Source organism: uncultured Eudoraea sp. (genome assembly GCF_947258925.1).
Lineage (GTDB): Bacteria > Bacteroidota > Bacteroidia > Flavobacteriales > Flavobacteriaceae > Eudoraea.
Genome location: NZ_CAMYKG010000023.1, coordinates 1 through 41,900, shown reverse-complemented (window position 1 = coordinate 41,900; position 41,900 = coordinate 1). Strand labels below are relative to the sequence as shown.

44 protein-coding genes are annotated in these 41,900 nt (G+C 36.9%); 14 read left to right on the top strand and 30 right to left on the bottom strand.

Translation table 11 applies throughout. From position 1 onward, the window contains the following. Positions 1–17: 17 nt before the first annotated feature. The 12 genes from Q0X77_RS09735 to recR form a co-directional block, all read right to left on the bottom strand. The gene (locus tag Q0X77_RS09735; protein WP_366939203.1) at positions 18–1,331 is read right to left on the bottom strand and encodes an amidase family protein; all 1,314 of its coding nucleotides are present in this window, start codon (positions 1,329–1,331) and stop codon (positions 18–20) included. Further along, positions 1,328–2,179, bottom strand: coding sequence for a DUF2911 domain-containing protein (locus Q0X77_RS09730; RefSeq protein WP_297796637.1), 852 nt, complete (start codon positions 2,177–2,179; stop codon positions 1,328–1,330). Before Q0X77_RS09730 ends, Q0X77_RS09735 begins: the two co-directional genes overlap by 4 nt. Beyond that, positions 2,176–3,138, bottom strand: coding sequence for a signal recognition particle-docking protein FtsY (gene ftsY / locus Q0X77_RS09725; protein ID WP_297796634.1), 963 nt, complete (start codon positions 3,136–3,138; stop codon positions 2,176–2,178). The genes Q0X77_RS09730 and ftsY overlap by 4 nt, the downstream gene beginning before the upstream one ends. A gap of 89 nt (positions 3,139–3,227) precedes the next feature. After that, the gene (locus Q0X77_RS09720; protein ID WP_297796631.1) at positions 3,228–3,380 is read right to left on the bottom strand and encodes a DUF4295 domain-containing protein; all 153 of its coding nucleotides are present in this window, start codon (positions 3,378–3,380) and stop codon (positions 3,228–3,230) included. 6 nt (positions 3,381–3,386) lie between these two features. Then, positions 3,387–3,569 carry a 50S ribosomal protein L33 gene (gene rpmG / locus Q0X77_RS09715; RefSeq protein ID WP_297796628.1) on the bottom strand — a complete coding sequence of 61 codons (183 nt, stop codon included), beginning with the start codon at positions 3,567–3,569 and terminating at the stop codon, positions 3,387–3,389. A gap of 21 nt (positions 3,570–3,590) precedes the next feature. Further along, complete coding sequence (gene rpmB / locus Q0X77_RS09710) at positions 3,591–3,827, bottom strand: 50S ribosomal protein L28 (RefSeq protein ID WP_019670388.1); 237 nt, start codon at positions 3,825–3,827, stop codon at positions 3,591–3,593. Between the two features lie 73 nt (positions 3,828–3,900). Then, a complete protein-coding gene (locus Q0X77_RS09705) occupies positions 3,901–5,148 on the bottom strand; it encodes a competence/damage-inducible protein A (RefSeq protein ID WP_297796625.1) in 1,248 nt (415 codons plus the stop codon). Further along, positions 5,148–5,486 (bottom strand): Hpt domain-containing protein, encoded by a 339-nt coding sequence (locus Q0X77_RS09700; protein WP_297796624.1) that lies wholly within the window; start codon positions 5,484–5,486, stop codon positions 5,148–5,150. The genes Q0X77_RS09705 and Q0X77_RS09700 overlap by 1 nt, the downstream gene beginning before the upstream one ends. Continuing rightward, entirely contained in the window at positions 5,487–6,098 is a 612-nt protein-coding gene (locus Q0X77_RS09695; protein ID WP_297796621.1) for a fumarylacetoacetate hydrolase family protein, read from the bottom strand. A gap of 19 nt (positions 6,099–6,117) precedes the next feature. Beyond that, entirely contained in the window at positions 6,118–6,894 is a 777-nt protein-coding gene (locus Q0X77_RS09690; RefSeq protein ID WP_297796618.1) for a 3'-5' exonuclease, read from the bottom strand. 204 nt (positions 6,895–7,098) lie between these two features. Further along, positions 7,099–8,454: a dihydrolipoamide acetyltransferase family protein gene (locus Q0X77_RS09685; protein ID WP_297796615.1), complete on the bottom strand. Its 1,356-nt coding sequence runs from the start codon at positions 8,452–8,454 to the stop codon at positions 7,099–7,101. 89 nt (positions 8,455–8,543) lie between these two features. Further along, positions 8,544–9,164, bottom strand: coding sequence for a recombination mediator RecR (gene recR / locus Q0X77_RS09680; RefSeq protein WP_297796613.1), 621 nt, complete (start codon positions 9,162–9,164; stop codon positions 8,544–8,546). Between the two features lie 58 nt (positions 9,165–9,222). Here recR and Q0X77_RS09675 point away from each other — a divergent pair, with 58 nt between their 5' ends. Beyond that, positions 9,223–10,686, top strand: coding sequence for a sodium:solute symporter (locus tag Q0X77_RS09675; protein WP_297796610.1), 1,464 nt, complete (start codon positions 9,223–9,225; stop codon positions 10,684–10,686). Here Q0X77_RS09675 and Q0X77_RS09670 read toward each other — a convergent pair. Beyond that, complete coding sequence (locus tag Q0X77_RS09670; protein ID WP_297796607.1) at positions 10,683–11,042, bottom strand: CoA-binding protein; 360 nt, start codon at positions 11,040–11,042, stop codon at positions 10,683–10,685. The genes Q0X77_RS09675 and Q0X77_RS09670 overlap by 4 nt on opposite strands. Before the next feature lie 386 nt (positions 11,043–11,428). On the opposite strand from Q0X77_RS09670, the gene Q0X77_RS09665 reads away from it, so the two are divergent. Continuing rightward, complete coding sequence (locus tag Q0X77_RS09665) at positions 11,429–13,879, top strand: TonB-dependent receptor (protein WP_297796604.1); 2,451 nt, start codon at positions 11,429–11,431, stop codon at positions 13,877–13,879. 95 nt (positions 13,880–13,974) lie between these two features. Here Q0X77_RS09665 and Q0X77_RS09660 read toward each other — a convergent pair whose 3' ends face one another. The 4 genes from Q0X77_RS09660 to Q0X77_RS09645 all read right to left on the bottom strand — a co-directional run bounded on the left by Q0X77_RS09660 (position 13,975) and on the right by Q0X77_RS09645 (position 17,675). Then, positions 13,975–14,526: a pyridoxamine 5'-phosphate oxidase family protein gene (locus Q0X77_RS09660; RefSeq protein ID WP_297796600.1), complete on the bottom strand. Its 552-nt coding sequence runs from the start codon at positions 14,524–14,526 to the stop codon at positions 13,975–13,977. Between the two features lie 19 nt (positions 14,527–14,545). Beyond that, on the bottom strand, positions 14,546–15,553 hold the full coding sequence (locus Q0X77_RS09655; protein ID WP_297796596.1) for a 3-oxoacyl-ACP synthase III family protein: 1,008 nt from the start codon (positions 15,551–15,553) through the stop codon (positions 14,546–14,548). 130 nt (positions 15,554–15,683) lie between these two features. After that, positions 15,684–16,994, bottom strand: a complete 1,311-nt coding sequence (locus Q0X77_RS09650; RefSeq protein ID WP_297796594.1) for an AarF/UbiB family protein — start codon at positions 16,992–16,994, stop codon at positions 15,684–15,686. A gap of 21 nt (positions 16,995–17,015) precedes the next feature. Next, on the bottom strand, positions 17,016–17,675 hold the full coding sequence (locus Q0X77_RS09645) for a TetR family transcriptional regulator C-terminal domain-containing protein (RefSeq protein ID WP_297796591.1): 660 nt from the start codon (positions 17,673–17,675) through the stop codon (positions 17,016–17,018). A 358-nt stretch (positions 17,676–18,033) separates the two neighbouring features. Between Q0X77_RS09645 and htpG the strand changes: the two genes are divergently transcribed. Beyond that, positions 18,034–19,920, top strand: coding sequence for a molecular chaperone HtpG (gene htpG, locus Q0X77_RS09640; RefSeq protein ID WP_297796588.1), 1,887 nt, complete (start codon positions 18,034–18,036; stop codon positions 19,918–19,920). A 160-nt stretch (positions 19,921–20,080) separates the two neighbouring features. Continuing rightward, complete coding sequence (locus Q0X77_RS09635) at positions 20,081–20,440, top strand: hypothetical protein (RefSeq protein ID WP_297796585.1); 360 nt, start codon at positions 20,081–20,083, stop codon at positions 20,438–20,440. 35 nt (positions 20,441–20,475) lie between these two features. Here the strand turns inward: Q0X77_RS09635 and Q0X77_RS09630 are convergent, their stop codons facing one another. After that, on the bottom strand, positions 20,476–20,895 hold the full coding sequence (locus Q0X77_RS09630; RefSeq protein WP_297796582.1) for a hypothetical protein: 420 nt from the start codon (positions 20,893–20,895) through the stop codon (positions 20,476–20,478). Further along, complete coding sequence (locus Q0X77_RS09625) at positions 20,879–21,466, bottom strand: sigma-70 family RNA polymerase sigma factor (protein WP_297796579.1); 588 nt, start codon at positions 21,464–21,466, stop codon at positions 20,879–20,881. The genes Q0X77_RS09630 and Q0X77_RS09625 overlap by 17 nt, the downstream gene beginning before the upstream one ends. 136 nt (positions 21,467–21,602) lie before the next feature. On the opposite strand from Q0X77_RS09625, the gene Q0X77_RS09620 reads away from it, so the two are divergent. The 4 genes from Q0X77_RS09620 to Q0X77_RS09605 all read left to right on the top strand — a co-directional run bounded on the left by Q0X77_RS09620 (position 21,603) and on the right by Q0X77_RS09605 (position 24,615). After that, the gene (locus Q0X77_RS09620) at positions 21,603–21,956 is read left to right on the top strand and encodes a DUF6249 domain-containing protein (protein WP_297796576.1); all 354 of its coding nucleotides are present in this window, start codon (positions 21,603–21,605) and stop codon (positions 21,954–21,956) included. A 127-nt stretch (positions 21,957–22,083) separates the two neighbouring features. Then, a complete protein-coding gene (locus tag Q0X77_RS09615; RefSeq protein WP_297796573.1) occupies positions 22,084–23,175 on the top strand; it encodes an AraC family transcriptional regulator in 1,092 nt (363 codons plus the stop codon). A gap of 282 nt (positions 23,176–23,457) precedes the next feature. Then, on the top strand, positions 23,458–23,835 hold the full coding sequence (locus tag Q0X77_RS09610; RefSeq protein ID WP_297796570.1) for a hypothetical protein: 378 nt from the start codon (positions 23,458–23,460) through the stop codon (positions 23,833–23,835). A 147-nt stretch (positions 23,836–23,982) separates the two neighbouring features. After that, on the top strand, positions 23,983–24,615 hold the full coding sequence (locus Q0X77_RS09605) for an MOSC domain-containing protein (protein WP_297796568.1): 633 nt from the start codon (positions 23,983–23,985) through the stop codon (positions 24,613–24,615). A 48-nt stretch (positions 24,616–24,663) separates the two neighbouring features. Here Q0X77_RS09605 and Q0X77_RS09600 read toward each other — a convergent pair whose 3' ends face one another. Beyond that, the gene (locus Q0X77_RS09600) at positions 24,664–25,071 is read right to left on the bottom strand and encodes a hypothetical protein (RefSeq protein WP_297796565.1); all 408 of its coding nucleotides are present in this window, start codon (positions 25,069–25,071) and stop codon (positions 24,664–24,666) included. Positions 25,072–25,526: 455 nt separating this feature from the next. Further along, complete coding sequence (locus Q0X77_RS09595) at positions 25,527–26,111, bottom strand: hypothetical protein (RefSeq protein ID WP_297796562.1); 585 nt, start codon at positions 26,109–26,111, stop codon at positions 25,527–25,529. Between the two features lie 217 nt (positions 26,112–26,328). Here Q0X77_RS09595 and Q0X77_RS09590 point away from each other — a divergent pair, with 217 nt between their 5' ends. Further along, positions 26,329–27,201 (top strand): AraC family transcriptional regulator, encoded by an 873-nt coding sequence (locus Q0X77_RS09590; RefSeq protein WP_297796559.1) that lies wholly within the window; start codon positions 26,329–26,331, stop codon positions 27,199–27,201. Between the two features lie 19 nt (positions 27,202–27,220). Beyond that, a complete protein-coding gene (locus Q0X77_RS09585) occupies positions 27,221–27,805 on the top strand; it encodes an alpha-ketoglutarate-dependent dioxygenase AlkB (RefSeq protein ID WP_297796556.1) in 585 nt (194 codons plus the stop codon). A gap of 199 nt (positions 27,806–28,004) precedes the next feature. Here Q0X77_RS09585 and Q0X77_RS09580 read toward each other — a convergent pair whose 3' ends face one another. After that, positions 28,005–28,781, bottom strand: coding sequence for a S1/P1 nuclease (locus tag Q0X77_RS09580; protein ID WP_366939202.1), 777 nt, complete (start codon positions 28,779–28,781; stop codon positions 28,005–28,007). A 100-nt stretch (positions 28,782–28,881) separates the two neighbouring features. On the opposite strand from Q0X77_RS09580, the gene Q0X77_RS09575 reads away from it, so the two are divergent. From Q0X77_RS09575 to Q0X77_RS09560, 4 genes are all read left to right on the top strand, one after another. Continuing rightward, positions 28,882–31,125 (top strand): transglycosylase domain-containing protein, encoded by a 2,244-nt coding sequence (locus tag Q0X77_RS09575; protein WP_297796553.1) that lies wholly within the window; start codon positions 28,882–28,884, stop codon positions 31,123–31,125. A 227-nt stretch (positions 31,126–31,352) separates the two neighbouring features. Continuing rightward, entirely contained in the window at positions 31,353–33,602 is a 2,250-nt protein-coding gene (locus Q0X77_RS09570) for a DUF5916 domain-containing protein (protein ID WP_297796550.1), read from the top strand. Between the two features lie 73 nt (positions 33,603–33,675). Then, complete coding sequence (locus Q0X77_RS09565; RefSeq protein ID WP_297796547.1) at positions 33,676–34,938, top strand: DUF819 family protein; 1,263 nt, start codon at positions 33,676–33,678, stop codon at positions 34,936–34,938. Positions 34,939–34,983: 45 nt separating this feature from the next. Next, positions 34,984–35,691, top strand: coding sequence for a DUF4369 domain-containing protein (locus Q0X77_RS09560; protein WP_297796544.1), 708 nt, complete (start codon positions 34,984–34,986; stop codon positions 35,689–35,691). 16 nt (positions 35,692–35,707) lie between these two features. On the opposite strand, the gene Q0X77_RS09555 is transcribed toward Q0X77_RS09560, so the two are convergent. The 8 genes from Q0X77_RS09555 to Q0X77_RS09520 all read right to left on the bottom strand — a co-directional run. Further along, a complete protein-coding gene (locus tag Q0X77_RS09555; RefSeq protein ID WP_297796541.1) occupies positions 35,708–35,977 on the bottom strand; it encodes a hypothetical protein in 270 nt (89 codons plus the stop codon). A 32-nt stretch (positions 35,978–36,009) separates the two neighbouring features. After that, complete coding sequence (locus Q0X77_RS09550) at positions 36,010–36,978, bottom strand: type I phosphomannose isomerase catalytic subunit (protein ID WP_297796538.1); 969 nt, start codon at positions 36,976–36,978, stop codon at positions 36,010–36,012. A gap of 112 nt (positions 36,979–37,090) precedes the next feature. After that, positions 37,091–37,339, bottom strand: coding sequence for a peroxiredoxin (locus tag Q0X77_RS09545; protein ID WP_297796535.1), 249 nt, complete (start codon positions 37,337–37,339; stop codon positions 37,091–37,093). Between the two features lie 99 nt (positions 37,340–37,438). Continuing rightward, on the bottom strand, positions 37,439–37,846 hold the full coding sequence (locus tag Q0X77_RS09540) for a 6-carboxytetrahydropterin synthase (protein WP_297796532.1): 408 nt from the start codon (positions 37,844–37,846) through the stop codon (positions 37,439–37,441). Beyond that, entirely contained in the window at positions 37,843–38,385 is a 543-nt protein-coding gene (gene idi / locus Q0X77_RS09535) for an isopentenyl-diphosphate Delta-isomerase (RefSeq protein ID WP_297796528.1), read from the bottom strand. Before idi ends, Q0X77_RS09540 begins: the two co-directional genes overlap by 4 nt. An 87-nt stretch (positions 38,386–38,472) precedes the next feature. Continuing rightward, positions 38,473–39,441, bottom strand: a complete 969-nt coding sequence (locus Q0X77_RS09530; protein WP_297796640.1) for a type IX secretion system membrane protein PorP/SprF — start codon at positions 39,439–39,441, stop codon at positions 38,473–38,475. 4 nt (positions 39,442–39,445) lie between these two features. After that, positions 39,446–41,470, bottom strand: a complete 2,025-nt coding sequence (locus Q0X77_RS09525; RefSeq protein ID WP_297796525.1) for a gliding motility-associated C-terminal domain-containing protein — start codon at positions 41,468–41,470, stop codon at positions 39,446–39,448. A 10-nt stretch (positions 41,471–41,480) separates the two neighbouring features. Beyond that, a partial coding sequence (locus Q0X77_RS09520) for a hypothetical protein (RefSeq protein WP_297796524.1) occupies positions 41,481–41,900 on the bottom strand: 420 nt, incomplete at its 5' end.

Sequence of the window (41,900 nt, the reverse complement as noted above, 5' to 3'; positions counted from 1 at the left end):
TTCAGTAATACTTACATTTATTGGAATTGATGTATTACTTGTTGTTGTGTAATTTGCACCAGCATCAAAACTGTAAGTATACGGTCCTGTTCCGCCAATACCATTAAACGTGAGTTTCGTCGTAAAATCAAATCCACATTCAGCAATGTTAAAAACCCATCCATGGATACTTCCGGCGCAGTAAACTCAACTATTTCGGCACCGAGACTTGTCAATTTAGCAGCGGTTTTCAAATAAATAGAATCCGTTTCCAGCAAGTCTTTGAAAACACCTAAACGTTTTCCTTTAAGGCTTCCCGAATCATTAACAGCCCCAATAAAGTCCTCAGTGGTACTAACAGACTTTTCATCAGCTGCATCCCTGCCGGTCATTGCAGATAATAAGATCGCATTATCCACAACATTCTTAGTCATTGGCCCGGGAGTATCCAGCGTACTGGAAATTGGCACAATACCTGTCCTGCTTAAAAGTCCAATAGTTGGTTTTAAGCCCACAACAGAATTTTGGCTGGAAGGAGAAAGAATAGAACCTGAAGTCTCCGTTCCAACTGCTCCTACCGCATAATTAGCAGCCATAGCAGTTCCACTTCCCGAACTGGAACCACCAGTTTCAAAAATACCTCTGCCATACGGATTTAATGTTTGACCCCCAATGGCACTATATCCCAATGGACAGCCATTACACATATAATACGCCCATTCACTAAGGTTGACTTTACCCAGGATAAGTGCTCCTTTTTTCTTTAACTGCTCAACAATAAAGGCATCCTTAGTTTGATTATCCTTCAGGGCAATTGATCCTGCTGTGGTGTTCATACCGGCTGTACCAATATTATCTTTGAGAAGAATAGGCATACCAAAAATGGGATGTCGCAATTCCGGCTTCAATTTATCCAGTTCCCGTGCTTCCTGCACCACATTTTCATTTAAGGCCAATATGGTATGTAAAGAAGTGCTGCTATCCAATTCAAAGTGATAGATTCGGTAAAGAAAAAATCGTACTAATTTTTCGTATGTCAATCTACCCTCCCCAACATATGATTGAAGAGTAGGTATATCTTGTTCAAGAATTAAAGGTTTTAATTGTTCATATTCGCTTTCCGACATTTTAACCACTTCGTGATATAGCGGTCTGAATATCTCATTTTTATCAGACACCCTTGATTGTATCAGTTTGAAATGCATGCGTTTTTGTTCATTTCCCTGGCTGGCTGCCACATCGGAAGAATCATTATAAGGTGGCCATAGTACTGCAGAAGAATATTCATTTTCCTTTGTTTCTTTACAGGAAAATAGAAGCGAGAGTACGAGAAAACAAAGCAGTTTATTCATAGTTTATTTTTTTTCCAGTCAACTATATTTTGGGCATTCATGCGAACAAATTCATCTTTACCTTCTTTCTCAGCTAATTCCATTGATTTTTGTGCAGAAATTATGGCGCTTGTATAATCGTCCATTCCGGCTTCAACCAAAGATTTAACCCTGTAAAAATAGTAGGTGTCGCCACCTAGTTCAATAGCTTTATTAAGGTAAGAAAGGGCCTCTTCATAGGATTTTCCCTGTTCCTGCAGATAGCGTGCGGCCTCATAATAGGTTTGAGCGGATGGGTTTTTTTCGATACTGGATGTAATTAATTGCCTCATTTTGGTATCAGTATCCACGGAAATCGGAATTTTTATAATTGTATGCTCCCAAATCCAAAGCATATTAATTGCATTATGGCTAATTTCATCAAAAGTAATCAGGAAATTTTCTTGATAATACGGTATTTGATTCGGTTTTATTCGAATCCTGAACGCATCTTCAGCCGGATCATAAGCTGCTCTTCCATCTCCCCAATGCTCGGTATTTTGGTGAAAAACTACTTCCCAGTAATCTTCATAAGGGAAGGCGTAGAGCGCATAGGTTCCCTTGCGTAAATAATTCCCCATAATAGTTAGGTCCGTATCCGCGGTAAATTTTGTAGATTCATTTGCACCAACCCGCCAGATACGACCGAAAGGAACAAGTCCACCTATTACCTTTCTGCCTTTTGCTCCCGGTCTGGAATATAAAACCGTAATTTTTGTAAGTCCAACTTCCTGTTCAAGCTTTGTAAACGGACTGATTTTTGGGTATTCTAATTGCGCGGCAAGTACCGATGAAAAAAAAGTAAATAGTATGAAAATTAAATATTTCAATTAGCTATACTGAAGAATGAATCAACAAACTCAAATTTATTGAATACCTGAAGATCCTCTAGTCCTTCCCCAACACCAATATACTTAACAGGAATCTGAAACTGGTCCGAAATACCAATTACTACCCCACCTTTTGCCGTGCCGTCTAATTTTGTCACAGCTAAGGAAGTTACTTCTGTGGCCTTAGTGAATTCTCTGGCCTGCTCAAAGGCGTTTTGACCGGTTGATCCATCCAGGACAAGTAAAACTTCATGAGGCGCATCATCGACCACTTTCTGCATAACACGCTTCACTTTGCCCAGTTCATTCATAAGGTTAACTTTATTATGCAACCTTCCAGCCGTATCAATCAGAACAACATCTGCACCCTGGGTTACGGCAGAACTAAGCGTATCAAAAGCAACTGAGGCAGGGTCACTGCCCATTTTCTGCTTCACTAAGGGTACCTCTACACGATCTGCCCAAACTTGAAGCTGATCTATTGCGGCCGCCCTAAAAGTATCAGCAGCACCTAAAACTACTTGTAAACCTTGATTTTTAAATTGATAGGCCAGTTTTCCAATGGTAGTTGTTTTTCCTACCCCATTAACCCCGACAACCATGATCACATATGGTTTTTTGTTTTCGGGTACGTTAAATTCTTGCTCTTCTCCTACATGGGTTTCTGACAATAAGCCTGCTATTTCTTCGCGCAGAATAGTGTTAAGTTCATCTGTACCCATATATTTATCCCTGGATACTCTGGCCTCTATACGCTCAATGATTTTTAGTGTAGTCGCCACCCCTACATCAGAGGTAACCAAAACTTCCTCCAGGTTATCTAAAACGTCGTCATCTACTTTAGATTTGCCAGCTACAGCCTTACTTAGTTTAGAAAAAAAACTGGCCTTGGTTTTTTCTAAACCTTTGTCGAGTGTTTCTTTTTTCTGGGATGTGAATATTTTTTTGAATAAGCTCATAGCAAAGTAAAAATAGTGAAGCAAAGATATGAAATTAAAAAAGCCGCTCTCTATAGAAAGCGGCTCCGTATTCAATTTTAGTTAGTTTGTTAATTCTTATTTAACCATTCGTTCACCATTTCCGGTGGCATAACAGATTCAACAAAAGTATATGCACCTGATTTAGGTGATTTTACCATTTTAATAGCCTTGGTAAGTCTTTTGGAACTGGATTGTAAACTTGCTACTGTTTTCTTTGCCATGGTTTCTTATTTTATCTCTTTATGAACAGTCATTTTCTTAAGAATAGGATTAAACTTTTTAATCTCTAACCTGTCAGGGCTATTCTTTTTATTCTTTGTTGTAATATATCTGGATGTTCCTGGCATACCAGAATTTTTATGTTCTGTACATTCTAATATGACCTGAACCCTGTTACCTCTTTTTGCCATCGTATACTATATTTTGTAGGATTATTTAATCAATCCTTTTGCTCTAGCTTCTTTTAAAACAGCAGAAATGCCTTTTTTATTAATCGATTTAAGAGCCCTTGTAGAAACCTTCAGTGTAATCCACCTATCTTCTTCAGGGATATAAAAACGTTTTTTGGAAAGGTTTACATCAAATCTTCTCCTTGTTTTATTAATAGAGAAGGATACATTATTTCCAAACATAGCTCTCTTTCCTGTAAGTTCACAAACTTTTGACATTACGCTACTTTTTACTTGATTTTAAACAGGCTGCAAATTTAATTTATTTTTGTGTGATGAACAAAATTCTCTGTTAGAATTTTAAAATTTCTTTTTGTAACATCTGAAAAGCCATGTGCACTGCTTTTTGTACGATTCTTGTACGATGATTTCCCATGGTAAATTTTTCCACTACGACCTCCTTTGGAGTTGAAATTGCGATATAAACCGTTCCAATGGGAGCATCCGAATCCCCTTTAGTGGGGCCGGCATTGCCTGTAGTTGCAATAGCAAAGTCTGATTTTAGTAGTTTCCTGACGTTCAATGCCATTGCTTTAGCCACTTCTGCACTAACAACCGATTTTTTTTCAATCAGGTCCTTAGGTACATTCAGGACCTCTATTTTAACCGCTGTGGCATAGCTCACCACACTACCCAAAAAATAGGCTGAAGCTCCGGGAATAGCCGTAATTTGTTCTGCAATTTTGCCGCCAGTAAAACTTTCAGCAGCGGCCAGCGTCATATTTTTTGATTTCAGCAATTTAGCTACACCTGCTTCTATAGACCCTTCTTCTTCTTCCCCATAAATGATGTCCCCAATTATGGAATACAATTTTGATGCTTCCTTTTTAACTGCCTCTTCTATAAAATCCTTGTCTGCACCTTTGGCAGTTAATCGTAATCTTACTTTACCCAAATTAGGCAGGTAAGCCAGCTTAACAAAGGAAGGCAATCCTTCCGCCCAGTCTTCAATTCTGGCAGCAATTGCACTTTCCCCAAGGCCATAGGTCATAATTGTCTTATGGTAAATGTAAGGTCTTTCAAAAGTTTCAACAATCTTAGGAATTACTGCGTTGTTCATCAGGTTTTTCATCTCAAAAGGAACACCGGGCAAACTAATAATAGTAACATGGCCTGTATTAATCCACATCCCGGGAGCAGTGCCATAAGCATTATGTAAAACAACCGACTTGGACGGTACAAAAGCCTGCTGTCGGTTAACATTTGATATAGGGGTAGAAATATAATTTTTAAACAGTTCCTCAATATGTGCCAGAACGCCCTTGTCTTCTACAAGTTTGTCATCCAGATACTCACAAAGGGTATGTTTGGTAATGTCGTCCTTGGTTGGTCCCAGACCCCCCGTAAGGATTATAATGTCTGCCCTCCTTTCAGCATCTTCCAGGGCATTTAAAATATGAGATCTCTCATCCTGGGTGGAAGTAATCTGGAAGACAGAAACCCCTATTTTATTAAGTTCTCCGGCTATAAAAGCAGAATTAGTATCTACTATTTGTCCAATTAGAATTTCATCCCCAATGGTGATAATTTCCGCAAACATCAGAAATTAAAGTCCTTTTTAAGTTCGGAAATTACTTGCAGAATGTCTTTCTTTAACAAGGGGAATTTTTTCTGAATCTCTTCCTTGTGCTCTGCACTTTTTCCGAGTGTCTCAATTTCCAAAGCCACCGCCCTACTCTGTTCCATGCCCAATAGATCTACATTCGGCTTTATTTTATGAGCAAGTTTATAGACATTGTCATAATCATCATTCGTAATAGCTTTTTCAAGATCTTCAAGGTCCTGGGGAACTTCTTCAAGAAATACTGAAATCACAGAGTTGATGAAATCCTGATCTCCTTCAGCCATCTCATTTATTTTATCCAAACTGTATATCATTTATTTAATTTTTACGGTGAACAATTCTTCACCCTCAAGAGTACCTGAAAGGTAATCATTTGGGCTTATTTTACCAACACCCGCAGGCGTTCCGGTAAAAATAATATCTCCTTTTTTTAACATAAAGAACTTCGAAACATAAGAAATCAGGGAATCTATGCCCCATAACATTAAGCCTGTATTCCCCTGCTGAACAATGTTACCATTCCTGGTAAGGGAAAAATTAAGGTTGTTCAGGTCTTTATAGTGTTTTTTATCCACCCATTTTCCGATTACCGCCGAACCATCAAAGCCTTTGGCTTTCTCCCATGGCAGACCTTTTTCTTTTAATTCAGATTGCAGATCCCGCGCTGTAAAATCTAACCCAAGTCCAATCTCATCGTAATAAGTGTGGGCAAATTTCTCATTTATATGTTTGCCTACTTTTTTAATTTTAATTAAAACTTCAACTTCATAATGAATTTCATTTGAGAATTCGGGAATATAAAAATCCTGTTCCTTTGGGAGTACAGCAGAATCTGGCTTAATAAATACTACAGGATCTTTAGGTTTTTCATTGGCCAGTTCCTCAATATGATCAACATAATTGCGACCTATACAAATGATTTTCATGCTATAATTACTATCAATACTAACTCAACTTATTGTTCAGCTGACTTAATTTAATTTGAGTAAGAACCTTTTTGGTGTACAATGGGAAGTCAGCATTAAGTATCCATCCAAAATAACCTGGTTCCTGATCCAGGACTTCCAACACTTTCTTCCCTTTGTGTTTCCCAAAGGAAAATATTTCTTCTCCGTTTTCATCCCTGATAATAAAGCCGGCAAAATCTACCGATTGTTTTCTCCTGGAAAATTCAGAGAGTTTTTTAATGTTATTTTCAAGCTCCGGATAGCGTTCCAATTGGGAGAGTAGTACTTCATAAGTAGCTATGGTATCAGCTTCAGCACTATGCGCATTATTCAGGTCCTTATCACAATAAAATTTATAGGCTGCCTCCAAAGTACGCTTTTCCATCTTATGAAATATGGTCTGAACATCTACGGATAACATATTCTTAAGATCAAAATCAATTTCTGAACGCAGCATTTCTTCCGCCAGTAGCGGAATATCAAAGCGGTCTGAATTAAACCCAGCCAAATCACAATCTTTAATCATGTTATAAATTTCCCTGGACAAATCCTTAAACGAGGGCTCGTTGGCTACCTTTTCGTTAGAAATACCGTGGATGGCAACTACCTCATCAGGAATGGTCATTTGCGGATTAACCAACCAGGTTTTGCTTTCCTTATTACCATTCGGGTATACTTTCAGAATGGAGATTTCCACAATTCGATCTCTGGCCACATTAGTACCTGTAGTTTCCAAATCGAAAAAACATATGGGTTTGCTGAGTTTTAACTGCATGTGTGGGATATTTGGACAAAGATAGTTCTAAAATTGAAGTTAAACGAGACTTAGAGCCCTATCTTTTTGGTCATTATAAGTATAATTGCAGAAGCTGCCCGGCCCTATTAAATTGATCTGTCCCCGGAATAAATATTTCCATAAACCGCAGCAGTTTAGGCTCTTCTTAAAGGAATGCCGTATGCTTAAACCTAAAATATCAGCTTAGATTTCCCTATCCACATCCCAGGCTTCGAGATAGTCTGCTACTGCCTTAACGAACATGCCTCCAAGAGCACCGTTTACCACCCGATGATCGTAACTATGTGAAAGAAACATTTTGCTTCGGATTCCTATAAAATCCCCTTCTTCGGTTTCTATAACTGCAGGCATTTTTCGAATAGCTCCCAAAGCCAAAATACCCACCTGAGGTTGATTTATAATAGGAGTCCCAAAAACGCTTCCAAAGGACCCTACGTTTGTAACTGTATAAGTACCCTCTTTAATTTCATCTGGCTTTAATGCATTATTTCGGGCCCTGTTCGCCAGATCATTGACCACTTTGGCCATTCCTACCAGATTTAGTTGATCTGCATTCTTTATGACGGGAACAATAAGGTTTCCATCCGGTAGTGCCGCTGCCATTCCTATATTGATATTCTTTTTCCTTATTACAGTATCCCCCTCTACAGAAATATTCACCATAGGGTATTTTTTCAACGCTTTGGCAACCGCCTCCATAAAAATAGGCGTAAATGTTAATTTTTCTCCTTCACTCTTAAGAAAAGAGTCTTTAACTTTATTCCTCCAGCTTACCACTTTTGTAACATCTACTTCAATAAAACTTTGCACATGTGCTGAAGTAGAGATGCTATCTATCATATGATGTGCAATGAGTTTACCCATCCTGGTCATTGGAATAATCTCATCTTCCCCATTTGATGGGACCCTGGTAATCTGATGCGGCTCTGCAGGTACCCTTGCCTCCTGTTTTATGGGCTCGGGAGTTTTAGCTTCCTTAATAATGGGTTTTACCTCAGGAGTACTTTGAGTCTTTCCATTTTTGATATAATTTAAGATATCATTTTTAGTAACCCTTCCTTCATTACCGGTCCCTGCTATGCTATCCAGTTCTGCCTTGGTTATTCCTTCCTCTCTTGCAATATTTTTAACAAGAGGAGAATAAAATCTTGAGGTATCTGCTACACTTTGAGCTGTACTCCCAACAAGTTCCTGAACTTGGGTAACACTTTTTTCAAGGGTTTCCGCTTCTTCCGGGACTTCTTCTATTATTTCTTCAATTTGATTTTCCCGGCCGGTACCTGAGGGTTCTGAACCCCCTTCTTGCTCAATTACGGCAACCGTCTGCCCAACTTTAATGACATCATCTATATCAAAGAGTTTTTCCAATAATACACCCTCAACCTCACTTGGTACTTCAGAGTCAACCTTATCAGTAGCAATTTCAAAAACCGCTTCATCCATTTCTATTGTATCGCCAACATCCTTTAACCAAGCTGTTAAAGTAGCCTCTGCAACACTTTCACCCATTTGAGGCAATTTTAATTCAAACTTTGCCATATTATTATTTAAAGTGCTTTTTTGAGTATATTTTTTGCAAAAATACTAAATAATCGTCCTTATTTTTAAATTTATTGTATGAATTAACATTACGACGCCTTCAGAGAACCTTCAAATGGAATTCTATTAAGAATACTCCTTCCTAACGTTACTTCATCCGCATATTCCAACTCATCTCCCACCGATATACCTCTTGCAATAGTAGAAGTTTTTATGTTATATGGTTTTATCTGCTTATAAATATAAAAGTTAGTCGTATCTCCCTCCATGGTAGAGCTAAGTGCAAAAATGAGTTCCTTGATCTTATTTTCCCTCACTTTTGAGATCAGGGGCGAAATTGTTAAATCCTGTGGACCGACACCTTCCATGGGAGATATCTTCCCTCCCAGCACATGATACAAACCCAGGTATTGTCCCGTATTCTCAATTGCCATTACATCTCTAATATCTTCAACTACACAAACCATGTCTTTTTCCCTTTTAGGGTTTGCACAAATTTCACATAGTTCAACATCTGAAATGTTATGGCAATTTGAGCAAAATTTAATTTCTTCTTTAAGCTTTAAGAGAGACTTGGCCAAATCTGAAGTCTGATCTTCGGGCTGATTTAAAAGATGAAGCACCAACCGCAAAGCAGTACGCTTACCAATTCCCGGCAATTGAGACATTTGGTAAACTGCATTTTCCAGGAGCTTAGATGAATATTCCATAAAGGCAAAATTACATAATGTTTTAAGTTTTTGTACTTTGCACTCGTAATTTATTTTTATGACAGCATCGCATATTCTGCTTCTTATTGGCGGTTATTTCTTCTTGCTATTGCTCATCTCTTATTTCACTGGAAAAAATGATTCGAATGCCGACTTTTTTAAGGCAGGAAAACAATCGCCATGGTATTTGGTAGCTTTTGGCATGATTGGAGCATCGTTATCCGGCGTTACTTTTATATCTGTTCCCGGTTGGGTAGAAAGTTCGCAGTTTAGTTATATGCAGGTAGTATTTGGCTATTTGGTAGGTTATTTTTTTGTTGCCTTTATATTGATGCCCATCTACTACCGGCTAAATGTTACTTCTATTTATGAATATCTTAAGGAACGTTTTGGAATTGTCAGTTATAAAGTAGGCGCCCTGTCTTTCTTTATTTCCAGGGTATTGGGAGCTTCATTCCGATTGTTTTTGGTAGCCATAGTGTTGCAACAATTCGTTTTTGACGCCTGGAATGTCCCATTTGAACTTACAGTTGTCTTATCTATTCTATTAATCTGGGTTTATACTTTTCGGGGGGGTATAAAAACCATAGTTTGGACGGATACACTACAGACGCTGTTTATGTTATTGTCTGTTGGTTTATCCATCTATTTCATTAATGATAAATTAGGCTGGAGCTTTACTGAATTCATAAATTCAGAAGAATTGACAAAATACAGTAAGGTTTGGTTTACTGAGGATTTTTACGCCAAGAATCATTTTGTAAAATCTTTTATCGGGGGTATATTCATCACGATATGCATGACTGGTCTGGATCAGGATATGATGCAGAAGAACTTAACCTGTAAGAATCTCAAGGAGGCCCAGAAGAATATGGTTTCTTTTAGTCTGATACTAGTTGTCGTAAATTTTGTTTTTCTCCTGTTAGGGGCTTTACTTTTTATTTATGCAGATAAATTTCATATTGCTACCCCGCTGATGGATGGAGAACCCAAATCTGATCTGTTGTTTCCTGAAATTGCTCTAAACAGTGGTTTAGGTACTACTGTCGCGGTAACTTTTATGCTTGGACTAATTGCAGCGGCCTACAGCAGTGCCGATAGCGCCCTTACCTCGTTGACAACTTCTTTTTGTGTAGATTTTCTTGGAATTGAACAGAAGCCCAAAAATGATCAAAAAATAATAAGAAAAAGAACACATATCTGGATGAGTTTGCTTCTGATCCTGGTAGTTATACTCTTTAAATATGTTTTGGACAGAAATGTTATTGATGGCCTTTTGACAGTTGCCACCTACACTTATGGACCATTATTGGGCCTCTTTGGTTTTGGGATATTTACACGATTTAAGATAAAGGACAACTATGTTTGGATTGTCGCAGCTGCATCGGTTCTCTTTGCTATTGCGATTGCCAATATTCCTGATGCTTACCTGGGAGGATATGCTGTGGGATACGAACTTTTACCGATCAATGGGTTATTTACTTTTATTGGTTTATATCTTATCAGAAAAAAGCAGAATTAATACTGATCCGTAGCCAATAATACCAATGTACAGGCCACTTCTACCTCAATGCCATTATTGCTTAAAATTTCATAAAACTCCGGGTTTTCGGTCCCGGGATTAAAAATTACCCGTTTTGGTTTCATTTGAACAATTCGTTCATAATACTCCCTTTGTCGCTTTTTATTAAGGTACAAGGTAATAGAATGAATATTTTCTAAGTCATCCAGGCTTGGCCTTATCTGTACGCCTGATACTTCCCCTGTTTTGGGACCAAACGCTACGGTTTCAATTTGTTTTCCCAGCAATTTATTAATTGCCAAATAACTATATCGATTTGGGTTTAATGAAGCCCCAAAAACAAGTGTCTTTTTCATAAAATGTTCCTCCCTGCGTTAAAGTCTGTTAATTACTGTAACTATTTAAACTATTATTCGTCTTTTGGTCATACAACAAAATACCTATTCGTTGTTGGAGCTATATATTTATAGTTAATGGTTAGTGTTTAGTATGGTCCATCAACGAAAGAAACCCCGACAGCTCTGTCGGGGTTTTATTTTATCCTTACAGCAAGCCAGGTACAATTCTGTTGTTTCCATTGGCTTACAAAGATATCACTTCTATTGAACTCAAATAGCCCAAGGCCAATGCGGACAGAAGGGAGATCCTTTTTTTTGTTTATGTTAAAACACAGAATTCCGGTAACATAAACCTAACTCTATCGTCTAGTAAGTATCATCAATCAATCAAAATCGAATCAATCATGAGAAATCGACTCATAGTCGTTACGCTACTTTTTAGCAGTATACTTCTTGTAAAAGGTGCTGCTCTAAATCCGGAAATTATCCTGGGTAGTATTAGTGGAAAGGTTGTTGACCAGGTTGGTCAACAACCCGTAGCATATGCGGCCATAGTAATAAAATCAGCTTCAGACAACACCACGATTACCGGCGGTATTACTAAGGAAGATGGCACCTTTCAAATTAATAAAATACCCATAGGATCTTTCATTGTGGAAGTACAATTTATAGGTTTCAAAACCTATAAACGACAGCTTACCTTATCAAAAGGAAATCGAAATCCCGATTTGGGGTCTATTTTCCTTGAAGAGGAAGCTGAAGAACTTTCCGGTGTGGAGGTGGTTGCTGAACGGACTACTATTGAGCAACGCATTGATCGCAAAGTGGTTAACGTGGGTAAAGACCTTACCACGGCCGGGGCCACTGCCTCGGACATTATGAATAATATTCCTTCGGTCAATATAGATCAACAAACCGGACAACTCAGCATGAGGGGAAATTCCAATGTTAGGGTAATGATAGATGGCAAACTGTCTAATGTGCCGGTTGCACAATTATTAAAACAGATACCTTCTACTTCCATAAAATCCATTGAACTAATTACCAGTCCATCCGCCAAATATAACCCTGATGGAATGAGTGGCATCATAAACATTATCCTTCACAAGAACTCCAATAATGGATTTAACGGTAGTCTAAATACAGGTCTGACTGTTGGTGAGGAAGCCAAGTTTAACAGTTCAATTGACCTTAATTATAGGAATGGCAAGGTAAATGTTTACGGAAATTTCGGAAACAACATTGGTAAATATGTAAATAACGGCTATATATACAGAATAGATGAAAATTCAGAACAATTATTCGAATGGTTAGATAATCGTAAATCCAATTTGTTTAAGATAGGCGTAGATTTTTATCTCAATGATAAGAACACAATTTCATTTTTTACGAACCAGAACTACTTTGACGGAAAAACCCGAGGGCAAACACAGGTTACTTATTTTGATGATCCCCTGCTCAATACAAATCAAATCTTCTTTAATAAGAATGACAATCACAGTGAGCAGTACAATTTTGACTATAAACTGGAATTTAAGAAAGAAGGTCATAATCTGGAGTTAGAAGCGGACTATAACAAATTTACTGATGAAGAGAATACCGATTTCCAATCCACTGGAAATACCTTATTTCCCGATTATCAGGATTTTGTAAATACTCAAAGAGATCAGACTATCGTTAATCTTGACTATGTAAACCCTTTGGACTCCATTTCCAAATTAGAAGTGGGGCTGGAAGCAAGAATTTTTGAAACCAATGTGGACTACTCTTCCACAGGTCTTTCATTTACACCTGATGGAACGCTGGAACCCACCCCTGATACAGATTTTGTTTACGGTATGGATATTTACTCCGCCTATGCCAGTTTTGGGCAGAATTATGAAAAATGGGGGTACCAGGTTGGACTTCGTGTTGAAGACGTAGAGGTTAAGGCAGACACCAACCGGGTCAGGGCCTTTACCGACAAGTATTTTGAGTTTTATCCTTCAGGTTTTGTTACGTACAGTCCAACAGAAAAAAATCAATTTCAATTTAGTTTTAGCAGACGGGTGGACCGCCCCGGACTAACACAGGTAAATCCTATTCGTGAGTGGGCAACCCCTTTATTATCTTCCTTTGGAAACCCAGCGCTTGTGCCACAATTCACAACTTCTTTCGAAATAAACTATACCAGACGGATGAAAAATGGAAGTATCACCTCGGGCTTGTTTTACAGGAGTATTAAGGATGAGATTAACAGGGCAGTTTATGTAGACAGACTTGATCTTAACAAACTTATATTAACCTTTGATAATTTTGACAACACCTCTGCGTATGGCATTGAGGTCTCAGGTAATTACAAATTAACAAAATGGTGGAGTTTTAATGCCAGTTTTGACCTGTACTCCCAAACTCAGCGGGGCCTTACAGAAAGCTTACAATCTGATAATAATATTGCCACAATAGATGATATTGTTACCGAGGAAGTGGAAGTGGTAAATACCGCATGGAACTTTAGAATGAATAATAGTTTTAAAGCAACCAAAAACCTAACTTTTCAGCTATTCGGATTCTATAGAGGACAAAACAGGACTATTCAATTTGATGTAGATCCCATGTATTTTGTAAATCTTGGTGCCCGTTACAATTTTGCTCAGGGTAAAGGTACTTTCAGTGTTAATTTTAATGATGTATTCAATACCATGCGTTTCGCTGTGGAAGGTGATCGGCCATTTGCTCAGGTGGGAGAGTTCAATTGGGAGAGTCAGACCATTTTTGCAGGCATTTCCTATAGATTCGGAAGCGGAAAAAACAAAGCTGCAAAAAGAAAAAGAAGGGATAGTAATACCAAACAAGGCGGCGGTGGTATTCTTTAAATATTAGTTGATAAAGTGCACTAGGTATTGGTTGGTTATCTCTTGTTGTATTTATCAATTAAATAAACCCCGACTAGTTCGTCGGGGTTTCATTATTATGCGGGATCTTCAAAAATTCCTGTTGGCAATCCATCAAGGCTATTTATATTCTTCAGACCCATATATTCTATAAGACCTTTTGCACCTTTATTTTCTGCCCATTTATTGAGCAAATTCCGCTCCTCTTTATAGTCCATAAGCGGTACACCCATTCCACAGGAAGTCTGGACCAGTTTTATTCGCATTGCGATTAATTGCCTGCTTCCGGGAATTTCAGGAAATAGGCCAATGTGTTGTTTCCAAAAGGAATCTCGCTCATGATATGCCCTGGCTTCTCCATAAAGGCGCAATATGATTGGCTTTCCCTCAAATGCACAAAACATAATAGTCATTCTTTTGTCATGCTGCAGATGCGTTGCAGTTTCATTCCCGCTACCGGTAAGATTTAACCAAAGTATTTCAGAATTATCGACTATTCTGAAAGAATCCATACCTTTTGGAGAAAGATTAATGGCACCTTCCTTCATAGCAGTTGCTACAAAAAATAGCTTTTGATTAGCAATAAAATCTATATGACCGGAATTTAAACTCTCATAACGCTTCCCCATTGAAGTAAGATTAGATTGTTTACCATCGAATTATTGCGCTGCCCCATGTAAACCCACTCCCAAAAGCAGCCAATACTACAAGGTCTCCTTCTTTTACTTTACCCTGTTCCCAGGCTTCGGTCAGCGCTATGGGAATTGAAGCAGCTGTTGTATTCCCGTATTTCATGATGTTATTGTAAACCTGGTCATCTCTTAACTTAAACTTTCCCTGTATGAATTGAGAAATTCTCAAATTGGCCTGATGGGGAATTAGCATATCAATATCAGCAGCTTTAAGATTATTTGTTTTTAATCCTTCAATGATAACCTCGCTAAAACGAACCACCGCATTCTTAAATACAAATTGGCCGTTCATATAAGGAAAGTAGGATTCATCATTGGGATCATCATCTTTTAATATGTCGAGGACCCAGCGTTTTCCCATTCCCGGCGCAATTAATGAAAGTTCTTCTGCATGCGCTCCTTCTGAATGCAAATGGGTAGATAAAATCCCTTTAGAATTATCCTCTTCTCTGGTTAAAACAGCCGCACCTGCACCATCTCCAAAAATCACGGAAACACCTCGTCCCCGGGTAGTCATATCAAGACCTCCCGAATGTAATTCAGAACCAATCACCAATACATTCTTATACATGCCTGTTTTGATATACTGATCTGCCAGGGATATGGCATATACAAAGCCGGAACATTGATTTCTTATATCTATGGCACCCACGGTCTTAATACCCAAATCTCTTTGAATCATTACCCCCGGACCCGGGAAATAGTAATCGGGGCTCAGGGTTGCAAAAACAATAAAATCTATCTCATCCTTATCTATCCCTGCTCTTTCTATAGCTATTTTTGCTGCTTTCAGCCCCATACTGGATGTGGTGTCTTCCCCTTTCACGACATGTCGCCGTTCTTTTATACCTGTTCGCTCCTGAATCCACTCATCATTGGTATCCATGAGTTTTGACAGATCGTCATTAGTTACTACATTATCGGGAACAAAATAACCTAGTCCACTAATTTTTGAATTGTACATTGTTTAGTTTGTGTGTTTGTTAACTTGAAAAGAATTACCTGTAAGTTGGTAAAAAGTGGTTACAAGAAAAATCGATTCTTCAGTCTAAGATAACTAAAAAATAATTGATGATTTTTGAAAACTAATGGCCTTAGTTTAAATACTTTCTAAAAGAATTTACCTCAACAGTCGCCTGCAGATCGTGCAGAAGATTAAACAAACCAAAAAAAGTTCTATTGATATATAGAAAGTGCTTTGAACCCCTGTTCCCATTCATTTTACGAATATGTTCATCCTTGGAATAACGCTCTCCCAGGGCAGCAATTTTTGACCAAAATTCCTCATTCCCAAAGTCAAAGTATTCATCATGAAAAGGTGTGGTAAAGAGTCCCAGCATTTCTTTAAACAAGTCTTTAAAGAAAACTATTTCTCTTTCCGAATCTGACGGAGTTAGTATTTCCAACTCATATAATTTATCCATGAAAAAGGCATCGTTTTCAATGTTGTCTTTCTTGGCTAATTCAAAATAAGGGACATAAAATTCATCCGGAACTTGTTTCACACAACCAAAATCTATGGCTACTAAGGTTTCCTGTTTACTAACCAGAAAGTTTCCAGGATGAGGATCTGCATGAACTTTTCGTAGTCCATGTAACTGGAACATATAAAAATCCCATAGTGTTTGACCTAATTTGTTCCCCAATTTTGAACTGAAATCTTTTTTTGAGAATTCACTCAGATGCTGCCCATGCATCCAATCCATGGTAAGTATTCGTTCACTGGAAAGTTCTTTATAATATTTTGGAAATTCCAGGTTTGGGATTATCTGGCAAGCTTTTGTTATTTCTTCGCTTTGCACAAATTCCAGTTTATAGTCGGTTTCTTCCAGAAGTTTAAGCTCTACTTCCTTAAAATATTTATCGGAGTCTTTTCCCTTCAGGTTGAACATCCTCATGGCTATGGGTTTAACTAATGCTAAATCGCTACTTATGCTTTCAGCTACTCCGGGATACTGTATTTTAACTGCCAATTCTTTGCCAGCTTTTGTTGCCTTGTGAACCTGACCTATACTGGCAGCATTAATTGAGTTTCGTTCAAAGGTATCAAAGACCTCCTCAGGAAACTTATTTAAATACCGTTTAAAAGTTTTACGGACTAAAGGTGCAGAAAGAGGTGGGACTGAAAATTGTGCCAAAGAAAATTTGTCTACGTATGCTGATGGCAGCAAATTTTTCTCCATACTTAGCATTTGGGCTACTTTAAGCGCGCTACCCTTCAATGACTTGAGTCCATTGTAAATGTCAGAAGCATTCTCCTCGTTTAGCTCTTCTTTATCATGCTCGGGATTCACCAGTTTTTTACCATAATATTTGACGTAATTACCCCCTACTTTTACTCCTGTCTTAACCAGCTTCCCGGCTCTTTCCATTTTTCCGGTGGGTATTTTATCAAGTGTTTTCATATATAATTTTAGCTATGGTGCTTAAGAGAAGTTTTCTTTATATAGAAATTTACCAAAATCTATGATACTCTCTAATGGCGTATTATCAAATACATCAAAAATTGTTTTTACGGACTTTTCAATTGCTATATCTGTTTTTTCAAAATCTGCCGAATTATCATCCATCCAAAACTTTAGAAGAAATAAAAACTGAACCCATGCCCCTTCAGAAAAAAGCTCCGGATTATGTTGTGTAATTTTCGAGGCTTTTTCACTATTATCGTCTTCAATCAGTTCTTTTGCAAAATCTTTGATTTGAGTACGTAGCCCCTTAAGCTGCTTTAAATTCTTCAAAGGACTTTGATCCTCATTTAAGGTGAAAAGCACATAACTCCTATTAAGTTTAAGCAATTCAAAAAACGTAAATAGAAAGGAGAGCATTTTGTCCTTGCTGGTAAATTCCTGATATTCCTTATTCTTGGCCAATAGATTCATAGTATTAACAAAGAATGCATGCCAAATGGCTTGCTGAATTCCCGGGATAGAACCAAAAATTGAGTAAAACTCATTTTCTTTTATTTTGTTTTCCTTACAAAACTTGTAAACAGTTTTAGGAACGGATTCGTGTTCCAGAACAAAATTCATGTAAGAAGAAATTATATTTTCTTTCGATGGCTTTTTAGAAGTGGCTTTAGCAGACATATTTTAAATTATTGTTTAAATATTCTATTTTTTATATCAACGTTTTAAGTAAACGTTTTCATGTTGTGATATTTCAAAAAAAGTGCGCTCTCGAGGGAAAGCACACTTTTCAACAACCTAACCAATTAATAAACAATCTGATTATAAAATTAAAAACCTTTTTCACAGCAATTTTCCTTCCATAATCATAAAACAAAAATACGTAATGTTTAAGTATTAAGCGCAATAATTAAACATAAAATTTGTTAAAGTTTTCTTTTTGCTATCGAACTTAACATGGGTGTCAGTTTGTCACTTGCCATTAGTATGGTACTTTTTTTGACATAGGTTGATTGTAATTTAAAAAAACAAAACAAAAATGGCTACAGGTAAAATCAATGTTTCAGTCGAAAACATTTTCCCATTAATTAAAAAGTTCCTTTATAGTGATCACGAGATATTTTTGCGCGAGTTAATTTCAAATGCAACGGATGCCACTTTAAAACTAAGGCACTTGAGTTCTCTGGGTGAAGCTAAAGTGGAATATGGTAATCCCTTGATAGAAGTTAAGGTAGATAAGGAAGGCAAAAAACTTCATATTATTGATCAGGGAATTGGTATGAGTGAAGAAGAGGTTAAGAAGTATATTAATGACATCGCATTTTCCGGTGCAGAAGAATTCCTTGATAAGTATAAGGATGCCGATAAAGAATCAGGAATTATAGGACATTTTGGCCTAGGTTTTTACTCATCCTTTATGGTTGCGGACAAAGTGGAAATAATCACAAAAAGTTATACTGATGCACCTGCAGTTCACTGGAGTTGTGACGGTTCGCCCAAATTCAGTTTAAAAAAATCCAATAAAAAAGATCGTGGTACTGAAATAATTCTGAGTATAGCAGATGATTCAACTGAGTTTCTAGAAGAGAATCGGATTTCCGAATTATTGCGCAAGTACAATAAGTTCATGCCTATTCCAATTAAATTTGGAACAAAGACCGAAACGCTTCCAAAGCCAGAAGGTGCTAAAGAAGATGATCCGGCTCCTACCAAAGAAGTAGATAACATCATAAATAACCCAAATCCTGCCTGGACGAAGAAACCAGCGGATTTAAAAGATGAGGACTACACTACTTTTTACAGGGAATTGTATCCAATGCAATTCGAAGAGCCACTCTTCCATATTCACTTAAATGTGGATTACCCATTTAATCTTACTGGAATTCTTTATTTCCCAAAGCTCACCAATGATCTGAGTATTCAAAAAGACAGAATACAGTTATATCAAAATCAAGTTTTTGTAACCGATAATGTTGAGGGAATAGTTCCAGAATTCCTAACCATGTTGAGGGGTGTAATTGATTCTCCTGATATCCCCCTGAACGTGTCCAGATCATATCTGCAGGCTGATGGGGCCGTAAAGAAGATTTCCTCCTATATTACCAGAAAAGTAGCGGATAAGCTTACTTCCTTATTCAAAAATAATCGTGAGGATTTTGAAAAAAAATGGAACGATATTAAAATAGTCATTGAATATGGCATGCTATCAGAAGATAAATTCTTCGAAAAAGCTGACAAATTTGCACTGTATCCTACAGTTGACGGCACCTATTACACCTTTGAAGAATTAAAAGAAAAAATTAAAACCCTTCAAACGGACAAAGATGACAAATTAGTAGTTCTATATGCATCTGATAAAGAAGCACAGCACAGTTATATTGATGCCGCTAAAGCTAAAGGATACGAGGTATTGCTTATGGACTCGCCCATAGTTTCTCACCTGATGCAAAAACTGGAAACTTCAAACGAGAATTTATCCTTTGCCAGAGTAGATGCTGATCATTTGGATAATCTGATCAAAAAAGAAGATACTCAAATAAGCAAATTATCGGATGAAGAGAAAGAAAAGTTGAAGGCTAATATAGAAGAAGTAATTTCTGATAAGGGATACACGGTTCAATTAGAAGCTATGGACAGCAATGCTTCGCCTTTTATCATCACCGAACCGGAGTTTATGAGACGAATGAAAGAAATGCAACAAACCGGTGGAGGAGGGATGTTTGGTATGGGAAATATGCCGGAAATGTATAATTTGATAGTAAATATAAATCACCCACTAGTTGGTGAGATCCTTGGCACAAAAACCGCCAAGAAAAGAGACCGTTTAATAAATCAGTCTTTGGATCTCGCCCGCCTATCAAAAGGCTTACTGAAGGGGGAAGAAATGACTAACTTTATCAACCGTAGTTACGACATGATTAAGTAAGCACTTAGTTTTTAAATACTTAATGAGCCAATAAACTCATGTACTTTAAATGCTTCATGGCAAACTCTAACTTATCTTATTGATAGTTGAAGTTATATCCGTGAAGCATTTTTAAATTATTGTCAGTATTTCGACGTATATTCTTATAAATCACTAGCAAATGAATTATCCCTGGCATTATCTGCTCATGTCTTCCATATATATCCTTGGAGGTATTATGCATTTTGTATTCCCCAGGGTCTACATCCGAATAATGCCCGGCTATCTTCCCAATCATAAGCTATTGGTTGCCCTAAGCGGTATTGCCGAAATTGTATTGGGGATAGGTCTGTTGTCAGCTGAACTTAAAGATCCAGCCATATACGGAATAATACTAATGCTGACGATTTTCCTTTCGGTACATTTTTATATGTTATCCAATGAGAAAGCTTCGGCAGGGATCCCAAGATGGATACTTATCCTGAGAATTCCATTACAGTTCTTGCTAATGTATTGGGCCTATTGGTATTTACAGGTTTAATTGATTTAACGAAAAGGGAATCTTGCACACAGCAATCAGCTTAATTCCAATCTACTATCCAAATATTTCTTTAAAAAGATAATCTGCAAATAAAAGAACAACATTAGACCAATAAGCGCATAAACCACAGTGTTGGGGAGTTGTATTTGAGATAAGGCAACCATTGAGTCCATATTTTCTATAACCCCGGTATTAATATTTGGTAACCAACTAACGGTAAGGTCAAATTTTCCAATAAATATATAAGCAATTAAAAGAATTGTAAGGGTTGCCAAAACCAACCAGCTTGTTTTGGAAATCAAAGGTTGATATACCGTTATAGCATTATTGGTCTCCCTTACAGCGATTTTAGAAATAATGTTTTCGGTGAAATCAACAGACGGTGATTCCAGACTTGCATTGCTTACCACTTTCTTCACAAAATCATCCAGTCGTTTTTCATTGGTGTCTTCCATAATGCTGTATATTTTCTAATTCCAAATTATTTTCTAAAATTTTTGCCAAGCGCTTTCTGCCCCTAAACAATCTTACCTTAATGGTATTCCCCGGAATCCCCATCACTTTTGATATTTCATTCAATGTAAGTGTTTCAAAATAATACAAAGTAATAAGAACTGAATCATCGGCAGGTAGTTTCTGGATTGCATGTTTAATCAATTCTGCCCGCTCCCTGGCTTCAAGCCCGTCTAAGGCATCATCCATAGCAGCGATATTATACTCTTCCGAAATATCAATAAATGTGGTCTTTACCTGTCTCTTATTCTTTTTTAAATAATCCAGACTTCTATAATATGCTATTTTATATAACCATGTGGAAAACCTGGAATCGCCTTTAAAATCTTTCAGGCCCAGATAGGCCTTTAAAAAAGTATCCTGAGCTATTTCCTCCGCATCCTCACGGTTTTTTAAAATTCTTAATGCCAGTGTAAATACCATATGCTTATACCTATCTACCAATATCGCATAGGCATTGTTTTCCCCTCTTCTGACCCTTTTAATAAGGTGCTCGTCTGGTTTTTGGCTCATTTGTAATATAAGACGTAAATAATTGCATCAAGGTTACATAAACTAACAAAAAAAACTTCATTTTCGGTAACCTTCTCAGAAAACAGATCGTCATACACAGTGAACAAATAATTTAATTCATTAAAAACTAAATATCATGGGAGGAGAAATTATTATAGTTGGCCTTGTTTTCGGCGCAATCTTTGGCGTATTTTATCTTTATTTTTCAACGCGAAATAAAGAGCGTCTGGCCTTAATTGAAAAAGGCGCCGATGCCAGCATTTTTGTAAAAGGAAAAAGGGAGCATGCTGCGCCATTCTGGAAAGTAATGATTCTTAATCTTTCTTTATTATTAATCGGGGTTGGACTGGCTATTTTCATAGCTTCCATTCTCACCAACGTCATGGGAATGGATGAAGATGTAGCCTATCCCGGAACTATCTTAATTATGGCCGGTCTGGGTCTTTATGCCGGTTTTACACTTACAAAAAAATTAGAGAAAGAGGAGTAAGCAATAACATCTTACTAAGCGTACTAAAAACCATTGTAACTATTTGCAATGGTTTTGTTATTTGTCTGCCACATAATTTGCTTTAAAGCCATAGATTACAGACCTTTAAGAGTAAAAAATTGTGTAAATGGATAGCAATATCGTTTCTTTGGTTCATGCCCTAGGGATATTTCAAGGATTAATTTTAGGAGTAATACTTCTATTTATTAGCAAGAAGAATAAGTCGACTTTCTTTTTAGGGTTATTTCTTATAGGTTTTGCTATTGAGTTTATACCCGTTATCCTCAAAGATTTTAAAATCCTTGAAGATCATCCCGGATTGCTTCTTCTTCCCATTAGCTTTTCATGGATTATTTTTCCCATCTTTTTTCTTTACGTACAAAAGATTTCCATTTTTGCTCATGAGAAAGTGACTTACCAGATATTGTATCCGGGCATAATTTCAATTTTATTTTTGTTTGTTTTGTTTTTACTTCCTGAAAAGACAAAGGAATACCTGCGAGGGACATATCTTTTCGAAGTATTATTTACTCTCGGACTTATGTATTCTTTATACATAATTTACCGAATTAATAAATATCTTAATAATCATACCGAAGAAGTAAAAAATCAGTTCGCATCAGTAAAGAACAAGCAGCTCCAATGGACCCGGTTTTTTATAGCTTTTTGTTTTGTGCTTGTTGCCGTGCATATAGGGACTTTATTTATAGAAGTTGCCCCGGTATTTGAATTTCTCATAGCCTGTTCTAACTTAATACTCGTTTTTTCTATTGCAATTAGTGGAATTATCCAATATAATGTGTTATCTGCTGCCCATAAGGCAGAGTTACACCTAAAAGAACCTTCATTGCAAAAGGAGGACCCAAAGGAAAAAGTCCTTGAGCTTATTAATCGCATTGACCATTATGTAATGGATTCTGCTATTTACACAAAACAGGATCTGACTGTAGTAGACATTTCAACCGCTCTGGGTGTTCATCCCAGAGATGTTTCTATGGCAATAAATAAACACTATAATAAAAACTTCAATACATATATTAATGAATTTAGGGTAAAGAAAGCTCAGGAACTACTAAATACTGATATTCTTGCTGAATTGAGTATTGAAGGGCTGAGCCGTGAAGTTGGTTTTCACAGCAAAGCTTCATTTTATACAGCCTTTAAAAAGGCTACCGGTACCACTCCTATGAATTATCAAACCGAGGTTCTGGAAAAATAGAACCCATAAGATCAGCAGAAAGTTTACTACAACACTATTTTTAATAGTACATTTTTTTGTATTTAATTCTGAAATTAAGACTTCTTCAGCTAGGATTCCTGCACTCAAAATAAACCTTTATATGATATTTGCGCTCGATTTGACTATAGTGCTGCATGTTTAGTGCTTCCCGTGTGCGGGAAGTTATTTTGACAGTTGAATCGAAATAGTTCCCCTTAGGGCCATTTTATATGGCCCTATTTTTTTGAATTACAAAGCTGACAGAAGTTATAAATAATAAACATGAATTTAATAGAATTAAGTCCGGAAGGAAATTTTGAAAGTTGGGAAATTAACAGATTAAACGAATTGAGATCCGAGCAAATCGATGAAACGCATAGCCATACCCCCGCCTACCAAAATGAGGAATTCAGTATGCGGTATATTACCTTAAAACCAAAGGAAAGACTCCCTTTTCGCAAAATTACAAATGACTTTAGTTATACTTTCCTGACAGAAGGTTTTGGGGTTATCCATCAAGGCAATGGCGAAATAAACTTCGTGGAATTTAAAAAAGGGGATGTTTACTATTTTAATATTAAAAACCAGGGAGAGCATATCCAGGACTTTGAAAATTGTAGTCTTGGAACTATACAGTTTATGTTATTTGAACTTAAATAAAACGTCTAAACGATTGGGAATTCCACCTGAATTTGTTTAGGCCCTAACTACTCTTTTTACCTATTTACTTGTCATATTCTGAGAATTCTATAAATATATCAGGCATTCAGGTTTGTGATTCATCGAAGGGGTTGATATCTTTAAAGAATGCAGGTGATATCAACCAATATTGGAAACTTAACCAAAATTAATTGGAAAGGAAAAGTACTCAATACGGGTATCTTTAAATATCCTACGAGCTCTCCATTGCTTTTGGAAAAAGAAAGCGTTGCAAATGATGCTATTGCAAACCGAAAGGTACATGGAGGTACTTATAAAGCGTGTTATCTCTTTTCAGAAAAACACTATCCTTATTGGAAAAACAGGTATCCGGAGCTAGACTGGAATTGGGGAATGTTCGGGGAAAATCTCAGTGTGAGCGGTATGGATGAAACTCAAATTAGAATTGGTGATATTTATAAAATTGGAAAGGCCTTGGTGCAGATATCACAACCCAGGGAGCCCTGTTTTAAATTAGGGATAAGATTTGGTACCCAGCAGATTTTAAAAGAATTTATAGAATACGGATTCCCGGGTACTTATGTAAAAATACTTGAAGAAGGATTAGTTTCGTCGGGCGACAGATTGACCCTTATTGAAGCGTCCGATAGCCCATTAACCGTGTTTGAGTTCTTTCAATTACTTTATGCCAGGGAAAAAGATCAAAAAGTCTTAAAGCTGGCACTAGAGAATTCAGCCCTCCCTGAGCTCAAAAGGGAAAGCTTAAAAAAGTACCTATAGAAAAAGGGGGCTGTTAGGCCCCCCTTTAAAACTAAACTACACAACTTACTAATTAACTGCAATGTATTCATAGTAGGTTTTTTCACTATCCTTTACAACCACAGTGTAGCTATCTTTATGGGCTGTTTCAAAATTAAAAGCTTTGGCAACAATACTTTGATTCTCAATTACTTCATTAAACAAAGTGCGGTTATTGCTATCATAAACTTTAATTTGTACATCTTTGCCTTCAAGGTTAAGTAAGTTTAGAAAGATAATTGCACCTTTCTTTTTAAATACCGGTTTGGTCTTACTCGTTTTCTTTAAAAAGCTCTTGTTCCTTTTTGAACCTGCTTCCGTAACTACGCTTTTAGTTGTACCATCTGTCAATAAGCCAGAATTCGGTTCTTTTGCCAGGCCTACTGCTGCAGTAAACATTAAGGCAATCATTGTGGTAAATTTCAAATTTGTTTTCATAACATTACGTTTTAGAGTTAATGAATAATTTACAGTACAAACTTACCTTGAATGCCTTTCATTAAACACAAGCAAATTTTCTAATATATATCCTATTTTAACTGAATAAATATAGCATTACTCTTTATGGGTTAATATTCTACATATTTTAGATAATATTGTAACTATCGATCATAATTATGACCCTTTCAATTTAGAAGGAATTCATTGCGAAAGCCCCGGGTAAATTTTATTCAGAATACCTGCATTAGGATATATCATCAGAAAATTATCTAACCATTTTGAATATTTCCGATAATCTATGCGCAGAATATCTGAGATTTGATTTGCCATATTTAAAATAAAGAAGAAAAATTTCTTACGCAGAATGATAAAGGGATTAGGTCTCTTACAAATACTCACAAAAAAAGGGAACCATATAGGTCCCCTCTTTTAATAATACAAAGTTTAATTTTCTAATTAACTACAACCTCTTCATAGTAGGTATTATTAGCATCCTTTACCGCTACAGTATAACGGTCTTTTCCGGCTTTTTCAAAATTGAAAACTTTTGTTACAACGCTTTTGTTTTCAATTACCTCCTTAAATAAGGTTCGGTTATAACTATCCAAGACTTTTATTTTTACATCCTTACCATCCAGGTTTAGTAAATTAATAAAGAGTTTGGCACCCTTAAGTTTAAAAACAGGTTTGGTATGCTCCTTTCTTTTTAGAATTCTAACCTCGCTGTTTTCTACTTTTATTGGGTAAGTTAACGTTCTTAAAGAATCATCTAATTCAATAAAGTAAGAACCATCTTCCAGTTCATTCAGTTCAAACTTCTTAGCATATGAAGCTTCTGATATTTTCTCGGAAAATATGATGTTTTGATTATCATCAATTATTTTAAGAACGGTTTTTTCGTGTTGTGAATCTAATTCTACAATTAAGCTATTAGATTCACCTTCGGTCATCAAGCTTAATTTCGGTTCTTTTGCCAGGCCTACTGCTGCAGTAAACATTAAGGCAATCATAGCGGTAAATTTCAAATTTGTTTTCATAACATTACGTTTTAGAGTTAATGAATAATTTACAGGACAAACTTACTGCCAACCTACTGCAGGAAATACAACCAGGTTTTCATATTTATATTCTATTTTAACCGTATGTTAACACCATTTTAGTATATAGGTTAATATTACATATATATTGGTTAATTTTGCAATGTAAGTCTAAACTAGTCTTGAGTAATTTTATCTCATCAATCATTAAAAAAAAATGAAAAAGTACAAACCCGCATTTGAAGCAATTGAACCAAATTTCGGACATTCCTTTACCTATCAAAAATTTGATTCATCAAAGAATAACAAAGATAATTTGTGGCACTACCATCCAGAAATAGAATTGGTCTACGTTAACGGAGGCGCAGGAAAAAGGCAAATTGGCAGTCATATATCCTGTTATACGGAAGGAGACTTAATCCTAATTGGAAGCAATTTACCTCATTGTGGCTTTACGGATAAATTTACCGGAAATAAGAGTGAAATTGTCATTCAAATGAAACCGGACTTTTTAGGTAATTCTTTTTTTAATATTCCGGAAATGAAACAAACCCAGACTTTGTTTGAAATAGCAAGAGGCGGTGTTGCCTTTAGTGGTATTACCAAAGATATTGTTGGTAAAAAAATGGAAAATATTGAAAATGAATCAGATTTTGACCAGTTGTTATCCATTTTGTCCATTTTGAACGAGCTGAGTAACTCCAGGGAATTCAATGTTCTGAATGCAGAAGGATTCTCATTTAAAACAGATATTGAGGATAATGACCGTATAAATATCGTTTTTAATCATGTGAGAAATAATTTTAAAGAAGAAGTAACGCTTTCAGAAATCTCCGATAGGGTCGGCATGACTGTTCCTTCCTTCTGCAGATATTTCAAAAAGATAACAAATAAAACCTTTATTCAATTTGTTAATGAATATCGCCTTGTACATGCATCAAAATTACTTGCGGAACAGCCCATGAGTATTACAGATATTTGTTTCGAAAGCGGCTTCAATAATTTTTCACATTTCAATAAATCTTTTAAGGCCTTCACCGGCCAAAACCCATCTGAATACCGAAACAGGCTAAAAAAGGTGGTTCAATAATGATAGAAGAGCAAAACTTTTGAAAAAATATAAATTACCTCTGCCCGATAGTGATATCTCTTATTTTCCGAATTTTCTGGAGAGTGAGTATGCCAGTGCTTATTTCAAATCACTAAAATCCGATGTTCCCTGGCGGCAGGATGAAATAAAAGTATTTGGTAAAATATATCCTCAGCCCAGATTAACAGCATTATATGGAACTAATAACAAATCATATTCGTATTCAGGTATTGTTATGAAACCATTGCCATTTAATGAATCCTTAAAGGCCATTAGTAAAAAACTGTCAAAATTGACCCCGGTGGAATTTACGAGTTGTCTAATAAATTATTATCGAGATGGTAAAGACAGTAATGGCTGGCATTCAGATGATGAAAAGGAATTAGGGAAGAATCCGGTAATAGCCTCTGTATCGCTTGGTCAGGAGCGCTATTTCCATCTAAGGCATAGGAAACGAAAGGAATTAAAACACAAAATACTTCTGGATCATGGAAGTCTGCTACTTATGAGTGGCCCAACACAACATTTCTGGCACCATCAAATACCTAAAACAGCCAAATCAATTGGAGAAAGAATAAACCTTACTTTTCGGGTAATCCCATAAAAAAATCGACTTTGTAAAGTCGATTTTTTTATACCTCTAACTTACGTTTTGCATACTATCTTTAGCACTTAGGTATATTATGCTAATTTCCTCATATACACAATTAATTTAACGTATAATCCAAAGTTGAGATATAAAATATCGTCTAATTCCCTATTTATTAGGCAAAAACACTTTTAAGAATCTAATTATAAGTTACTTAACCAAAAATTTGATTTAATACTTTGGCCAGGCGCAATCCCCCTTTCTGTAGTTGTTTCTCAACTGTATTCCAATACTTATAACTATAAGAATAACCTAATTTTTCACCTTTGCCTGCTGAGGAATATACCTCATTGACTAGTGCCTGTGATTCTGCCACCCAATCCTGAAGAGTTCCTTCTTCTATTTCCCTTATTTGTTTCTTATTTAATGTAGACAAATTTTTAGTAAGCTCTGTATAACTCATCCCGTTGTAATCAATCATGTGTGAGTCCCAAACCCTATGCAGATTACTACCCCTGTCAAACCATTGGACCTGAATATCGTTACCGCCTTTATCCTCTTTTCGCCCAACGTGCAGTGGCTGATGCAAATCCCCTATTAAATGAACCAGCATTTTTAAATAGAAGATTTTATCGGCTTCGGAACTGGTTTCACTCCTTAGTATGTCAATACATTTTTGAATACCCTGGACGAGATCCCCATTAGTATCCGGATCTACTTCTTCATATTTCTTATCTGACGGAATATTTACATAGTGCCAGGGAGAGAAATTTTTATAGGCCCTATCCGATTTAATCTCGTCTGCATAATTGGAAACAGAGGCAAGACTCTTGCCCTTAAGTAATTTTGAAACAGCTCTTTTGGTTTTTCTGTTCAAATGTTGTTGAGCCAACTCACCAACGACCCGGTGTCCGGTTTTCGACCAGTAATTGGAATTCCCCATCATCAGCTGAAAACTAAAAAACAAAAGTATTAATGCGCTTTTCATCATTATTTTTTTCCAAAATTAAGGTATCAGGACATTAATCTATTGTTAAGAACTGTAATATTTATATTAAATAATATGATCTTGCACCCTAAAACATGGTAAAGTGATTTTTAAACGGATAAAACCCCCTGTTTTAAGGTATATACTGATAGCATCAGTTCTGCTTCTCACCCTGTCTGCTGTCTTTCTTATGAGTATATATCTCGGTGCATGGGGAGAACTTCCTGGCAAGAAATCTTTGGCAGAGTTTCAACACCCAAGGGCTTCTGAAATTTATTCCTCAGATAGTATTCTGATTGGAAAATTCTATCTCAATGACAGGCAACCAATTTTATACCAGAATATTCCGGAGCATTTAATTAATGCTCTTATCGCTGTTGAAGATGAACGTTTTTTTGAACATTCCGGTGTAGACTACAAAAGTTTGCTGCGCGTAATTGTTAAAACAATTTTATTGCAGGATAAAGCTTCGGGGGGAGGCAGTACGATTAGTCAGCAATTGGCAAAAAATCTGTATCCCAGATCAAGAAAAGGAACTTTTTATCTTGCGATAGACAAAATAAAAGAGATGATAATTGCCTCCAGACTAGAAGCTATTTATAGCAAAGAGGAGGTTTTAGAGCAATATTTAAATACGGTTTCCTTTGGTGACAATACTTTTGGTATAGAAAGCGCTTCCTTGAAATTCTTCGGTAAACGCGCCAGTACATTGGCCACAGAAGAAGCTGCAGTACTTGTGGCCATGCTGAAAGCTACATACACTTATAATCCAAGAGTCTTCCCTGATAATAGTTTACAAAGAAGAAACCTGGTATTAAATGCCATGGAAGAAAACGAATTTATTAAGTCGAGTGAAAAAGACAGCCTGGTAAAGCTTCCACTAATAATAAATTATAATAGTTACGATCATAATCAGGGGGTGGCCCCTTATTTTAGGGAGGAAGTGCGAAAACAAGTTCTTGAGTGGTGCAAAAGACAAAATGAGGAAGGTCATTCCTATAATATTTATGCTTCAGGGCTTAAAATATATACCACACTCGATTATAGAATGCAAGTATTAGCTGAAGAGGCTATGAAAAAACACATGAAAGTTCTTCAAAGGAGTTTTGAGAAGAGCTATGGAAACAGAGCTCCCTGGTTAATAGACAGAGAATTGATTCGCAAGACGGTGATGAAATCATCAGCCTATAAAAACCTGATTCAACAAGGTATGAATGAGCAACAGGCATGGGATACTCTTAGTCTTAGAAAATCAATGACACTTAGTTCCTGGGAAGGGAAAAGCGAACAGAAATATAGCTCTATAGATAGTATAAAGCATTATATGAAATTTATAAATACTGGATCTATCTCAATTGACGCCACAAGCGGTGCTGTAATGACCTGGATAGGTGGAGTTGATTACACGGTCTATAAATATGATCATATTTCTCAGAGCAGAAGACAAGTGGGTTCTACTTTTAAACCTATTGTTTATTCTGCGGCATTGGAAAATGGTTTAAAACCCTGCACTTATTTTTCTGCGGAAGAAGTGGCCTATAATAACCTGGATGACTGGTCCCCATCGAACTCAGGAAACGAAGATGAGACCTTTATGAATTATTCCATGGAACAGGCTTTGAGTAATTCAGTTAATACTGTAGCAGTCAAAGTTTTAGAAAAAACGGGGATACCTAATGTATTGGATCAGGCTAAAATAATGGGCATAACGGCTAGTTTACCAAATTTACCTTCACTAGCGCTGGGAACCGGAGAAATTGGTGTGGACGAGATGGCTGGTGCGTATGCCAGTTATCTAAATGACGGTAAAGCCGTTAAACCAATTTTAATACGAAGTATAAACAATTACCAGGATTCATTATTGACAACTTTTAGACCAAAAATCTCCGAAGTTCGCGCATTTAGCGAGGTCAACAGACAAATTATGCTGGAATTTATGAAGGCGACGATAGATAAAGGCACCGGAGCACGTATACGCAATACGTATGGTTTAAAAAATGATATTGCAGGTAAAACAGGAACCACCCAGAATAATAAAGACGCCTGGTTTGTTGCCCTTACCCCTAAATTAGTTCATGTAACATGGGTAGGATTGGATAACCATGAAATTGGTTTTAAAAACACTTCATTAGGTCAGGGTGCCAGCGCCGCATTACCCATTTTTGCGCTCTGGATGCAAAAATTAAACAGTGATGCATCTTTCAATTACATCACAAAAGCACGATTTAAAAAACCTAATGATGCGGTTCTTTCATTGCTCGATTGTGAGCCGGTTAAACGTGATGGATTCTTTAAACGACTTTTTAAAAATCCGAATAAGAAGAGATCCAAAAAATTCAAGCAGTAATAATTTGAAATATAGAATTATAAAATTTGATGAATTTTTAACGGAATATAAGCTTAATTTTATGCTTTGAAAAGAACGCTCAGTATTAACCAAAATTACCTCTGCGAAAACAGCTAACAATATGTCGTTTACATTACAATTACGGTCGTTTGCAGAAAAGGTGTGGTCGACCATTTAAAAAAGTAGAACTTTGATTTACTAGTAAGCTTAAAAAACGATTTCCTTCAATGTCCAAGCCATTTAGCACGGTAAAATCCTTTACCTTTTTAACCATATTTCTTTGGGTAATATCCTTTTATGGACAAAGTCCTATTAAATCCTCTATTTATTACGGACAAAACACAAATAAGTCTTTTATTGTCAAAAAGATCAATGAAACTATCGTCCCTGATGGGGTTTTAGATGAAGCTATTTGGGAAACAGCAAATAGCGCCGACGAGTTCTGGGAATATTTTCCATTGGATTCCATCCCGGCGAGGCAGCAGACGGTTATCAAAATGCTTTATGACGACACCAATTTATACATCGGTATTACCGTTTATGCATTGGGAAAAGACTATGCCATTCAGTCTTTAAAAAGAGATTACAGAGCAGGCAATAGTGATAACATTACACTACTTTTTGATACGTTTAATGATGCTAATAACGCTTTCTTATTTGGCATCAATCCTTACGGAGTAAGAAGAGAAGGGTTAGTATCTAACGGTGGGTTGGATAGACGGGATTTCACAATAAGCTGGGATGTAAAATGGAGAGGAGATTCTAAAATCTATGATAACTACTATACTTCTGAACTAGTTATCCCCCTTACTTCCTTTAAATTCAAAGAAGGCGAAACAAAGTGGAGGTTTAACAGTTACCGTTTCGATAGCCAATCTAATGAAACCAGCACCTGGATGAACATTCCACAGAACCAGAATATATTTGGTTTAACATTTATGGGAGATATGGTTTTTGAAAAGCCCCTTGGAAAATCTAAAACTCCATTGGCTTTAATCCCCTATGTTAATGGAAGTGTCCTAAAAGATTTTGAGGAAGACAATACTACTAATAAGTTTTCGGTTGGAGGCGATGCAAAAGTTGCAATTGGCAATAGCATGAATCTGGATATTACTATAAACCCTGACTTTTCGCAGGTAGAAGTAGATGACCAGATTACCAATCTCACACGTTTTGAAGTTTCTCTACCCGAAAAGAGGCAGTTCTTTATTGATAACAATGATTTGTTTGGCAGTTTTGGTGATTCCAGAGATGCCAACCCATTTTTTTCACGAAGGATCGGTATTGCACAGGACACTGCAGATAACACCATTGAAAATCAGATCATTGGCGGCATTAGATTGAGTGGGAAATTAACTAAGGACTTACGATTGGGTTTCCTTAATCTTCAAACAGCAGAAGATGAAGAAAATGAAATTTCATCTAACAACAATATGATGCTGGCCTTACAACAGAAAGTCTTTGACAGGTCAAATATTGGTGTCTTCTTTATTAACCGACAGGCTGTTAAAGGTAACGATTTTCTCTTACCCGAAGACGAATACAACCGTGTCCTTGGACTGGATTATAATCTGATTTCAAAGGATAATTTATGGAACGGTAAGTTCTTTTTTCAAAAATCTTTTCAACCGGAAAGCAATGGTAAGGACCTGGCTACAGGGGCTCGACTGGAATACAACTCCAGAAATTACAATATTTCGGGTAAAGTTGTTTATGTTGGAGAAGACTTCAGATCGGATTTAGGCTTTGTTCGCCGTACCGATATTCTCAAAAGCTTTATGCAGTTTGAGCGGGTATTCTGGCCTCAGAATAGTTTTATTCAAAATCACGCCTTCCAATTCTTTCCCATAGCTATTTGGAGTCCTAGCAGGGATATGCAAAATACCGACTATGACTTTAGAGGTCAATGGGAAGCAAGATTCAGGGATCAATCCAGATTTAGTGCTGAATTCTCGCATAAGTATACTTTTTTAATAGATGACTTTGATCCGACGGGCTCTGATGATGGCATACCATTACCTGGGAATCAAGGCTATTATTACAATAGTGTTCAAGTTCAATTTAATTCGGACCGCAGAAAAATTTTCTCTTATTCTCTGGAGCCTACCATAGGACGTTTTTTTAATGGAAACCGATTCAGTGTTGAAGGAGGAATGACTTTTCGTTTTCAACCCAAAGTATTTCTCTCCTTAATTATGAGGTATGATAATATTGAATTGCCGGACCCCTACCCCAGCGCGGATATCTGGTTGATAAGCCCTAAAATTGAAGTCACTTTTAGTAAATCAATTTTCTGGTCTACCCTGATACAATATAGTAATCAAAGAGATAATTTTGGAATTAATTCCAGGTTACAATGGCGTTTTGCTCCGCTCTCGGATCTATTCCTGGTTTATAATGATAATTACTTCGTAGATGGTTTTGCGCCAAAGACCAGATCAATTAATTTAAAAATAACCTATTGGTTAAATATTTAGGTTCCTTTTTATAGCAAGTAGCCCCACCTAATTTCATTATATTTGAAAGCTTGTCATCATTAAATAATCTTCCATGAACCATCTGCCAATAACTGAGGACACCGTAATTTTTGGTTTGTTATGCCTCTGTCTAGGATTTGTTTTTTACACTTCTTCCATTAAAACCGGGTTTTGGAAAAAATTCTACGCTGTTGTTCCAACTTTGTTAATGTGCTACCTCCTTCCTGCCATTTTGACCAGTTCGGGTCTAATTTCAGAAGAAAACTCAAAGCTCTATTATATTGCCAGCAGGTATTTACTGCCTGCCGCTCTTGTTCTTATGACCCTGAGCATAGATCTTCAAGCAATACTGAATCTGGGATCCAAGGCGTTGATTATGTTCTTAACGGGTACTGTCGGTATTATTATAGGAGGTCCTATCGCAATATTAATAGTCTCTACTTTTTCCCCTGAAACGGTGGGAGGTAATGATTTTGATGCGGTTTGGAGAGGTTTGTCTACTATTGCAGGTAGCTGGATTGGTGGTGGTGCAAATCAAGCAGCAATGCTCGAAGTCTTTGCCTATAATCCCAAAAAATTTGGAGATATGGTATTAGTAGACATTGTAGTAGCCAATATTTGGATGGCAATAATACTTTTGGGTATTGGTAAAACTAAACGTATTGATAAGTGGTTGAAGGCCGATACTTCTTCAATTGAAACCCTTAAACAAAAAGTTTCCGATTATACGGCCAAAATTACCCGGGTTACCACACTTAACGATTATATAATTTTGTTGAGTCTGGCATTTACGGCAGTGGGTATCGCACATTTTGCCGGGTTTCATTTTTCAGAATATTTGCAGGAAAATTTTGAAGTTATTCGAAATAAGCAAAAAGCCCTTTCTTCATTAGGATCAAAATTTTTATGGATGGTTGTGTTTGCAACAACTATAGGTATCATCCTATCCTTCACAAAAGCAAAAAATTACGAAGGTGCTGGTGCCAGCAAAATTGGTGGATTATTTATCTATATTCTGGTCGCCACCATTGGTATGAAAATGGATTTGGGAAGTTTCTTAGACAAACCCGGATTAATTCTGGTTGGTCTTATTTGGATTTCCATACATGCAGGGTTGTTAATTCTGGTAGCCAAAATAATCAGAGCACCTTACTTTTTCCTCTCTGTCGGCAGTCAGGCTAATGTGGGAGGAGCAGCATCTGCACCGATTGTTGCTGCAGAGTTTCATCCTTCCCTTACTTCGGTTGGGATTTTATTAGCCGTATTAGGTTATGTCGTAGGTACTGCAGGGGCTTACATCTGCGGATTGCTAATGGAAATAGCATCAAAAGTTTAAATTTCCAATAAACTTTATTGATATTTGCGCCAGAAATTTTATTCTATGAAAAATTTGATAATTGCTGTCCTAAGCTGTTTCATTTTAGGATCTTGTGGATCTAAGGATACTAAAAACACCATGACCGTTACGGGTAATGTGAAGGGTTTAAAAAAAGGAACACTTTATCTTCAGCATATACCGGATACCGCCCTGGTAATTATTGATTCCCTGAAGGTAGAAGGTGATGGCACCTTCTTGTTTAAAACTGAACTGGAAAGTCCGGAGATTTTTTATTTATACTTAGATAAAAAGGATAACAACGATATAAATGACAGGATTACATTCTTTGGTGAACCAGGGACAATAACCATTGATACCAACTGGGATACATTTGACACCAAAGCAAAAATAGAAGGCTCGGAAACGCATAAAAAGCTGGAGGAATACAGGGATGTCATGTCTCGTTTTAATGAGAAAAATCTAGAAATTCTAAGGGTTGCATATGATCCAGAAACGCCTCAGGATTCACTTATTCAAGATTCCATTCAAAGAGCAAGTGATAATAACATCCGCAGGGGTTATCTCTATGCTTTAAATTTTGCTTTAAATAACAAAGATTCTCATATCGCACCGTTTATAGCCCTAAAGGAAGTGCCGGATGCAAATATTATCTATCTAGATTCTATCAATAATTCACTAAGTCCCGAAGTTGCCAATGGGAAGTACGGCAGAGAACTTCAGGAATATCTGGAAGAACAAAAAAACAACTAATGTAAACAGTAAGGAATTAAGCCATTGCATTAAGCTTGTCTACAAGGCCTCTGGCTTTTTCTTCCAGTTCTTTGCGTACAGATTTAAGGTGGGCCTTTCTGTTTTCCATCCCTTTCATATTTACTTTCGAAATTAAATCATCAAAAGTGCCAATGGCACCATCAATAATCTCCGAGCCCTCTTTAGAACCCGACTTATCATTAGAAGCCTCAATTATATATACCGCTTCAATGATATCCCCTAGTACGTAATTTATATCCTTTTTTAATTCTCTAATATTTGCCATAGCTCATTAATTTTGTGTAAAAATACACTTTTTCAAATTGTAATTTCTAAAAGTTTAGCGCCCTCGGTATCCAACAAAATAGTGGTCGTCACAGCTGGTACCAATACGGTTTCCCCTTTTTTAATATTTATATTACCATAGTCATTTTTTATACTAGCATCCCCTTCAAGGCACATATAAATGGTAAATGAGTCTCTGTGTCTAACATCAAATTCTAAACTCTTATCTAAACTGAGAATGCTTGTTTTAAAATATGGACAATTTACCATTTCGTTAGAAACATTCGGTTCTTTGCCATAATTTATTCTAAAGTCCTCTTGCCTTTCATAATTAATGGCATCAATCGATAATTCTGAATGTAATTCCCGAAAATTTCCCTCGGCATCTTTTCGATTATAGTCGTACACTCTATAAGTAAGGTCGGAGGTTTGTTGAATTTCTGCTATCAAAACTCCTGCCCCTATAGCATGAATTGTGCCCGCGCTTATAAAAAATGCATCTCCCTCCCGTACATTTTCATAATTTAATTTTTCTAAAAGACTGTCATTCTTTAAACTTTCAATATAGGTTTCTTTAGAAATGCCCTCTTTAAATCCTACTATGAGTTGAGCATCTTTATCTGCATCCATAACGTACCACATTTCAGTTTTTCCAAACGAATTATGACGTTTTCGGGCAAGTTCATCATTTGGATGTAACTGTACAGAAAGATCTTTATGAGCATCGATAAACTTTATTAAAACAGGAAATTCTTTTCCAAATCGTTCCAATACACTTTCCCCCAGAATCTCTTCAGGGAATTTATCAATTAAATCTATAAGTGTATTCCCTTTTAAGACGCCATTTGCGACAATTGAAACATCCCCGGCAACCCCTGATATTTCCCAACTCTCTCCAACCAGATCACTATTAAGGTCTTTACCAAGTACAGATCCAAGTTTTGATCCACCCCAGAGGCGTTCTTTAAGTATCGGATAAAATTTAAACGGATATAAGTTCATTTTTTTATTTGCTTTTTCGGTGCGTCTAATGCCTCACTCATATGTTTTGGGCATCTATACTGTTAAATACCATAAGTACTTTACCTTACCTATTCACCAAATACGTTTCGCTTCACGGCAGTAAATTGAAAAATTTGTCTTCTACATTAATTAAGTTGCGAACTTTTTTATCAGTATCGGATAAATGAATAAATGGTAAACGATATTTTGAAGCAAATTTACGATGAGTATTTTCAGAATCCGAACTAATCCCGATGACTAACGCACCAAGTTCGGTGAATTCCTCGTAACTATCCCTGAATGAACATACTTCCTTTATAAATCCCGGAGTAAAATCTTTGGGGTAAAAAAATATGGCCATAGGTTTCTTACCAAGAACTTAATTACTTTTAAATATGTTACCATCCTGAGAGGGGAGCGAAAATTCAGGAATATATTGCCCAATCCGGAGACCCATCACTTATCCACTGTAAGTAACAAAATTACGCGGTGTCTCATAAAGCATAACTTCGAGATCCTTGCTTGAGTCTATATGTGGTCGCAATTTATTGTAGATAACCACGGATATATTTTCTGCTGTTGGAATTAATTTTTCAAACTCAGGAACCTCGACATTCAGGTTTTTGTGGTCCAGGGCGTCTTCAACCTTGGATTTAATCAGATCTTTCAGGATTTTCATATCCACTACAAATCCTGTATTCTTGTCAATCTCTCCTGTTACGCTTACAATCAATTCATAATTATGTCCGTGGTAGTTGGGGTTATTACACTTTCCAAAAACTTCATTGTTCTTTTTATTATCCCAATCTTTATGGTATAAGCGGTGAGCTGCATTAAAATGTGCCTTTCGGCTGACTTTTACTTTCATTTCATTTGATGATTTTGCACAAGATGATCATAAAATCTTTCGAAAATTATTTTAAACCACGCCGTGTAGTTTTGAGGATTATCTCCAATATCTTTTTTTATTTGTTCCGGACGCATCCATTTCCAATCTGCTACTTCATCTTTATTTATAGCAGGTGGATCATCATAATACCCAATCATAACATGATCAAGTTCATGTTCGGTTAGCCCATTATCAAAGGGAGCCTTATAAATAAACCAGAAAAGTTCTTTTAAATCTGTTTGAAAACCCATTTCCTCCTGTAGTCTTCTTTTACCAGCCTGCAGATTGGTTTCTCCCTGGCGTTGATGACTACAACACGTATTTGTCCACAATAAGGGGGAATGATATTTATGTTGAGCTCTTTGCTGTAGCATCGTCTCACCATTTTTGTTCATGATGAAAATTGAAAATGCCCTATGAAGAACAGCCTTTTCATGTGCCTCCATTTTTGCCATTAGACCAATCTCCTCATCTTGTTGATTTACAAGAATAACATTCTCCTCTTTTTTATTTTCCATCTTGCAAAAGTAGCACCTTTACACAATATTTTGGGTTAAGAGTATCAAAAAATTGAAGTCTTGAGATTGTAATGAATCCTAAAAAGGCTAAAAGAAGCGGGGAGACTTAACATTTCCTTTGACCTTGATAAAGTCATATCTCAAAATTATTTCGAAAGAACCATCGTTAAAAACAGCCTGACCTAATTCTGAAATCTCCCTATCGTATGCCACTCCTAAAAGAAATGCCGGAGAAATTTGAAAACCCGCCATTGCACTAAACGCCGCATCCCAGCGGTAGGCAAGACCCATAATAAACTTATCGTTATACATAAAATTAGCCGATAAATCCAATTGCAAGGGAGCACCTTGTGTGGCCTTTACCAAAAGAGCAGGTTTAAATTTCCAAAATGCACTGAGATCAAATACGTAACCTGTAATAAGGTAAAAATTCATTTGCTCTTTAGCCGTAGAAAGAGACGACTCGTCAAAATGAGATGTTTCTAAAATTCTTGGGACTGATAAACCAACATAAAATCTTTCAGTATGGTAGTAAACACCTCCACCTATATTAGGTGAAAACCTATTTCTAATATCTTGTTGCAATGTTGGATCCGGACCACCAGGATTTGTAACATCCTGATTCAATTCAGAATAACGTATATCCAGTAAATGTGCACTCGCTTTTAACCCAAAAGATAATCTGGATTCTTTAGCCAGTTGCAACGTATAAGAAAAGTCAAGATCAAAATAGGTTTCTGATGTTGGACCTATCTGGTCATTTACAATTGAAAATCCAAGCCCAGCTCCCCTGTATCCCAAAGGGGTGTGTAAATTAAAAGTCTGTGTTTTAGGCGCTCCATCTAAACCTACCCATTGCGAGCGATATAAGCCTGCAATGCTCATATGCCCTCTTGAACCAGCATATGCCGGATTAACACTGACCGTGTTGTACATATATTGTGTGTATTGCGCATCTTGCTGAGCGCATAGAGTTTCTGCCAATAGAAAAACCAGAAGAAAAGACAAAGCAGTCAGACTTCTTTGCAAATATTTTTTATGTGTCAATTTTAGCATCGGTTTATCTATTAATGTATATGTATCCGGATAACGATTTTTGCACGCCATCTTCATTTACATAATCCAGGATATAGAAATATGTACCTACTGGTAATTTGTTGTCCGCTTGTATGGTAGCTCTACCTTCAGAAGTGCCATCAAAGACATTACCCTGCGTATTGTAAGCATTTGTCGCATATACCTGTACACCCCACCTGTTGTATATTCGTATTGTGTTATCCGGGAAATCTTCAAGCCCGTTTATAGCCAAGACATCATGAACACCGTCACCATTTGGTGTTACCACATTAAATACCTCAATGTCTTCTTCACTGGCATTTGGCTCTAAATAATCTGGTGTACCGTCGGCGTCTATATCATCGTTGGTAAAATCACCATCACCATTAGTATCCTCTGATGCCGTGGGTATAAGATCATCATCATCATCTGTATCCCTATAATCAGATTCAGAATCACCATCTGTGTTTGGCAACATATCATAAGGATCATCCAGTTCATCGTTTACATCGTCATCTATGGATGTATAACCTTCATAGCCATCATCAAGACCATCATTATCCTTGTCAGATCCTATAAATACAACCTCAGGTATACCGTCATTATTCATATCATGCCCTTCAATGCTATCTGGCACATTGTCATTATCACTATCCGTATCAACATAGTCCGGGAAACCATCACCATCTGTATCCACTGGTAGAAGACCTAATCCCCCACCATTCTCATAGACATCATCAAGGCCATTACCATTAGCATCTATACCGCTTGGTGCTATGTATCCTGAGGTGGTTTGTGCTTCAACATTATCCGGAATACCATCATCATCACTATCTATATCCAGATAATCCGCAATACCGTCACCATCTGTATCTGTAGGGTTTGTCGCCGGATCATTATCCCCGTCTAAATTCAAATCTTCAAAACTATCTACGATACCATCATTATCTGTATCAAGATCTACTCCAATTGGATTAACCAGAATGGTAACAGTAGCAGTACTGCAGTTAGACAAGCTATCGCATAAGGTATATGTAAATGAATCTGTTCCTATAAATCCGGGATCAGGGGTATATGTGATACTATCATCTGATGGATCTCCGGGAGTACCATTATCATTGATTACTGCCGTGCCATCAGTCGGATTTGTATTCGTCAGAGTTCCTATTGCAGGTATATCATTATCATTTGCCAAAATGTCTATATCAACAGCAGTATCTTCTAATGTGGCTATAGAATCTGGTAATGCATCAACAATAGGTAACACATCTACCGTAACTGTTGCAGTGCTACAATCCCCAGTCGTATTACAGACGGTATAATCAAATGAATCCGGTCCGTTATAATCAGGATTCGGTGTATAGGTTACAATATCATCGGTGGGATCATTAGGAGTACCATTATCATTAATATTAACGGTACCGTTTGAAGGATTGGTAGTAGTTAAAGAACCTATGGTTGGGAGATCACTATCATTATCATATATCGGGACTACTATAGACGTATCCTCATCTAATGCAATAAGATCGTCAACCAATGTAGCCGCTTGCTGTAGACAAACCACTGTAAAGCCGGGCAAATCAATTGAATTACCTGCTTTAGTAAGGGTAGCGGTATAACGAACCACCGTGGTGGTAGCTGTTACTACAGGTTGTAACTGATCGCCTGCAACGGCAGGGTTCCAGCTTACCGTAGCACTTCCACTTACATTTGCAGTAATATCCAGGGTAACCTGGTTATCAGGAGCTGTACAATCCGTTAAAATAAAATAATCGCTCGCATTTGAACCACATAAAGTACCATCATAAGTAGCAAAATATACTCCCGGTGTACTCGTCTCATAAAAGAAATCGGTACTTAACACTGTAGAGGTATCGGAAGCTTCATACCATCTATAATTACTTTCATCACCACCGTTAGGTGCCTGAAGTAAAAACTGGGCATTGGATGCACTAATCCCCAGTACTGTTATAACAATACTGAGGACTACAAGATGATAACTGTTTGTCTTCAAACCCAATTGGAACATTTATGTCTTATTATTTAACAACAAATACAACATTTATTAATGAATTGTAATCTGCAGGTTGTCCAATAATATCATATGTCAGGACTCCGCTTGCATTAATGCTCATGTTGGCAAAAACGGTCGGATCCGCATAGGTTACATAGTAATATAAATCAGTTGCTGCATATGTTGGCACAGCAGCGGGAGCACCTGCACTCGCTACTGTTGGTGTACCAAACTGGGCTATATATTGTGCATAGAGGTCTTCTGTATACCCTACACCATTTGTGGAAGCATCTACCGCTATTGAAGGGGGATAAAATATACGTGCGGCTTTGGATGTAATAGGTGCTATGTCCTGTATTACATCCTCCACTGTTGCTTCTGTATTTCCGTCTCCGTCAACATCAACAGGGACATCCGAATTTACTTCAGAAGCTGTTTGATCATC

Coding starts and splice junctions, on each gene's coding strand:
- Q0X77_RS09735 (WP_366939203.1), bottom strand. CDS start 1,331: ATGAATAAACTGCTTTGTTTTCTCGTACTCTCGCTTCTATTTTCCTGT.
- ftsY (WP_297796634.1), bottom strand. CDS start 3,138: ATGAGCTTATTCAAAAAAATATTCACATCCCAGAAAAAAGAAACACTC.
- Q0X77_RS09720 (WP_297796631.1), bottom strand. CDS start 3,380: ATGGCAAAGAAAACAGTAGCAAGTTTACAATCCAGTTCCAAAAGACTT.
- rpmG (WP_297796628.1), bottom strand. CDS start 3,569: ATGGCAAAAAGAGGTAACAGGGTTCAGGTCATATTAGAATGTACAGAA.
- rpmB (WP_019670388.1), bottom strand. CDS start 3,827: ATGTCAAAAGTTTGTGAACTTACAGGAAAGAGAGCTATGTTTGGAAAT.
- Q0X77_RS09705 (WP_297796625.1), bottom strand. CDS start 5,148: ATGTTTGCGGAAATTATCACCATTGGGGATGAAATTCTAATTGGACAA.
- Q0X77_RS09700 (WP_297796624.1), bottom strand. CDS start 5,486: ATGATATACAGTTTGGATAAAATAAATGAGATGGCTGAAGGAGATCAG.
- Q0X77_RS09695 (WP_297796621.1), bottom strand. CDS start 6,098: ATGAAAATCATTTGTATAGGTCGCAATTATGTTGATCATATTGAGGAA.
- Q0X77_RS09690 (WP_297796618.1), bottom strand. CDS start 6,894: ATGCAGTTAAAACTCAGCAAACCCATATGTTTTTTCGATTTGGAAACT.
- Q0X77_RS09685 (WP_297796615.1), bottom strand. CDS start 8,454: ATGGCAAAGTTTGAATTAAAATTGCCTCAAATGGGTGAAAGTGTTGCA.
- recR (WP_297796613.1), bottom strand. CDS start 9,164: ATGGAATATTCATCTAAGCTCCTGGAAAATGCAGTTTACCAAATGTCT.
- Q0X77_RS09675 (WP_297796610.1), top strand. CDS start 9,223: ATGACAGCATCGCATATTCTGCTTCTTATTGGCGGTTATTTCTTCTTG.
- Q0X77_RS09670 (WP_297796607.1), bottom strand. CDS start 11,042: ATGAAAAAGACACTTGTTTTTGGGGCTTCATTAAACCCAAATCGATAT.
- Q0X77_RS09665 (WP_297796604.1), top strand. CDS start 11,429: ATGAGAAATCGACTCATAGTCGTTACGCTACTTTTTAGCAGTATACTT.
- Q0X77_RS09660 (WP_297796600.1), bottom strand. CDS start 14,526: ATGGGGAAGCGTTATGAGAGTTTAAATTCCGGTCATATAGATTTTATT.
- Q0X77_RS09655 (WP_297796596.1), bottom strand. CDS start 15,553: ATGTACAATTCAAAAATTAGTGGACTAGGTTATTTTGTTCCCGATAAT.
- Q0X77_RS09650 (WP_297796594.1), bottom strand. CDS start 16,994: ATGAAAACACTTGATAAAATACCCACCGGAAAAATGGAAAGAGCCGGG.
- Q0X77_RS09645 (WP_297796591.1), bottom strand. CDS start 17,675: ATGTCTGCTAAAGCCACTTCTAAAAAGCCATCGAAAGAAAATATAATT.
- htpG (WP_297796588.1), top strand. CDS start 18,034: ATGGCTACAGGTAAAATCAATGTTTCAGTCGAAAACATTTTCCCATTA.
- Q0X77_RS09635 (WP_297796585.1), top strand. CDS start 20,081: ATGAATTATCCCTGGCATTATCTGCTCATGTCTTCCATATATATCCTT.
- Q0X77_RS09630 (WP_297796582.1), bottom strand. CDS start 20,895: ATGGAAGACACCAATGAAAAACGACTGGATGATTTTGTGAAGAAAGTG.
- Q0X77_RS09625 (WP_297796579.1), bottom strand. CDS start 21,466: ATGAGCCAAAAACCAGACGAGCACCTTATTAAAAGGGTCAGAAGAGGG.
- Q0X77_RS09620 (WP_297796576.1), top strand. CDS start 21,603: ATGGGAGGAGAAATTATTATAGTTGGCCTTGTTTTCGGCGCAATCTTT.
- Q0X77_RS09615 (WP_297796573.1), top strand. CDS start 22,084: ATGGATAGCAATATCGTTTCTTTGGTTCATGCCCTAGGGATATTTCAA.
- Q0X77_RS09610 (WP_297796570.1), top strand. CDS start 23,458: ATGAATTTAATAGAATTAAGTCCGGAAGGAAATTTTGAAAGTTGGGAA.
- Q0X77_RS09605 (WP_297796568.1), top strand. CDS start 23,983: ATGCAGGTGATATCAACCAATATTGGAAACTTAACCAAAATTAATTGG.
- Q0X77_RS09600 (WP_297796565.1), bottom strand. CDS start 25,071: ATGAAAACAAATTTGAAATTTACCACAATGATTGCCTTAATGTTTACT.
- Q0X77_RS09595 (WP_297796562.1), bottom strand. CDS start 26,111: ATGAAAACAAATTTGAAATTTACCGCTATGATTGCCTTAATGTTTACT.
- Q0X77_RS09590 (WP_297796559.1), top strand. CDS start 26,329: ATGAAAAAGTACAAACCCGCATTTGAAGCAATTGAACCAAATTTCGGA.
- Q0X77_RS09580 (WP_366939202.1), bottom strand. CDS start 28,781: ATGATGAAAAGCGCATTAATACTTTTGTTTTTTAGTTTTCAGCTGATG.
- Q0X77_RS09570 (WP_297796550.1), top strand. CDS start 31,353: ATGTCCAAGCCATTTAGCACGGTAAAATCCTTTACCTTTTTAACCATA.
- Q0X77_RS09565 (WP_297796547.1), top strand. CDS start 33,676: ATGAACCATCTGCCAATAACTGAGGACACCGTAATTTTTGGTTTGTTA.
- Q0X77_RS09560 (WP_297796544.1), top strand. CDS start 34,984: ATGAAAAATTTGATAATTGCTGTCCTAAGCTGTTTCATTTTAGGATCT.
- Q0X77_RS09555 (WP_297796541.1), bottom strand. CDS start 35,977: ATGGCAAATATTAGAGAATTAAAAAAGGATATAAATTACGTACTAGGG.
- Q0X77_RS09550 (WP_297796538.1), bottom strand. CDS start 36,978: ATGAACTTATATCCGTTTAAATTTTATCCGATACTTAAAGAACGCCTC.
- Q0X77_RS09545 (WP_297796535.1), bottom strand. CDS start 37,339: ATGGCCATATTTTTTTACCCCAAAGATTTTACTCCGGGATTTATAAAG.
- Q0X77_RS09540 (WP_297796532.1), bottom strand. CDS start 37,846: ATGAAAGTAAAAGTCAGCCGAAAGGCACATTTTAATGCAGCTCACCGC.
- idi (WP_297796528.1), bottom strand. CDS start 38,385: ATGGAAAATAAAAAAGAGGAGAATGTTATTCTTGTAAATCAACAAGAT.
- Q0X77_RS09530 (WP_297796640.1), bottom strand. CDS start 39,441: ATGCTAAAATTGACACATAAAAAATATTTGCAAAGAAGTCTGACTGCT.
- Q0X77_RS09525 (WP_297796525.1), bottom strand. CDS start 41,470: ATGTTCCAATTGGGTTTGAAGACAAACAGTTATCATCTTGTAGTCCTC.